Source organism: Microcoleus sp. S36b_A4 (assembly GCF_036700645.1).
In the GTDB taxonomy this organism is placed as follows: Bacteria; Cyanobacteriota; Cyanobacteriia; order Cyanobacteriales; family Microcoleaceae; genus Microcoleus.
On sequence record NZ_JAUBPI010000028.1, the window covers coordinates 1 to 57,671 of the forward strand.

The 57,671-nt window shown below is 45.7% G+C and carries 42 protein-coding genes and 1 pseudogene (1 of these 43 running past the window's edge); 16 read left to right on the forward strand and 27 right to left on the reverse strand.

The window, feature by feature from the left end; genetic code table 11:
* Positions 1-468: 468 nt before the first annotated feature.
* Entirely contained in the window at positions 469-1,746 is a 1,278-nt protein-coding gene (locus QUA03_RS11395) for a serine hydrolase (protein ID WP_333212122.1), read from the reverse strand.
* A 179-nt stretch (positions 1,747-1,925) separates the two neighbouring features.
* Here QUA03_RS11395 and QUA03_RS11400 point away from each other — a divergent pair, with 179 nt between their 5' ends.
* Positions 1,926-3,032: an N-acetylmuramoyl-L-alanine amidase-like domain-containing protein gene (locus QUA03_RS11400; protein WP_333212196.1), complete on the forward strand. Its 1,107-nt coding sequence runs from the start codon at positions 1,926-1,928 to the stop codon at positions 3,030-3,032.
* A 141-nt stretch (positions 3,033-3,173) separates the two neighbouring features.
* Here the strand turns inward: QUA03_RS11400 and QUA03_RS11405 are convergent, their stop codons facing one another.
* Entirely contained in the window at positions 3,174-4,523 is a 1,350-nt protein-coding gene (locus QUA03_RS11405; RefSeq protein ID WP_333212124.1) for a D-alanyl-D-alanine carboxypeptidase, read from the reverse strand.
* Positions 4,524-4,785: 262 nt separating this feature from the next.
* Positions 4,786-5,121, reverse strand: a complete 336-nt coding sequence (locus tag QUA03_RS11410; RefSeq protein ID WP_039886507.1) for a ribbon-helix-helix domain-containing protein — start codon at positions 5,119-5,121, stop codon at positions 4,786-4,788.
* Positions 5,122-5,703: 582 nt separating this feature from the next.
* Between QUA03_RS11410 and QUA03_RS11415 the strand changes: the two genes are divergently transcribed.
* Together QUA03_RS11415 and QUA03_RS11420 are read left to right on the forward strand one after the other, a co-directional pair.
* Positions 5,704-6,219: an HNH endonuclease gene (locus QUA03_RS11415; protein ID WP_190660760.1), complete on the forward strand. Its 516-nt coding sequence runs from the start codon at positions 5,704-5,706 to the stop codon at positions 6,217-6,219.
* Between the two features lie 153 nt (positions 6,220-6,372).
* A complete protein-coding gene (locus tag QUA03_RS11420) occupies positions 6,373-6,771 on the forward strand; it encodes an alr0857 family protein (RefSeq protein WP_333212198.1) in 399 nt (132 codons plus the stop codon).
* A gap of 62 nt (positions 6,772-6,833) precedes the next feature.
* Here QUA03_RS11420 and QUA03_RS11425 read toward each other — a convergent pair whose 3' ends face one another.
* From QUA03_RS11425 to QUA03_RS11435, 3 genes are all read right to left on the reverse strand, one after another.
* Complete coding sequence (locus tag QUA03_RS11425; RefSeq protein WP_333212126.1) at positions 6,834-8,954, reverse strand: ShlB/FhaC/HecB family hemolysin secretion/activation protein; 2,121 nt, start codon at positions 8,952-8,954, stop codon at positions 6,834-6,836.
* Positions 8,955-9,029: 75 nt separating this feature from the next.
* Complete coding sequence (locus QUA03_RS11430; protein WP_333212128.1) at positions 9,030-9,155, reverse strand: hypothetical protein; 126 nt, start codon at positions 9,153-9,155, stop codon at positions 9,030-9,032.
* Between the two features lie 116 nt (positions 9,156-9,271).
* The gene (locus QUA03_RS11435) at positions 9,272-10,138 is read right to left on the reverse strand and encodes a DUF928 domain-containing protein (RefSeq protein ID WP_333212129.1); all 867 of its coding nucleotides are present in this window, start codon (positions 10,136-10,138) and stop codon (positions 9,272-9,274) included.
* Between the two features lie 422 nt (positions 10,139-10,560).
* On the opposite strand from QUA03_RS11435, the gene QUA03_RS11440 reads away from it, so the two are divergent.
* Together QUA03_RS11440 and QUA03_RS11445 are read left to right on the forward strand one after the other, a co-directional pair.
* Complete coding sequence (locus QUA03_RS11440; protein WP_333212200.1) at positions 10,561-12,252, forward strand: transglutaminase domain-containing protein; 1,692 nt, start codon at positions 10,561-10,563, stop codon at positions 12,250-12,252.
* A gap of 108 nt (positions 12,253-12,360) precedes the next feature.
* Positions 12,361-12,501: a hypothetical protein gene (locus tag QUA03_RS11445; protein WP_006631167.1), complete on the forward strand. Its 141-nt coding sequence runs from the start codon at positions 12,361-12,363 to the stop codon at positions 12,499-12,501.
* A gap of 351 nt (positions 12,502-12,852) precedes the next feature.
* On the opposite strand, the gene QUA03_RS11450 is transcribed toward QUA03_RS11445, so the two are convergent.
* On the reverse strand, positions 12,853-13,839 hold the full coding sequence (locus tag QUA03_RS11450) for an aldo/keto reductase (RefSeq protein ID WP_333212131.1): 987 nt from the start codon (positions 13,837-13,839) through the stop codon (positions 12,853-12,855).
* 144 nt (positions 13,840-13,983) lie between these two features.
* Positions 13,984-14,877, reverse strand: coding sequence for an alpha/beta fold hydrolase (locus QUA03_RS11455; protein WP_333212133.1), 894 nt, complete (start codon positions 14,875-14,877; stop codon positions 13,984-13,986).
* A 696-nt stretch (positions 14,878-15,573) separates the two neighbouring features.
* Between QUA03_RS11455 and QUA03_RS11460 the strand changes: the two genes are divergently transcribed.
* On the forward strand, positions 15,574-16,062 hold the full coding sequence (locus QUA03_RS11460; protein ID WP_333083403.1) for an anti-sigma regulatory factor: 489 nt from the start codon (positions 15,574-15,576) through the stop codon (positions 16,060-16,062).
* A gap of 272 nt (positions 16,063-16,334) precedes the next feature.
* Here the strand turns inward: QUA03_RS11460 and QUA03_RS11465 are convergent, their stop codons facing one another.
* A complete protein-coding gene (locus QUA03_RS11465) occupies positions 16,335-16,610 on the reverse strand; it encodes a DUF6439 family protein (RefSeq protein WP_333212135.1) in 276 nt (91 codons plus the stop codon).
* 204 nt (positions 16,611-16,814) lie between these two features.
* On the opposite strand from QUA03_RS11465, the gene QUA03_RS11470 reads away from it, so the two are divergent.
* Positions 16,815-17,180: a DUF2203 domain-containing protein gene (locus QUA03_RS11470; RefSeq protein WP_333212137.1), complete on the forward strand. Its 366-nt coding sequence runs from the start codon at positions 16,815-16,817 to the stop codon at positions 17,178-17,180.
* A 109-nt stretch (positions 17,181-17,289) separates the two neighbouring features.
* The gene (asnS, locus tag QUA03_RS11475; protein ID WP_333212139.1) at positions 17,290-18,681 is read left to right on the forward strand and encodes an asparagine--tRNA ligase; all 1,392 of its coding nucleotides are present in this window, start codon (positions 17,290-17,292) and stop codon (positions 18,679-18,681) included.
* A 95-nt stretch (positions 18,682-18,776) separates the two neighbouring features.
* On the opposite strand, the gene QUA03_RS11480 is transcribed toward asnS, so the two are convergent.
* Positions 18,777-20,258 (reverse strand): pitrilysin family protein, encoded by a 1,482-nt coding sequence (locus QUA03_RS11480; RefSeq protein WP_333212142.1) that lies wholly within the window; start codon positions 20,256-20,258, stop codon positions 18,777-18,779.
* Positions 20,259-20,402: 144 nt separating this feature from the next.
* The gene (locus QUA03_RS11485; RefSeq protein ID WP_333212144.1) at positions 20,403-21,998 is read right to left on the reverse strand and encodes a pitrilysin family protein; all 1,596 of its coding nucleotides are present in this window, start codon (positions 21,996-21,998) and stop codon (positions 20,403-20,405) included.
* A gap of 312 nt (positions 21,999-22,310) precedes the next feature.
* Between QUA03_RS11485 and QUA03_RS11490 the strand changes: the two genes are divergently transcribed.
* Positions 22,311-22,928, forward strand: coding sequence for a helix-turn-helix domain-containing protein (locus tag QUA03_RS11490; protein ID WP_333212146.1), 618 nt, complete (start codon positions 22,311-22,313; stop codon positions 22,926-22,928).
* Between the two features lie 84 nt (positions 22,929-23,012).
* On the opposite strand, the gene QUA03_RS11495 is transcribed toward QUA03_RS11490, so the two are convergent.
* Positions 23,013-23,375 carry a hypothetical protein gene (locus tag QUA03_RS11495; protein ID WP_333212148.1) on the reverse strand — a complete coding sequence of 121 codons (363 nt, stop codon included), beginning with the start codon at positions 23,373-23,375 and terminating at the stop codon, positions 23,013-23,015.
* Between the two features lie 98 nt (positions 23,376-23,473).
* Here QUA03_RS11495 and QUA03_RS11500 point away from each other — a divergent pair.
* A pseudogene (locus QUA03_RS11500) lies at positions 23,474-23,695 on the forward strand (TetR/AcrR family transcriptional regulator); the annotation flags it as partial.
* A 50-nt stretch (positions 23,696-23,745) separates the two neighbouring features.
* On the opposite strand, the gene QUA03_RS11505 reads toward QUA03_RS11500, so the two are convergent.
* Positions 23,746-24,108 (reverse strand): hypothetical protein, encoded by a 363-nt coding sequence (locus QUA03_RS11505; protein WP_333212150.1) that lies wholly within the window; start codon positions 24,106-24,108, stop codon positions 23,746-23,748.
* Positions 24,109-24,228: 120 nt separating this feature from the next.
* Here QUA03_RS11505 and QUA03_RS11510 point away from each other — a divergent pair, with 120 nt between their 5' ends.
* Positions 24,229-25,026, forward strand: coding sequence for a cobalamin biosynthesis protein (locus QUA03_RS11510; RefSeq protein ID WP_333212151.1), 798 nt, complete (start codon positions 24,229-24,231; stop codon positions 25,024-25,026).
* Positions 25,027-25,030: 4 nt separating this feature from the next.
* Here QUA03_RS11510 and QUA03_RS11515 read toward each other — a convergent pair whose 3' ends face one another.
* Positions 25,031-25,399, reverse strand: coding sequence for a phage holin family protein (locus QUA03_RS11515; protein WP_333212153.1), 369 nt, complete (start codon positions 25,397-25,399; stop codon positions 25,031-25,033).
* Between the two features lie 109 nt (positions 25,400-25,508).
* Here QUA03_RS11515 and QUA03_RS11520 point away from each other — a divergent pair, with 109 nt between their 5' ends.
* Positions 25,509-26,006, forward strand: coding sequence for a pentapeptide repeat-containing protein (locus QUA03_RS11520; protein WP_333083386.1), 498 nt, complete (start codon positions 25,509-25,511; stop codon positions 26,004-26,006).
* 231 nt (positions 26,007-26,237) lie between these two features.
* Here the strand turns inward: QUA03_RS11520 and QUA03_RS11525 are convergent, their stop codons facing one another.
* On the reverse strand, positions 26,238-28,439 hold the full coding sequence (locus QUA03_RS11525; protein WP_333212155.1) for a transglycosylase SLT domain-containing protein: 2,202 nt from the start codon (positions 28,437-28,439) through the stop codon (positions 26,238-26,240).
* Positions 28,440-28,777: 338 nt separating this feature from the next.
* Here QUA03_RS11525 and QUA03_RS11530 point away from each other — a divergent pair, with 338 nt between their 5' ends.
* Together QUA03_RS11530 and QUA03_RS11535 are read left to right on the forward strand one after the other, a co-directional pair.
* On the forward strand, positions 28,778-30,256 hold the full coding sequence (locus tag QUA03_RS11530) for a leucyl aminopeptidase (RefSeq protein ID WP_333212156.1): 1,479 nt from the start codon (positions 28,778-28,780) through the stop codon (positions 30,254-30,256).
* A 409-nt stretch (positions 30,257-30,665) separates the two neighbouring features.
* Positions 30,666-32,888 carry a PAS domain S-box protein gene (locus tag QUA03_RS11535; protein WP_333212158.1) on the forward strand — a complete coding sequence of 741 codons (2,223 nt, stop codon included), beginning with the start codon at positions 30,666-30,668 and terminating at the stop codon, positions 32,886-32,888.
* A gap of 86 nt (positions 32,889-32,974) precedes the next feature.
* Here the strand turns inward: QUA03_RS11535 and QUA03_RS11540 are convergent, their stop codons facing one another.
* The 9 genes from QUA03_RS11540 to QUA03_RS11580 form a co-directional block, all read right to left on the reverse strand.
* Complete coding sequence (locus QUA03_RS11540) at positions 32,975-38,350, reverse strand: AAA family ATPase (protein ID WP_333212160.1); 5,376 nt, start codon at positions 38,348-38,350, stop codon at positions 32,975-32,977.
* A gap of 164 nt (positions 38,351-38,514) precedes the next feature.
* Positions 38,515-43,896, reverse strand: coding sequence for an AAA family ATPase (locus QUA03_RS11545; protein WP_333212161.1), 5,382 nt, complete (start codon positions 43,894-43,896; stop codon positions 38,515-38,517).
* Positions 43,897-44,331: 435 nt separating this feature from the next.
* Positions 44,332-45,345 (reverse strand): cytochrome d ubiquinol oxidase subunit II, encoded by a 1,014-nt coding sequence (cydB, locus tag QUA03_RS11550; RefSeq protein ID WP_333212164.1) that lies wholly within the window; start codon positions 45,343-45,345, stop codon positions 44,332-44,334.
* 8 nt (positions 45,346-45,353) lie between these two features.
* Complete coding sequence (locus QUA03_RS11555) at positions 45,354-46,796, reverse strand: cytochrome ubiquinol oxidase subunit I (RefSeq protein ID WP_333212166.1); 1,443 nt, start codon at positions 46,794-46,796, stop codon at positions 45,354-45,356.
* Positions 46,797-47,069: 273 nt separating this feature from the next.
* Positions 47,070-47,543, reverse strand: coding sequence for a hypothetical protein (locus tag QUA03_RS11560; protein WP_333212168.1), 474 nt, complete (start codon positions 47,541-47,543; stop codon positions 47,070-47,072).
* Complete coding sequence (locus QUA03_RS11565) at positions 47,518-48,723, reverse strand: urease accessory protein UreH domain-containing protein (RefSeq protein ID WP_333212170.1); 1,206 nt, start codon at positions 48,721-48,723, stop codon at positions 47,518-47,520. Before QUA03_RS11565 ends, QUA03_RS11560 begins: the two co-directional genes overlap by 26 nt.
* A gap of 360 nt (positions 48,724-49,083) precedes the next feature.
* Entirely contained in the window at positions 49,084-50,151 is a 1,068-nt protein-coding gene (locus tag QUA03_RS11570) for an LOG family protein (RefSeq protein ID WP_333212171.1), read from the reverse strand.
* Between the two features lie 189 nt (positions 50,152-50,340).
* Positions 50,341-50,664 (reverse strand): thioredoxin, encoded by a 324-nt coding sequence (gene trxA / locus QUA03_RS11575; protein WP_006631199.1) that lies wholly within the window; start codon positions 50,662-50,664, stop codon positions 50,341-50,343.
* A 770-nt stretch (positions 50,665-51,434) separates the two neighbouring features.
* A complete protein-coding gene (locus QUA03_RS11580) occupies positions 51,435-52,598 on the reverse strand; it encodes a GuaB3 family IMP dehydrogenase-related protein (RefSeq protein WP_333085617.1) in 1,164 nt (387 codons plus the stop codon).
* A gap of 122 nt (positions 52,599-52,720) precedes the next feature.
* Here QUA03_RS11580 and QUA03_RS11585 point away from each other — a divergent pair, with 122 nt between their 5' ends.
* Entirely contained in the window at positions 52,721-53,935 is a 1,215-nt protein-coding gene (locus tag QUA03_RS11585; RefSeq protein WP_333212173.1) for a lipid-A-disaccharide synthase-related protein, read from the forward strand.
* A gap of 431 nt (positions 53,936-54,366) precedes the next feature.
* Here the strand turns inward: QUA03_RS11585 and QUA03_RS11590 are convergent, their stop codons facing one another.
* From QUA03_RS11590 to QUA03_RS11600, 3 genes are all read right to left on the reverse strand, one after another.
* Positions 54,367-55,068: a polysaccharide deacetylase family protein gene (locus tag QUA03_RS11590; protein WP_333212174.1), complete on the reverse strand. Its 702-nt coding sequence runs from the start codon at positions 55,066-55,068 to the stop codon at positions 54,367-54,369.
* A 545-nt stretch (positions 55,069-55,613) separates the two neighbouring features.
* Positions 55,614-55,796, reverse strand: coding sequence for an NfeD family protein (locus QUA03_RS11595; RefSeq protein WP_333212176.1), 183 nt, complete (start codon positions 55,794-55,796; stop codon positions 55,614-55,616).
* Between the two features lie 29 nt (positions 55,797-55,825).
* On the reverse strand, positions 55,826-56,032 hold the full coding sequence (locus QUA03_RS11600) for an NfeD family protein (RefSeq protein ID WP_333212178.1): 207 nt from the start codon (positions 56,030-56,032) through the stop codon (positions 55,826-55,828).
* Positions 56,033-56,246: 214 nt separating this feature from the next.
* Between QUA03_RS11600 and QUA03_RS11605 the strand changes: the two genes are divergently transcribed.
* Positions 56,247-57,671: the 5' portion of a tetratricopeptide repeat protein gene (locus QUA03_RS11605; RefSeq protein WP_333212180.1), read on the forward strand. It continues 987 nt past the right edge of the window; the window shows 1,425 of its 2,412 coding nt (coding positions 1-1,425); it begins with the start codon at positions 56,247-56,249; the stop codon falls past the right edge of the window.

The following is a 57,671-nucleotide window of genomic DNA, read 5'->3' on the forward strand; positions in this document are numbered from 1 at the left end:
AATCACTGTTACATAAACTTTTAAATGAAGGAGAATTAATTATGAAATGGAACCGAAAGATCAAAAACAAAGGTAACTTAGTTAATGCAGTTTAGATGTCGAACAGCTTATCATAGGATATCAGAAACCGGGTTTATTTATGCGGGTTTTACCTAACCTAAAAGCATAGAGTTGTGGTCAAAAAATTGTTTTTTTTGGCCGTCAGTACCCATTTTTCGCAGAAACAGTTGTTTGTGCATAATCTCACTTTTGACCGCGCCGGAATTGTAAAATCGAGTCAACATTCAACACTCATATCAAATCCGGTTGCATTGGAATGATTAAACCACTGTTGACGCAGAGAAAACAGAGGAAGAGAACATAGAGATGAATAATTCCGATGTTACCGGATTTGATATCAACCATCCTTCAGTTTTTCGACTAACAGTCAACAGTCAACAGTCAACAGTCAACCGGCCCTACTCCATATCACTCCAAAGTGCTGGGACCACGAGCGTTTAGCCGATCGAAAACGTATCGAGAAATTGCCGGAAATGTTGTTTCGTCCTTGGCATAAGCCGGATCGTCTGCAAAAACAACTAAGATATAAATCGCGCGATCGTCTAAAGTTCTGACAAAAGCCGCTTCGCTGCGGGATTTGGAAGTATAGCCTACTTTGGAACCAAAATAAATATTAGTTGGTAAAGATTCGCCAAGAAATCCTTTTATTGAATTGCTAGGGTCATTTTTCCATGCCTTGGGGTCTAAGTCTCTAGTCAGCAAGTAAGCCATTTTGCGACTAGCGACGCTGGAAACGGCTTGCCTAGTATAGATTTCATATATTAATCTGGCCGCTTGGTCGGTAGTTACTTGATTGCGAATCGGCTGAGAAGCATCGCCCCGCAATTGCAAGTCGCGACCGATTGGTCCTTCTTGTCTTAAATAGTATATGGGATAATTTTTGGTGCTTATACGAAGATCATTGTAGCCTGCGGACTGGAAAAATGTGTTAATTTGAGTGCGCTTTTTCAGCCATGTTTGCAACTCTTCTCCTGCGAGCCTGCCGCCGGATTTTGTATCTGTGATTTTGTCTAAAATTCTGCTGGCAGCATCGTTGTTGGAGATGCGAATCATTTGCTCTAGGTCGTTTTTAAAGGCAGATTCTCTTTGCGTAATGATGCCTTTTTCTATGGCTGAGTAAAACGCTGCCATCCAAAATAACTTGGCAACACTAGCGGGAAATCGGAGAGTTTGATTTTGATATCCGGCAAAGGTGTGACTTTTGGAATTGCTGACATCAAATAAGGTAATTGATAGCCGTTCTGCGGGCATCCCTTTGGTGGTTGCAATCTTCACCGCTTCATCAACAATCCCTTGCAATTCTTGAGAGTAAACTGGATTGGGAGGTGTTTTTATGTTATAGCTAAAGGTAGGCTCGCTTTGACGATCGGCTAAATTGTCCGATGGTTCAATTGTCGGAGGCGAGAGTGTTTCTTGAGGCGAGACGGCCTGTTTAGCCAAGATGACTGGCGGTTCTGGGGGACGGCGAATTCTGAACGGTATTGTGACAATCCACCCGATCGCGATCGCCCCGGCAATTAAGCACAGGATATTACGGTATTTTAAGCGAGAAAATTTCGTCCTGACTCGACGACGGGATTGGACAGGAGGCTGGCTGCTTTGGCGTCGTGGCCGGATTGGGCCTAGGGGCTCGATGGGGCGTCGGGCGGGAATTGGGCGTGGGCGGCGTCGGCGTTCTACTTGCATTACAGTTTTGTGCTATCAAACTCGCACGATCAGTTTATAATAGGGCGGCGTCTAAATGACAAGTGTATCGATCTAGTCCGCTGTTGCCAATTTTATCTGTCTACTAGGCTGATTGAGACTTCTAGTAATTGTAAAATTTTCAGGATAGCACTGAGTTGAAGCAAAATCCTTTGAAAAACATGAGAAATTTTTGGAGTCTGGCTGTTTTGGGATTTGCGATCGTCGGCGTGAATAATTCTTTGATCCCTGATGTTTGGGCATTTCAGTCTCAATCTGCTACGGGATATGTTGTCGATGGACAAACAGCAGGACAGGGGGCGGATCTAGCGTTTTCCTTGACGGGAGAAAGCGAAAATCTGGAAATAAAAAACAAGCAAAGTGTTTCCAGTTTTCCGAGTATGTTGTGGGACTTCAACAATTTAGCGGAAATTTCCTATTCCGAATTGCTGAAAGTGCTTGCGAGACGATCGGACTCCAATAATACCGAGAGAGAAACCGTTGCACAACCTGAAGACATAGCACGTTTTGAAAAGGTTGTACAGTATGCAAAACAACAAAATTTGCACGATCGCTCGATCGGAGAAATTGTCCAGGCGATCGCCAATAACTTTCTAGGAAAGCCCTACGCCGCCGGGTTGTTGGACAAATCCGGCGAAGAAAAGTTGATCATAACTTTGAATAAATTTGATTGCGTTTTATTTGTAGAAACCGTTTTGGCGATCGCCAGGGGCGTAGCAGTACAAGATTACGACTATCAAAATTTTGTCGATCGCATAGAACAACAGCGATATTTAAACGGTAAAATTAACGGTTATTGCAGCAGATTGCATTATTTTTCCGAATGGATTAATGACAATCAAAAACGGCAAACAGTGGAAAATATCACCGCTGAATTAGGCGGAGTGCCCATGAATAAAACACTAAATTTCATGAGTCAGCACCGCAACAGTTATCCGCAAATGGTTAAAGACGAAGCAACTTATCAGTGCATAGTCAGCCAAGAAGCAGACTTAGCAAAAACTACTGTTAATTACATCCCCACAAATCAGATAAAAAGTGTTTATTCTCAGTTAAAACCAGGGGATATTATAGCAGTAGCGACGGATGTTAAAGGATTGGATGTCACCCACACGGGTTTAGTCTACCGTAATGCTGACGGCAATATGGGTTTAATTCACGCTTCGCCGGCTGGGCAGGTGACAGTTGCTTACGACTTGCAGAGATATATTAGGAGAGTCGAAAGTGCGATCGGCATTGTGGTAGCGAGGGCGAAAACCCCTAATTAAATTAGTTTGTATTCGTAAAGTGCATCAGCTTGCATTATTTTAGCTGAAAATTTAAAATTTCTGTGTTGACGAACCCTACAAACTCTGTTGTGGGGTGGGCTTCTAGCCCAACCGGAATATACAAATTAAATGCACAACAGTTTATTGAACAATTTCGCTGCGAGATACCTTACTCTTTCTAGCAGGATTTGGCGTTAATTCCGGCGGCGAAACTTGAACACTTCCCCACTCATTCAAAAAGCTTTTCAGCAAAACCTCTTGCTGAGTGCGAAATGTCTCGACATTTGCCCCTCCATTCATAATCACAAACCACACAGTTTCTTGTTTTTGAGTTGGCAAAGCTCCGCCCAAAGCGCTAACATTATCCAACGTGCCCGATTTGACCACTGCTAATTGGGGAAGCGCGCGTTCTGCCAGTATTCCTTGATCTTTCCCAACTACAGTTAAGACATCAGCAACTGTCATGCTGTAAGGTTCAAGATAGCGTTCTAAAGCTATAAACAACGCACAAGCAGCCCGGGGAGAAATGAGATTTTCTTCGCTCAATCCCGAACCGTTGACGAGTTGAATTTCTGCGGGGGGAACTCCGGTTACTGCTGCTGCTTTTTGCGCGACTGTTTTGGCGTCGCCGACAGTATCAGCTAGCATATCTGCCATGAGATTGTTGCTGTACTGATTCATTTTTTTGATCAGTTCGGCGAGGGGCAAAGAATAATGTTTGACTAAAGGCTGCACGTCATTAGGAGGTGCTGCCAAAACTTTTACAGTACCCTCAATTGATATTTGGGGTTTTGGCGTATTGGGAGGCAGTGTTTGATACTGGGCGGCGGCTTCGCTGGGCCAGATTTGACTGTTCAATCCTTGTTTGAGCAATTCTCCCGATTTGAGGGGATCAAGTTCAAAGTTCATGTAAAACTTATCGACAATTATCAAATTACCACTGACTCGCTTGATGCCTTTTTGATTTAAGGCGTTACCAAGGGCGATCGCCTCTTCCCAGACAAACAAGGGATCGGCGTTTCCCTGTACAATTAAATCGCCTTTTAATACGCCGTTTTCAATTTTTCCAGTTGTACCAATTAAGGTGATAAATTCATGTTCCGGCCCGAATTCTTGCAGTGCTACCAGAGATGTGGCTACTTTGGTAATAGAAGCAGCCGACAGAGGAACGGTACCTTGATGATTGGCTAGCAAAGTGTTGCCAGATTGCATCCAGACTCCTTGGTTTTCTTTGGCAAAACCTTGGGCAGCCAACCCGTTGAGATATTGCTGGATTTTGGTATTTGTGGCTGTTTCGGGATTGCTAACAGAGACTATTAAGGGCTGAGGCTGATTTGGTTTAACTGGGGGCGGGGAAGATTCAGCTACAGGAGAGGGAGATGCAAGTTGAGGTGATTCAGTAGCGGCGCATCCGGCAATAATTGTGAGAAGGGCGATCGAACTCGCAGCAGTCAAGTAGCGGTTTTTCAGCATTACTTTAATTTTGTTCATCAAATGTACGATCGTCTGTTCGGCACGCCCGATGGAAAGTTTAGCATTCTTCTCGCGCGTGGGGCGAGCCTCCGGATCTGCGTTACCAAACTCCCGAACCGCTAAAATTGCCTATTTTCTTCCTTCTCTAATCTTTCTTCGCGCACTTCGCGTCTTCGCGGTTCGTTAAATATATCTCCTTGAAATGCTTCGGAAACCCATCTTCAGCGCCTGGGGCCTTCACCCCAGGCCGATCGCTCTCACAAATTTTCGATAAACTGGTTTATCCAGCCATACTCCCTATACTCAGCGGCACCATTTCGCCGTGCATTGTCAGGCCTAATAACATCGGCCCGCCCGGTCGAATCAACTCTCCTGTAAGCGCGCAGCGTTCCTCCTGCTGTGCTGTGGCATTAATGCTGGCTCGAATATCCGATCGAGAAAACATCTGCCGATACTCTCCAGACTTCTGCTGCACGTAATTCCAGAGCAAATCTCGAATCAAAGCTTGATAGCCTTGATTGCCCGCGAGTTCTTTAAGTCTCTCCTTGAGCTCTCTTTCGAGTCGAATGCTGGTGACTTCCATTTCGGTGGTTGAGGTTCTAGGTAGGGTATGCATAATTTTTTCTCCGTGACGGGTGGACATATGTGTAATATCAGTGTAGTATGTTTACAGCTAGATTGAAAGCCTCTTAACCACCTTCTGCCTACAGTGAAATTTCTCCCCACCTACTCCACCTATCAACTGAAGTGCGATCGCCCCACGGGTCGCTCCGAGTCGTTACGGCAGGTCTTTAGCACGGGTTTTGCGACTGTCGCAGCGACCTCGTGGGCGGGCTTGGCCCTAAATAAACACGGTTATAGTGGATTAGGAGAAATTGCAGAAATTAAAGACAACGAGGTAGATCAGCACGGTCGGCAAGTGGCACAGCCATATCGAGAGACGCGAAGCGGGAGGTACAGCTAAACTACTGTACCAAGACAGGATGAAAATTTGCATGAAAGCAGTTTTTCTGGCCCCCGCTTCTAAGTAAGAGAAGCGGGGGCATTTGATTGGGTATTTGATAAATTCGATCGGCTTGGGGAACTGGCAAAAAATCAGATGTAGCCAATGCTGACGAAGTAACCAAAATTCACAATCGACAATCTAAAATTCAAAATCTAAAATCTAAAATTCAAAATTGACGAGGAGGAGCAAGCCGTGACCGTAGTAACTGATGTATTGAGGCAATCTGTGGTGGTATTTTCTCAGAATTACCTACCGATGAGCCGTGTCAACATCAAACGGGCGATCGTACTGTTGGTAACAGGCAAGGCTGAACCTCTGGATTTTAGCATTGGCAACGGCTGGCTGGTACGATCGCCCAGCACCAGCATCCACGTACCTGAACAAATCCGCTTGACTTTTGGTAACAGGGAACGCCTGTGGAAAGTACCCCCGGTCAATCGCCGGGAAGTTCTGCGCCGCGATGCTCATTCTTGCCAATACTGCGGCAGCAATCGGCATTTGACGCTGGATCACGTGATGCCTCGATCGAAGGGCGGCCCGCATACTTGGGACAATGTGGTGACTGCTTGCGAACGGTGCAATTCTCGTAAGGGCGATCGAACTCCCATAGAAGCTGGAATGTCTCTGCGAACTAAGCCGAAGGCTCCTATACACCCCACTGTTGCTTTTGCAGAACTGTTTTGGCACGAATATCAAATTGGGGAATAGGGAATGGGAAGAATTTTAGATTTTAGATTTTAGATTTTAGATTTTAAATTGATGCGTAATGCTCATCTAAAATCTGCCCTAAATCCCAATTCCCAATTCCCGATTCCCGATTTTCAATTTTTAACTTTCTATTCCAAATTTAGGGCTGTCAATATGCTGAAGTTGACTTACACTGAAACGGGCTTTAACCTCGAGCGTTTGGCTCAATCTCCCGAACAGTTAGTGGCGCTGCGAGTTGTGCTGGCTATGCGAGTTGGTCAAAGCATCAGCGTCGAACCGAGCACTGCGGCATTTTTGCTGCCCGCGAATTTGCCGACGCTGTCTCTGTTGGAATCTGAGGCCCGCCGAAACGACAACGATGCGATCGAGCTTTGTGTTGCTGATGCTGACTTTGTAGAAGTGACACTGCGCGGTACGTGGATTTCTGAGGCGTCTGAGGGGGCTGACGGCGTGTTTGCGACTGTGTTGGGCGATCGGGCTGAGCTATTGCTGCTCAAACTCTGGCTCGAAACTCAGGCTGCTGCGGAGGTTGTCGGGGAAGTCGGCGATTAATATCGGATGTTGAATAAGGAAGAGGAAAGAGGGAAGATTTCTCTCTTTCCCCCCCTCTCTCCTTATGGCGTATAAATTATGTTGAAGTAAATGCCGTTATCTTGCAGATTGTCGCCTTTATCGCTAATTCTCACCAAAGGAAAAGCATAATCAACGCGCAGGTTCACCCGCTGTATCGGTTCCCAGATGACCCCCAAACCTACACCTGCTAAAAATGTCTGATTGGTTAATGTATTAGGATTGTTCGCAACATTCCACACCGTACCCGCATCCAAAAAGGGAGCCAATTGAAGTTTGGGATTTCCCGAAGCATCGCGCTGCAAAGTAATCCGATCTTCGATAGAAACTCGAAAGCCGTTATCGCCAGAACGGACATTTTGGCGGTAGCCGCGCAAAGATTGTCCGCCGCCAATTACAAATTGCTGGGAAGGTAACAAACTATTAGCTGACAACTGTAAGTCTGCCTGCAAAATTAATAAATGTTTGTCATTCAATCGCTGTACTCGCTGCACTTGACCCAGCCAACTCAAAAATTGTCCGTCGGGATCGGAACCTTCGTTTTGAGTAGCATCAAACAAGCTAGTGCCGATCGTAAATTGCGATCGCAATGCCCAAGCACCCTGCGGGTCGCGCCGAATGTAGTCCTGTCCCAGCTTAATTGCACTCGTAGTGGTGACACCATTGGAGTCCGGGCCGATGCCAAAAGGAGTCGGTTCGCCACCGACAAAAGTTCTGCCTGTCTGATAAGTAAAACCGGCAGATAAGGCAAATTCTTCGATCGGTGTTCTCCGCAGTGGCTGGCGGTAACTAACTTCAAATAAATGCGATTTTCCCGAAATATCAAAACTGTCAAAAGGTTCTTGTACAATACTGTTGCGGTTCGGTGCCGCCCTCAATTGCAAAGTGCCGTTCATCGCATTTAGCGGCACGCGATAGCTGAAATCAAACACGTCTGAATCGCCGATCGATCGATAATAAGCGGCCGCCAGTTCGTCGCCATTTCCTGTTATATTGCGGTGCCGCAAACTAACTCCCAATCTTTCGGAACCGACACTGGGAGGCGAGTAATTGTCAATGCTGAAAGTAGGTTGAAATGGATTAGCTTCCGAGATTCGGACGATCAGAATGCTCTCTCCTTCATTATCCCCAGCCCGCAGACTGGCTTCTACATTGTCAAATAAAGGATCGACTCGCAGCAGCCGGAGTTGGTCTTCTAATGAAGCTGTACTTAAAGGCATTCCCGCACCGAGTCGAATCCGGCTGCGGATGTAACTAGGATGCAATCTTTTAGTTCCTTCTACCTCAATTCGGGCTAGCTTGCCTTCAATAACTTGAATTTGGACTACTCCTGCGGTGATAGTTTGGGGCGGCAAGACTGCTCTCGAAGTGATGTAGCCACGATTGAGGTAAATTTCGGTAATTTTGTCGGCGATTTGTTTGAGCTGTTCTAGGGTGGTAGAACGGCCTTCTAACGGGTTGACTAAGGCATTAATTTCGTCTTGGCTTAAAATTGTGCTGCCAACTACTTGAATTTTCTTCACCTCAATTGGTGTATTCGGCAGGGTTGGGGGAACTGGCGACGGGGACGGCGGCGCTACTGTGGGTGGTACTTGGGGAGGTTCTGGGGAAGGCTGCGGGGCTGGTTGCAGAAATCGATCGCGATTTGGATCGGGCTCCGTCGGCGGCGGTGGCAGGTTTGGAGGCAGCGAGGGTTGGTTCTGGGCTAAAACATGATTGCAATCTAGCGGGTTCTGACATTGGGGATCGTTGTCAACGAGATTTGTTTGTTCGGGCAAGATGCCCGCACCACAAGCAGTTTCATGGATTGTGGAACAGGCTTCTTGGCTGTTCTCGGCGGGGTTCGATGGTGTTTCTGGTTCAGGGTTGGTCTCGATCGCATCGGGAAGCTGATTTAAGTTTGTTGCTGTTTCATCCTGCTTGATTTCCAGTTTTTGCAGTGCTAATACTTGATTGCCCGTATCTGCTGAGTTGTCAGCGACGACAGGCAACAGAGAAATATCGTTTGTTTGGGATATAGCTTTATTGGCATAAAAGCAAGCCATCGGCAGTGCAGTTAGAAGTGAAATCCCCAACCGAAATAGTGCAATATTTGCATTCGGGCGCATAATTAATAATTTCTCTAAAATAAGTTTCTCGGCTGCTTCACTATGCCAGTTTATCATTTAGTATTAGGCGAAATTTGACCATCAAAATTTCCACCGTCCGCCTTTCAAGATGCCAGAAGTCCGAACTTCTGATCAGTACACAAATTTTAATTTATTTAGGGCGATCGACCAAACAACCCGCAACAACCAAAAATCATCTGGGGCGCTGCCAAATACCGCGATCGAAACCGAGCTTTTCGTACTTGCTGCACCCCTCATACCATTTTAGATTTTAGATTTTAGATTTTAGATTTTAGAATTGGCAATGACTTATGGCTATCAGGGTTTGGGACAAGGGCCTACCGTTACATTCTTTGCGTGAAACTGGTATTGAATTATTTTCTTGTGATCGGTGTTATTTCACTGGCGACTAAGGGTTCTTGGGCTATTTTGCCGAGTTCGACTGAGTTCAAAACTGCTGACCACTTGATCGCTAAACTGGAATCGCTGGGAGACTGGAGACGCAATTTAGCTAGAGTTGCCAGGTACTCGTACCAGAGATTTTGTTGGGCGAAGATGCTGAGTTTGGTGAGATCGGGCGATCGATCCAACTCTGTTTTCACGCTTGGAGCGACAGCAGTGCGGTTGATCCACCCGGAAACGAGAACATCATCTTGTGTATTTTTGGGGTTGCATTTGATAGTAAAGTACCATTGATAGTTTTTGCCAACTTCCAGGGCTGGCGAGTTGTCGTCGGAGCCGAGGCTGACGCTAACGACACCTGCACGGCTAGTTACCATGCGAAAACTTTTTTTGTATAGTGTTTTGTCCCTTTGGTCTGCTAACTCAAACTGAACTGTTTTGTCGAGGGCTACGGGGAGGTAGTAGAAAAATGTTGGCTTTGCTGATATGGTTTGCCCCATAGTTGATTGGGGAATCAAGGCAGTTAAGGCAGTTGTGGCCGTGGGGCATTCTAAGCCGCGGGTTCCTCCCCCTTCCCGCCTTCCGGGTACTCCGTCCTCCGGCGGTTGAAAGCTATTCCACGCCGCTCCCAATTGCTGGCTGTTCGGTCTGCTTCCGCTGGGTTCAGGGAGTTGAACTGTTTGCCAGTTGAGGGGTAGCTGCGGTCTGGATGAGTGCTGGACAAGGTTTGCGGGGCTGTTGAGAGCCTCTGCTGGTATTAAAAAACTACCGGCGGCAACTGCCTCTAAAGACAGAATTAATGAAAGAGCACCGATATTTAGAGCAGACTTCAAAGCCATGACGAACCTGCCTTTTGGTGAACCTAGGAACTTTATCGCACGGTTTTATTCTATCCAAGGTTTTGACGGATATCGTAATCTGTTGTACTTAATTTATATCTTCAGGCAGATACGATTATTTGGGTCGATCTGCTCAACATAGAATTCTCTGTCGCGTTTGTCAGTGGTAGCTTAGTAGTTATACTTACTTCCATTCACTGCTGCAGGTTGGGTTGAGCTTGTTAAACCCAACTTTGACAAAGACTAATATTCGGGGTCTTTTAACTCTAGCAAGAGGCTACAACGCCTCTTTTCGTAAAAACACCTGGTTGATGCGTCAGTCCTGGATATCAGGAAACTCGGCAATTGTGCTGGTGAACCTCAAGCGATCGGCTACAAGTTACAAATCAGTTTTTGTGTACAATACCGGCAAGAAATTTAGCATGAATCTCGATTCACCTGTTCTCTCGGACAAACAGCCTTCGGGGCTGCGGATGGTAAGACCCATCGGAGTCTTGGCACTGCACGGCATTGCTTTTTTAGGAAATAGGTTGTTCGCTGTCGATCGCGCCGAAGGGCTGCTATTGGAGATCGATCGAGAAAGTGACAACACTACTGTTTTGAATCCATTTCAAACGGCTAAGTTTACCGGCGCAACGGGGCTGGCTATTTCGGAAGATACTCTCTGGTTTGCGCGGGATGAGGATATTTGTTGCTGTCGGGGCGCAATTCGGGACGGGGCGATCGCTGAACTCAAACCGGAACATTTTGTTTCACTTTCTTATCCTGCTGACGGGATTGCTGTTTGGAAATCTACGCTTTATGTGACTTGCCAGAGATTAAACTCGATTCTGGTTTTTGACCTGAAAACTGGTCGGGAAATTACTCGGTTTTATGCTCCCGGTATTGGGGTAGAAAATATCACAGTCCGGGATGAGGAAATTTGGGTTTGCGACAAAACTGAGCAAACTGTTTACTGTTTGGAACGGGGAACTGGGGAGATTAAATTTAGCGTTTTGACTCCCTTTGAGTCGCCTTCTGGTTTGGCTTTTCACAAGGATTCCGAAACGGGGGATGAGGTTCTGTACGTGGCTTATGCCGGGGATGAACTTTACATCCGGGATGACCCGAATTCGGAAGATCCTTTTCAGTTGACCAAGCGCGATCGCACTTTTATTCAGCCCTTGTCTTTTCACTACAATGAAGCTGACCGCTACGCTTTGTCAAACGGTTTTTTGATGGAAATGTCTTATGTGGAGGAACTGTCTCCTCTCGATGAGGTAGAAATCGAAAATTTGGAATGGCGGATTGCTTTGCCTTCGGAAACTCACCGGCAAAAGGTCAGGAAAATTACGCCGATTGGAATGCCTTTTACTGAGGAAATTCAGGAAGGAGAACGGGTGGCGGTGTTTAAGTTCGATCGGCTGCACCCTGGGGAACGCCGAATTTTTGGCTGGAAGGCATTGTTAGAAGTTCGATCGATTAAGTATCAGTTGTCACCTAGGGATGTGGAAAAGATTCCTAAGCTGTCACCGGAGTTTGCAGCTAAGTATTTGGTGGATAATGACAATTTGGCGATGGATACGGAAATTGTGCGATCGGCTGCTGTGGCTGCCATTGGCTCAGAAACTAATATTCTGAGGCAGTTACTGAGCATTCGCAATTTTGTTTACGACCAACTTTCTTACGGGATTAGGCCTCACATTGACACTCCAGATATTGTATTACGCCGGGGCATCGGTTCTTGTGGCGAGTACGTGGGCTTGTTGTTGGCTTTGGCTAGGTTAAACGGGATTGCTTGCCGCACGATCGGGCGCTACAAGTGCCCCGCTTTTGCTGACAGAAAAGGTGTGTCGCTGGAGCCGGATTTCAATCACGTTTGGCTGGAGTTTTACATTCCGGGTTTTGGCTGGGTGCCGATGGAATCTAATCCTGATGATATTCAAGACAGAGGCCCTTATCCTTTGCGATTTTTTATGGGTTTGGCTTGGTATCACGTAGAAATTGGCAAGGGAATTCGGTTTCAAAGTCTCACGAGCGGCGGTCTCCCTTTGAACAAGGAGGATGTTTCCGTGGGGAGTCTGGCAATTAATCATGTGAGGTTTACAATTTTGGAAGATTTGCCAGCAGTTTGAATCGAGTGTTAACAATTAACAGTTAGCCGTCTATATTCAACTGTTAATTGTTAACATTTTTCATCTAAAATCGAAAGTAGAAAATGTAAAATCAGAGGAAGAGGGGTTGTGGAATTTTCGATTGCTAATATTCTCGTTTTAGTTGCCTTTGTACTGCTGCTAACTGTGACTGGCGGTGTCGCTTATTTGACTTCTGTTGAGTGGCGCGATCGCAGGCGGTTAGATAAGGCGAAACGGAAAAAAAAGTAGCTTTTTGCTGTTGACAAAGTGCATTTTTTATGATAATAAACAAGGCGACCGGGTTGGCTCGCCTTGTTTTGTGATTTGAGGTACTTTCACCGCAGATGATATCAAGTTTGGTAACATAAACGTTGCAGGTTCGTAGTGAGGACTTGAGTTTTCATACAAAACTATGATTCATATCGTTTCCGCTTGGATCGGAAGGATTTAACCACAGAGAACGCAGAGAACACAGAGGGAGACAAGAGAGATGAATAATTCCGATGAAGCGTGGATTTGAGATCGCGGGCGGGACGCCCGCGCCACAATAAAAACACTAAAATAAACACAGATGAAAAAGGGAATTTTGGAGTTGAGATCTTAAGTCCACTGTCTGAAAAATGTATTTTCTTGCCAAGTGGCGGCGGTGCGTTTTTCAAGTGCTGCCATTTCTGTTGTGTTCAGGGGTTGGAATGCTTGGGCGACTTTTAAGTTTTCTTCTAATTGCTTTACTGAGTCGGCGGCGATGATGCAGCAGTGCACGCCGGGAAGTGAAAGCGTGTAGCCCATTGCTTGGTGCATTCCATCTAAAACACCGTTTTGAAATAATTTGCCGTAAGCGGGTATTTTCATGGCTATGACGCCGATGTTTTTGGCTTTGGCTACTGGTAAAGCGCTGGTAACAAAGGAGCGCGGATGATGTTTTTCGGCGGCGTTGAGGGAGATTAATGTTGTGTCGAAAGGATAGCGCTCCAGGGCTGCCACAATGATAGCAGGTTCGTGGTGTCCGGTGATGCCGGAAAAACGAATAATTTTTTGCTGTTTGGCTTCTTCTATCGCCTTTATTGCTCCTTTGGCACTGAAAATTTGGTCTAATTCGGCTTGGAATGAGACGTGGTGGAGTTGCCACAAGTCTAGTCGATCGGTTTGCAATCTTTTGAGCGATTGTTCTAAGTGTCTCCACGCGCCATCTCTGTCTCTGGCGGAGGTTTTTGTGGCTAGGAATATGCGCGATCGATATTTGGGCAAAACTTTGCCTAAGTTTTCTTCGCTGGGCCCGTACTCGGCCGCCGTGTCAAAATAGCGAATGCCTAGTTCGATCGCGCGTTCAATTTGTACCGCCGCTTCTGCTTCTCTTCCCGGCTGCGACAGCGGTGTTTGTCCGCCTCCCCCCAAACCGAAAATCGGCACTTTCACGCCGGTGTTGCCTAACAGTCGTTCTGGCATTTTTACTGTGGTGGCCGCCTGGTTATTGGGTGCGGCTGCGATTTCCCGATCCTGCTGTTCGATCGCCTTAGCACCTGCAATGCCACTGGCAACAACTATACTGCTCAATATAAAATTGCGGCGAGTCTTTTTGCGGGTCATTGTTTCCGTCTCCTCAGAATATGTAAGTATAAATTAACTGGCTTTATGTTGGCACAATAAATATATTTTTACTGCAAATCTGATTATTTTCCCCCTCTCCGAGGGAGGACACGGCCGGGGGAAATTTATCAAGATGCCGATCGATTATTGGTCAATTATCCATGCGCGAATCAGTTCGTTTATCTGTTCTGGTACTTCGTCGTGGGGACAGTGACCGGCTTTGATAAAGTGTTCTGTCAACTCTGGATAGTGTTTGCGAAATTTGGCGCTTCTTTCTGCGGAATTCATCCACGGATCGCCTTCTCCCCACAGCATTAGCAACCGACAGTTTAATTGACTTAGCAATACGTCGATTTTTTCGCCTTGGGGTGTTCGGAATACGGAGGCGAATACTTTGGGGGCACCGGGATCGCAGGAGGGAAGGTAAATCTCTTCTACTAATTGGTCTGTGACGGCGCTTTGGTCGAGATAAACTTTTTCTAGGGTTTTCCGAATTGTCGATCGCTGGCGCACGTACTGGAACAGCAGAAAACTTGCCCAATCTTGCTGAAATAAGGTTTTAGCTACTGCAGATATGGCTTTTTGCAAGGGCGGGGCTTCGGGTGCGGGCTGCGGTTCGCTGAAGGGGCCGGCGCTGTTGATTAATATGAGTCCGGCTGCTGATTCGGGGCGCTGGGCAGCTACACACAAGGCGGCGTAGCCTCCGAGGGAGTTGCCAGCTAGTACGGCGGGCCGGCCGATGATGTTGGTGATAAAGTCGTGGAGTTGGTCGCGCCAGAGGTCGCCGCTGTACTGTAATTCGGGTTTTGCCGATCGCCCAAATCCCAAAAGGTCGATCGCCCAGACTTCAAAATCTTTGCTCAGGCCGCTGATATTTTTGCGCCAGTGGTCTGTGGATGCTCCAAAACCGTGAATTAACAGCAGGGGAGGGCGTTCTGGATACCGATCGCTGGATCGAACGTAGTACACTGAATGCCCCCGCCACTGCCAGTAAGTGCCGGCTATGGGGGCTGCGGTGATGGCTGGGGTTGTTTGCATAATGTAAAGAAATAATTATTTACTTTAACTATTGTATCGCGATATTCAGATTTATATAGTTTGACCAACGCCTCGGAGCTCCGCCAGCAAAGGATTGGTCAATTTGGGCGAGTACGGGAGATCGCGATCTCCCGTACTCAGGATTAATAAGTTTTGTAACAATTATTGATTTTAGGAGGGGCGCAGCAATGGGAGATATTTTGCCCGGTCGCATTTGGGATAATAAATCGGGTTTTGGCTGCAACATACCTAGGTATGATGATTTGGCTGTTTGGCGGTCTGAGGAAGTTCTGGGCGATGGCGCTTGCCTAGGGGTGCGACGGTCGAACCTGATTGGGGAGGGTCAAGGGATCGACTTTTTTATAGTTATTTGCGAGCTTTTCCAGGTGGGGATCGTTTGTTGAAGATGTGTTGACGGCTTCGGGGGGCAGCTAGCCGTTTGGTTGCTAGTTGGCCAAAGCCGAGATCAAAAATTTCGCTGCTGGGAGAACCTATAAGTAAAATTACTGATGGTTCTCTGCAGAAGTTTCTCAGAATCGCTGAATATTTTGTGACGTGGTTTGCTGTTCTTAATTGCTTGGATACTCTAAGATAGAAGTAGAGCTGCGCCGCTCAATTAATTAGCATTTTGAATACTAGGGAGCCAACTATGCAGGGTGTGAACTTTATCCACCTGAAAGTTAGGGAGTTTTCTGAGTGATTGCTATTTCACCTCGTCCCGTCGGACGCAATTGGATTACGATTAGCTTCGCTTCTACCCTATACCTTTGTCCTATTTTGGATCTGCTCCTAGCAGAGCTTCCGGATCACTGGCAAGCGGAATTGCGGTTGGGGCTTCAAGAAGCTTTGGTAAATGCTGCTAAGCATGGAAACAAGTTAGACCCCGGTAAAACTGTTGGAGTCCGTTTTTCGATCGTCCAAAACCAATATTGGTGGGTGATATCGGATGAAGGTTCTGGCTTTAAGGCCCCTTGCAGTTGTAACCTTTATACCGATGATTGCGACAGTCTCCTAGCAGAGGACGTTGCAGATAACTCTGGACTACCCCATGTGGAACAGGAATGCGGTAGGGGGTTGTTTATTCTTTACCAAATATTCGATCGGGTAGAGTGGAATTCTCAAGGTACAGAGTTACGGCTGTGCAAAGAACTTCCCAGTCGCTATCGGCTGCCTCGCTTGCGCTAGAACTGCTATGAAAGCAGCAGTTTTTACCTCAGCTAGACCTAGAATTTTTTTCGTTCCCGGACTGAAGTTTGCAGTGAGAATTTGAACTCTCTGGCTATTGATAGCTGATCATAATGCAAAATGTTAGTTTTGAGTTAAAAAAGTATAAATCTTTTGAACTCACAATCGCGCTGCTCGATCGAGGGGCGCGATTGTCTAAGTTTTGAGCGACTAATCAAGTCAAAACTCCAGAATCAAAACCGCAAAGCGTTAGGAACAACGAAGCAATCTAATCATTTGCCGTGGGTGGGACAGGGAGGAGCAGATATTGATCGATCCAGCCATCCTGCTGCTTGTTGTAAGCGCGGGAGAGCTTCTTCAGGCTGTTTTTTGAGCAAAAACACCAAAGCGGCCGCAGCTTGCTCACAGGCCCGCGCAGAACGGTTTGCTTTGAGGCGGTGCCAATCTTTTTCGTGGATGGCGAGGCGCGCGGCTAGAGCTTGGGCTAGTTCTACCGTGCTCAGCTCGTTGAGGTTCACAGTTTGGGTTGTTTGTGTATTTTCAAGCATAGGTGGTAAGGAAGAAGGAAGAAGGAAGAAGGAAAATGCGAGAAAATCAAGGGTTTCAGCAATTAAAAACGTTTTAAATGCCGATAAAGTTGCTATACTTATGTCTATTTGGCTAGAGTTCGTTAATTTAGAAAATATACTGCATATAATAACAATTTAATTGGAAATCGGTTTTTTTTATTATTGTCAGGTTTGCAGATCGAAATGCCTCAACAGCCGTCAGAGTTAAATCCGGAAGAGCAAGAAAGCGAGTTTGTTCAAGCGATCGCAGCAGTGGAGCGATCGCTCGCGGCAGTCAAAGAACGGTACACTCAAATTCAGGTCGATCGACAGCGCCAAGTCGAACTCGGCCATCGCCGCGAAGAAATCCGCCAGTCCAAACGCCAAAATCCATTGCCGCAACTCAAAAAAGAATTGCGGGAAATTGAGCAAGAATTGGAAACAATCGAGTTGAATTTAGAAAGCAGCCTGTTTTCTTGGGGAAGCATAAAACAACCTTTTTGGCAAGCAGTTCGCTTTGGGGGACTCGGTATTTTGATGGGTTGGATTTTGAAATCCTATGCAGGTTGAACTATGTTGAGATTTATGATTTTTTTATTTACCGCAGAGGGCGCAGAGGGCGCAGAGTCAGAGAAAAGAGAGAAATATGGTGCAAAATATTAAATAAACAGGAGTGAATATGACAAATCAACGAATAGCAGCAATTTTGCGCGCAGGTGAACCCGACGAAACTGTAACTGTTCAAGGTTGGGTTCGCACTAAGCGCGAATTGAAAGAATTTGCCTTTGTCGAAGTCAACGATGGTTCGGCGATGGCTAACTTGCAAGTAGTCATAAATTCCGATTTGCCAGACTTTGAAAATGTACTCAAACAACTGAATACAGGTGCATCTTTAGAAGTGTCGGGAGTGCTGGTAGCATCTCCGGCAAAAGGACAGCGAATTGAGTTGAAAGCCTCACAAGTACAAGTTTACGGTGATGCAGACCCGCAAACTTATCCGTTGCAAAAAAAGCGCCATTCCTTTGAATTTTTGCGGACAATCGCGCATTTGCGGCCGCGCACAAACACCCACGGTGCTGTCTTTCGAGTCCGAAATGCTTGTTCGGCGGCGGTACACCAATTTTTTCAAGAACGTGGTTTTTTGTGGGTTCACACTCCAATTATTGCTGCTAGCGACTGCGAAGGTGCGGGGGAAATGTTCGCCGTTACCAACTTTGATTTAAAGAATGTGCCGCGCACTGATTCGCAAGAGGTTGATTATGCTAAAGACTTTTTTGGAAAGCGCGCCTATTTAACAGTTAGCGGCCAGTTGGAAGCGGAAGTTATGGCGATGGCTTTCGGCAACGTTTACACTTTTGGCCCGACTTTCCGAGCGGAAAATTCTAATACTTCGCGACATTTGGCTGAGTTTTGGATGATTGAACCGGAGATGGCTTTCTGCGATTTGCAGGGAGATATGGATTTGGCTGAGGCGTTTTTAAAGTACATTTTTAAATACGTTTTGGAGCGTTGCCCGGAAGATATGGAGTTTTTCAATGAGCGCATTGACAAAACGGTTTTGGCTACTGCTGAAAATATCATTAATAATCAGTTCGAGCGGATTACTTATACGGAGGCGATCGCACTTTTGGAAAAAGCCGACAAAAAATTTGATTTTCCGGTCAGTTGGGGTTTAGATTTGCAGTCAGAACACGAGCGTTATTTGGCTGAGGACTTGTTTAAAAAGCCGACGATTGTCAGCGATTATCCCGTCGGGATTAAAGCATTTTATATGCGTTTAAATGATGACGAAAAAACCGTGCGAGCAATGGATGTTTTGGCTCCTAATATTGGGGAAATTATCGGCGGTTCGCAGCGGGAAGAAAGGCTGGATGTGTTGCAGCGGCGCATGGAAGCCCAGGGTATGAATAAGGAGGAATTGTGGTGGTATTTGGATTTGCGCCGCTACGGTACTGTGCCTCACGCTGGGTTTGGTTTGGGATTTGAGCGGTTAGTGCAGTTTATGACGGGAATGGGGAATATTCGGGATGTGATTCCATTTCCGAGAGCACCTTTGAGCATTGATTTTTAGTAGTAGGGACACGGCATTGCCGTGTCCTTACCTTGGGCGGAGGACAAGGCATTGCCGTCTCCTGAAAACAGAGGAATGCAAGCCTTTGTTACCGATTAAGTCGCTGGGGGAATTGTGATATCAACAGATTCCACTTTGACTGAAGTTCCCAAACTCGATAACGGCGGTTGAATTGCCTCCGTATTTCCCACTACTAATGTTACCAAATTTTCCGGTTTCAAGTAAGTCTTGGCTACGCGCTGCACGTCGGCAATTGTTGCTGTTTCGATGCTGCGGCGGTAGCGAAAAATGAAATCTTCGGGATAACCGTAGTATTCGTAGCGAATTAATCGCGACAAAGTTTGACTGGGATTTTCAAATTTGAAGATAAAAGAATTCAGGGTGGAATCTTTAGCATAAGCTAATTCTTCCGGGGTAATTGGTTCGGTGCGGATACGATCGATCTCGGCGCGAATTGCCTGGATAAATGGTACTGTGGCATCCGATCGCGTTTGGCCTCCTGCGACAAACACCCCCGGATAGTCATATCTCGGACTCCAAGCCGCGTATACTGAATAAGCTAAGCCTTGGCGCGATCGCACGTTATTAAACAAACGGCCACCGAAACCGTTCAAAACCCCATTCATCACATCCAAAGCACCGTAATCTGGACTGCTGAGCATTCCGCCCAAATGTCCCATTTGCACGTAACTTTGACTTAATTGCGGCTGATTTACCAAAAATACGCCGCCCCCATTTGCTGGCGCTACGGTTGGTAGTGCAGGCACTTCTGCACTTTGACTCGGTTGCCAGTTGCCGAATTTTTGCTCGACGAGCGATCGCATTTTAGCTGTATCAAAATCGCCAGAAATACCCAAAATCATATTCTTGGGATGGAAATATTTCTGGTAGAAACTCACCAAATCGTCGCGGGAAATATTGGCGAGGGTTTTGTATTCTACCGTGCGCGCGTAAGGACTGCGATCGCCATAAATTAATTTTTGAAACTCGCGGCCGGTAATACCGTCAGGATCGTCATTGCGGCGGGCGATCGCACCTTGAGTTTGGTTCTTGGCTAAATCCAACTTTTCCTTAGCAAATATTGGCTCCCGAATCACTTCTGCAAATAAGTCAAATACGGGTTCCAAATCTTCAGCTAAAGCACTAAAATTAGCGCTCCCAGAACTAACATCAATCCCCGTTTCTACCGAAGCTGCTCGCTGTTCTAGCAACTGATTTAATTCATCAGCCGTATGCCGACTCGTGCCGCCAGTTCGCATCACTTCTCCCGTCAAACCTCCCAATCCAATTTTATCGGCAGGTTCAAAACGCTCGCCCGTGCGAAATAGCGCCGTTCCCCCGACTAACGGGAGTTCCCGGTCTTCCATCAGATACACCCGGATGCCATTTTTCAGCTCGAAGCGAGTGTATTTAGGCAGTTTAATTTCTGACAGCGGGGGAAAGGTTAATTGGTCGTAGTGTTTGGGTGCAGCCGCAAAGGAAGGTAACAAATTAAACGTGCCCAGTGAAACAGTAAAAAAGCAAAGCGACAGCAGAAATAACTTTACTTTTTTCAGTCTCAATTTAGTCCTTTTCATTCTTTCTCCTAAGTTATACATTCTGACAAATGTTGACTGTTCGCTGTTGGCTGTTTGCGGAAAAGCTCACCACTGACAACAGATAACTGACAATTGCCAACTGACAACTGCCAACTGCCAACTGACAACTGACAACTGACTTCCTTAAAGCGGCAAAAGCTTACCAATCGTGCGATTTTCCGGGCGGAAAGTTGCCTGAGCGACACGCTGAATGTCAGCGGGAGTAACAGCGGCGATCGCATCCAATTCCTTAAACAAATTTTGCCACGAACCAGTTTTCACTTGATAGTCAACCAGCGCAAATGCCATGCCCATATTAGAATTGAGCGATCGCAACAAATCGGCTCTCGCCTGAGTTTTCACTCGCTCCAATTCCAAAGCAGAAACCGGCTCTGTTTTCAGGCGATCGATTTCCTTGCTCAAAGCTGCCGCCACCTCATCAACCGTGCGGCCCGGAGCAGTTTGAGCGTAAAATAACATTAAATTCGGATACTTTTCCCCCGGATAACCACTGAAACCTTGAGCAGCCAGCGCCAATTGCTGCTCTTCTACCAAAGATTTGTAAAGCCGAGAAGTGCGGCCATCGCTGAGCAAAGAACCAATCATTTCATAAATGGCATTGTCGGGATGATTCATCGCCGGTTTGTGATACCCTTCCAAATACCAAGGTTGAGTTTTTAATTTCAGCGTGACTTCCTTCGTTTGCGTTTGGGGAGGTTCGACAATCTGCAATTCTGGAGGCGCTGGTGAGGCCTTGTAACGGCCGAAATAAATTTGAGCTAGTCGCTTCACCTCCGAAGCTTTCACGTCTCCTACCACCGCCACAGTCAGCTTGCTGGGAACGTAGTGAGTCTCGAAAAACTTCTGCACGTCGCTGCGGCGGAGGTTTTGAATGTCTTCAGTGGAGCCAATTACAGGGCGGCGGTAGGGATGAACAGAGAAAGCTTTGTTGGCAAAAGCTTCAACCATTTGTCCGATCGGAGAATTCTCGGTTCGCAGCCTGCGCTCTTCTAAAATTACCTGTTTTTCCTTGTAAAATTCCCGAAATACTGGTTCTAGAAATCGCTCGGATTCCAGCGACATCCACATTTCTAACTTGTTAGCTGGAAGGCTGTAAAAATACATTGTGGCGTCGGTGGAAGTAGCGGCATTTAGTCCGACTCCGCCTGCTTGTTCCACTATTTTGCCGAGTTCATTGCGCTTGACAAATTGCGAAGCTTCGGCTTCAACTTTGTCAAATTCTGCTTTTAATTGGGCGACTTCTTCAGTTTTGCCGCTGGCCTTGGCTGCTTGCATTTGCTCGAAGAGTTGGTCTTGTTTTTCTAGCAGCGGCTTTTCGGCTTGGTAGTCGGTAGTGCCGATTTTTGGCGTGCCTTTGAAGGCTAAATGTTCGAGATAGTGAGCGACTCCGGTTTGGCCGTCGGGTTCGTTTGCGCCGCCGACATCGGCGTGTATCAGAAACGATGCTACGGGCGCTCTGGGCCTTTCGAGTACGATAAATTTCATGCCGTTGTCGAGCTTAAATTCGCTGACTTGGCTGATTACTCGATCGAGCGACGGTTGAACAGAGACTGCTTGGGAGCCGCTAGCGGGGTTGGGGCGGGCGAGGGCGATTTCCGGGAAAAGTCCCCACCACAGCAGTACAGCGGCCAGCAGGGAGGCAATGAATCGAGTTTTGCTCACGGGCGATTCCCTACGGGATAGCTTCGCTTCACGGGGTTTTTGGAACTGCGGGGTCATTCGATTTTAGATTTTAGATTTTAGATTTTGGATGGTCAAACAAAAAAATGTTTGTGCTCGGTGGCCAGAGATTCTTTTCTCAGGATAAAGATTTTTTGAGGCATAAGCGATCTGTTGCGCCGCAGATGTTAGGCTGATACAGCAAATCTCAAAAAGGGTCATTCGATTTTAGATTTTAGATTTTGGATTTTGGATTGTCAAACAAAAAAATGTTTGCCCTCAATGCCAGAGATTCTTTTTAAAACTTAACATCAATTAGTCCCTCAGTCCAGCTCCCGTAGTTCCAAGTAGCCAATTACCGATTGCAAAGCCATGCGAATTTTTAATCAGTCTCCTCCTTCTGAAACAGAAACTAAGAAGCGAATTTTACAAGCAGCTCAGCGGTTGTTTGCCCGCAGCGGATACGACGGCACGACAACTCGTGATTTAGCAGCGGCGGCTGGGGTAGCCGAGGGTACGCTATTTCGGCATTTTGATAATAAAAAAGCGATTTTGATTGAGGTGGCGACGGAAGGATGGGTGGAGTTGCTGACGGATTTGCTGACTGAATTGAGCGAGATGGGCAGTTACAAAGCAGTGGCTCAGGTGATGCGGCGGCGGATGCTGAATATCCGCGAGAATAGCGACATGATGCGGGTGTGTTTTTTGGAGGCGCAATTTCACCCGGATTTGCGCGACAGAATTCAGTTGGAAGTCATCGGAAAAATGAGCGATGTGGCTGAGGCTTTTTTTGAAACGGCGATGGAAAAAGGAGTTTATCGAAAGATGAATCCGAAGATTGTCGCTCAGGTATTTTTGGGAATGTTTGCAGTCGCGGGTTTCAGTCAAAATACGATTATGGAGCCGAATGCTTCTCCGCAAGAAATGCAGGAAATGGCTGAAGGACTTGCTGATATTTTTCTGAATGGGGTTTTACTGAAAGATCAATAATTAGTTATGGGTTATTTATTGGTTGTTACTTATTGGTGATTATAATTAATAACCAATAACCAATAAGTAGTCACCACTCCCCACTTACTCTATAAACTCGTACATCTTTTGCACCCACTTCTCCCGATAATCCTGCCATTCATCCGTCACTACTTCCCAAGTTGTATTGCTTTCAAGTTCCAGCAAGAGACTTGATACTTCTTCTAGCGTCGATGCTATATGACATTCTTCTACCCAACTTTCACGGATCATTTTCCAGAGGCTTTGTACTGCTTCTCGCTGAAAATTTGATTCTAATTCAACTAGCAATTTGGCGAGGTGTTTTTCGTCACTTGCTGCTAACACCTCGCTCATCCAACAGTTGCGACGTTCTTTCCATTCTTCCGTCACTGCGTCCCTGTTTAGGTGGGCTTGAAACTCTAACAGTAATTGATTTAGTTCTACCATATTAAATTTTGTCTTGTTTGCAGTTTGTGCTATTTTTGTACAAATTTTATTGATTGAGAGTGTTGGTTTTTTTATAATTAGCTATGTAGCTGAGGCTTTATTTGGAAACGGCGATGGGAAAACAAGTTTATCCAAAGATGAGTCCGAGAATTGTCGCTCAGGTATTTTTGGGAATGTTGGCAGTCGCGCCCTTCAGTCAAAATACGATTATGGAGCCGAATGCTTCTCGGCCGCAAATGCAGGAAATGGCTGAAGGACTCGCAGATATTTTTCTGAATGGGGTTTTGCTGAAATATCAAGAATTAGTGATTAGTCATTAGGAAATTTTAGAGCCAGGAAACGCATGTTTGCAGGCTCTAAACCCTCGAAACTACTCGTTAAACTTGTGCATTTCCTGCACCCATTTCTCGCGATTTTGCTGCCATTCATCTGTCACAGCTTTCCAATTGGTATTGGTTTCAAGTTCCAGCAATAAACTTGATACTTCTTGAACAATCGATGCTCCCAGACATTCTTCTACCCAACGGTCTCGACGCTCTTGCCACTGAATATCCACCGATTCCCACTGCAAGTTAGATTCCAATTCAACTAGCAATTCTGCTAGATATGTCAGGTTAACTGATGCTGCAACATCGCTCACCCAACTTTCCCGGCGCTCTATCCATTTTTGTGTAACTCCTTCCCATTTGAGGTTGCTTTCAAACTCTAACAGTAACTGATTTAGTTCTACCATCTTAAATGTTGGGTTTTTTGTAGTTTGTGCTACAATTGTACCAAAATTTTCACTCAACAGAGTGTTAAGTTTTTTTTTAGATTGCGGTCGCAGTGAAACTACAGAATAGATAACTGAATAATGAGCGATGAATTTACTTTAGATATGCTAGACATTCCCAGCGGTTGGAGCCGGGGCGAAGGTGACTGGACAGGAGTGGCGGCGGCTCTTGCTAGAGGGGAAACTGTCGAAGTAATTCAAGAAGTTGGTTCTACTTTGTGGCACAACAGCCTGCCCGAAAAACATTCTTTGTATTGGGATGGCGAAAATATATCAACTATCAAAGCCCGAATTTGGATTAGTTTCACCCAGAGAAGATTTTCGCCGGAATCTGCTTTGCCAAAGGTTCAGTGGCATCCAAGAGTGTTGTGGATAGGGGTAGGTTGCGAACGCGGAACAGGGCGAGAATTAATCGAAACTGCGATTCAAAATGTATGTCGCGGTTATCATTTAGCGGAAAGTGCGATCGCAGGTATTGCTACAATAGACACTAAAGCAGGTGAAGTCGGCTTGCTGGAACTTTGTCAAGCGCGAAACTGGCCGTTAAAAACCTTTGCTGCTGACATTTTAAGTTCCGTAGAAGTCCCCAATCCTTCAAATATTGTAGTCAAACAAGTCGGCACGCCCAGCGTAGCAGAAGCTGCGGCACTTTGTGCGATCGAACTGATATCTTGTACCATTCTCAACAACAGGCAAGATGCCTGTTCCACAAAGAGTGAATCTGGTTGTGGGGTGGGTATCCTACCCGCCCGTGAAAGGCTTTTAGTCCTTAAACAAATATTTCGTAACAAAAATCCCCCCCTTTCACAAGGAGGGGTTAGGGCGGGTTCTGCGGTAACAGTAGCGGTTGCAGTTTCCGCGATCGAGTATCTGGGATAATGTATTACTGAGACAAAGTATTGGCATTCACAAATCGACCAATCAACCCAGAAACGAATGACAAAACAATCGAACCAAACAAAGCCGGCCAAAAACCGTTAACCGCAAAGCCGATATTGAACGCACCCGCCAACCACGAAGCCAGGGAAAGCGAAATTGCATTCACAACGAATAAAAACAAACCTAAAGTAATAATGGTCAAAGGCAGCGTCAGCAATGTAAGAATCGGTCTGACAACCGCGTTCACCAATCCGATAACAACAGCAGCCACCATCGCCGCCGGAAAGCTAACCACCGCAATACCTGGTACAATGTTAGCGGTAATGATCAGCGAAACCGCTGCTACTATCCAAGTTAAGAAAAAACTTAGCATATCTTTTTTTCCATCTCCATCACTATTAATTAAGATTGTACCTGTTTAGTCGATCGACCAAAGTTCGGGATACACTACGAAATATCCACCTTGCGAGAATATCAGATTTATGAAACTCCGGCAACTAGCAGCATTGCTCTTGGCGCTAACTATCTTCATCCTGCCGCAGCCAGCCCAAGCTCAATCTAAATATTACGCTCCGCCGTTGTCCTTTAGCAACGCGGAACTGACAAGACGCGATTTTTCCGGTCAAATGCTGCGGGCCGCTGAGTTTTCTAACGCTAATATGGACTTGACTAATTTTTCTAATGCCGATTTGCGGGGAGCAATTATGAGCGCTTCGGTGATGACTCAGGCGAATTTGCACGGCGCTAATTTAACTAATGCAATGATTGATCAAGTTAAATTTACTAATGCCGATTTAAGTGATGCAATTTTGGCGGAAACAATTTTGCTGCGTTCTACTTTTGACGGAGTTGATATCACTGGGGCTGACTTTACCGACGCAATTATGGACGGATCACAAGTTAAAGAATTGTGCACAAAAGCCAGCGGTATTAATTCTCAAACAGGGATTTCTACTCGTGATTCCTTGGGATGCCGCTGATTTATTTTACAATCCCATAATTTCAATTTGTGGAACAGGCACCTTGCCTGTTCTGGGCTAGAAGCCCAGCCCACAATCAATAAATACACAAAATAAATTTGTTTGTGGGACGGGCCGGAGAGCCGGTTTAGGGCGGGCTAGAAGCCCAGCCCACAATCAATAAATACAACAAATAAATTTGTTTGTGGAACGGGTTCTCACGCCCGTTCCTGACAGCCTAAACCAAATTTACTAAGGCTTTGCTTTTTTCTGAGCAGCCGCATAATGCTCACTCATTAACTGATTAACTTCTGGATTGTAAATCCGCAGATAATTCCAGTAATTCTCAAACACCGATTTCACGTATCCTTTCGTTTCAGGAAACGGAATCTTTTCCGCAAAAGCATCCGGGTCACTAAAATTAAACCTCTTCAACCAATCTGCTACTGCATTTGGCCCGGCATTGTAACTCGCCACAGCTAACATCGAGTTATTCTTGTACTCGTCGTGAGTGTGATCTAAATACCATGTACCAAGTTTAACGTTGTCGTCTACATTCTCCAATGAATACTTTTTGAGACTGATTTGTCCAGCCACCCAAGCTGCTGTTTCCGGCATTACTTGCATTAAACCAGTAGCGCCAACTGAGGATTTTATGGCTGGCATAAACCGCGATTCTTGCCGGATTAATGCAGTTACTAATACTGGATTTATGGTGCGTTCTTTTGACCATTTGACAATGGTTTCTAAGTAAGGAAAAGGATAAAGTGCTTGCCAATAAATCGGTTGCTGTCTGAGTTCGAGGTATTGGGTTCTATCATCTGGTTTATCGCGCTGCCGCAAACTCCCAACCATCCACAAACCGTCTAAATTGTCTCCGACTGCAACTCGCATTAAACCGTCGGTAAACTGTTCGGCAATACTTGGTTCTACGCGATCGATAAATTCAACTTGCCACAGCGTCCAAGCATCTCTATCTTGACCTAATTGATAGAGTTCTTTCAACGCAGGAGAACCCGCAGTTGGTTCGGGGCGCTGAGGTGGCCGCACTACATTGGGAGACAAATCTCGGACTGTGGTAAAGTCGCCGACGGGCCAGCCGAGAAGTACAGCCGATCGCCACGCAAAATATGATTCTGGATAGCGTAATATAGTGTACTCAAATGCAGTCTTGGCGTCTTGTTGCCGACCGAGTTGCTGTGCCCATTTCCCGACCCAAAATGCGGCTTCTGGAGCTTGTTCGCTGTCGGGATTGTGGGTGGTTAATTCTCTCGCCCACTGCCAAGCTGATTTTAAATCTCCGCCTTTGGCAAACTGTTGGGCGATCGTCCACCGCAATTCCCCTGCTTTATCAGAATTATTGTATTTTGTCAAGAGCAACTTCCGGGTATCTGAGGCGGATTGACCGCTGCGTGCTTTGTCGAGAAGTTGGGATTTATCTAACAAAGCTTCGGGGGCATAATTGGGGAATTTGCTAATAACTCGATCGAGCAAAACGATCGCTTCTTTCGGTTCGCTCAGCCGCGACAGCCGAATTAAACCCAAACCAGTATCTTCGGCATCGGGAAACTCCCGCACTAATTCTTGATAGGCAATTCTCGATTCCGGGATTTTTCCGTCTAGCCACAAACCGCGAGCTTTGCGGTAAAGATTTTTGGCGTTGCGGGGAGCTTTCCCGTAAGCAATAGCTCCTTTGCCGTAATTTTGTTTTTCCCAATAGCCAAAGGCAATTTCTTCCCAATCTTCCGGTTTCAAACCGGCGCTGTTTCGCTGCACCAGTTGTTCCAAAATTGTCCCGTAATCTTTGACATAATGACCGTGTTTTGCTACGAGCAGCATCAACTTCGGCTGATTGGGATTTTCTTTTAACTTGCGGAGGGCAATTTCTACGCTGCGGGGATGACCCGGAAATTCAGTAATTGCCTGTTGCCAATATTCCGGTTTTGAGTTCCCTAAAATATATAAAGCTTCCGCTGCTACCGGGTCGCTCGGATAGTTTTTGAGCAGTTCCTCCCAAGCTTTTTGAGTTTTGCCTTTGTCGCCGCTCAATTGGTAAGCTTGCGCCCTTTTTAGGGCAATGTGAGCAGCTAAAACCGGATATTCTTGCTCTAATTTATCCAATAACTTTAATGCTTTGGCCGCATTTCCTTGCTGGATTAAATCGCTGGCAAGCAGATAGCGGGCGCGGCTTTGAGGGGAGATTTCCTGCTGCGGGTTCGTACTTGCAGACTGACTGGTTGCGAGTTCAACTAATTTCGCCGATCGCTCGATCGGTGATAGCGATACCAGCATCTTGACTTGCGATTCGGAATTCGCTGCATTCAGTGGCTGCTCGGCCTTCTGGACCGAGCCAAAACCCATCCATTTCATCGCAGCAACCAAAGATCCGATCGCAATAACGCAAACTGAAACGCTGATTAAAACAGAAAATCGGGCCCGGCGTCGTTTTAGCATGGGAAAATTTAAGAGAATAAGATATAAAGAACCGATCGTTTGTCAAAAGCCATCACAGACAGGATGGGTGTTCCACGCCATCACAGGCAGGATGCCTGTTCAACGAGAAATAAATGTTAATAGTGGGGCAAAAACGGACAGCCCACCCCCACACAGATGATTGAGATTGGTGGAAGATCCGATCGCAGGCGGACTTGGCTGATATAGTAGCAGAATTTATTTCGATGTGGAGCGAAGAATTTGTGCGATCGATCTATTTACCCGCACCAACGAAAAACCACAAACCACCCACTGCAAAGTACAATCAAAAATCTAAAATCTAAAGTGTAAATCAAAACATGGAATTTCTAGTCACCGATACGCCCCGCTCTGTTTGGACGGGAGACGCCCTGGCAATTGGTCTATTTGAGGACGGCTTGGAACTCACCGGCGAGCTGGCACAATTAGATGAAAAGCTTGCAGGCACTTTGAAAGAGCTGCTACTGGAAGTAGATTTTAAGGGCAAAGTGGGTACGAGCGCCATCACCCGCGTCGGCGGCAATAATCCCATTCGCAAAATTGCGATCGTCGGTTTGGGCAAAACAGAGGACTTAAAATTAGACACCGTGCGGCAAGCAGCAGGCGTTTGCGCCAAGTTAGCCAAAAAAGAGAAATGCAAAACCCTCGGAATTAGCTTTCCGGTGTGGAAAAACGCGCCGGATGTTACAGCAAGCGCGATCGCCGAAGGTGTAGAACTCTCTCTGAATCAAGACAACCGTTTCAAATCGGAACAGGAAGACAAAAGCCCGCAAATCGAACAAATTCATTTGCTCGGTTTTGCCGGTACAGAAAGTGCGATCGCCCGCGCCCGTCAAATCACTGCCGGAGTCATTTTAGCACGCGAATTAGTCGCAGCGCCTGCAAATTTTGTCACCCCGATTACCATGGCAGAAACAGCTCAAAGTCTGGCTGCCGAATGCGGTTTAGAATTAGAAATACTGGAGCGGGAAGACTGCGAAAAACTAGGCATGGGAGCCTTTCTCGGCGTGGCACTAGCATCTGATTTACCACCTAAATTCATCCATTTAACTTACAAACCAGAAGGCACACCGCGCCGCAAAATAGCAATTGTGGGCAAAGGATTGACCTTTGATTCCGGCGGTTTGAACATCAAAGGTGCGGGCAGCGGCATTGAAATGATGAAAATAGATATGGGCGGCGCTGCGGCTACTTTGGGAGCAGCAAAGGCGATCGGACACATCAAACCCGATGTGGAAGTTCACTTTATCAGCGCCGTCACTGAAAACATGATCAGCGGCCGCGCCATGCGCCCTGGAGACATCCTTACAGCTTCCAACGGCAAAACAATTGAAGTCAACAATACCGACGCTGAAGGTCGTTTAACCCTGGCTGATGCTTTGGTATTTGCTGATAAATTGGGAGTTGACGCAATTGTCGATTTAGCAACTCTAACCGGGGCCTGCGTAATTGCTTTAGGCGAAGATATCGCGGGTTTGTGGAGTCCTCAAGATAGCGTCGCCGCCGAAATAGTCGCCGCCTCAGAATTGGCAGGCGAAAAATTTTGGCGAATGCCGATGGAAGAAAAATATTTTGAGGGCTTGAAAGCATTGCACGCCGACATGAAAAACACTGGCCCACGTCCCGGCGGTTCGATTACGGCAGCGCTATTTTTGAAACAGTTTGTGAAGGATACTGCTTGGGCGCATTTAGATATTGCCGGCACGGTTTGGAGTGACAAAGAAAATGGCTACAATGGCCCTGGGGCTACTGGTTTTGGAGTTCGGACTTTGGTGCATTGGGTGCTGGGCGGTGCTTAATTGCGGATTTCCAGCGGAAAAATTGAGATTTTCTCTGCCTTAAAAGTCTGCTAGTCCATCTGTGAGCCAGCGGTTAAAAACCCCTGGCTCACTGCTTAAGTAATCTAAAAGAAAATTTAATAGTGATCATTAACAATTTAAATGTTTCTGAAGCAATCAGTAGGCGAACCTATGTATTCCGTGACAGGGAGCAACGTAAGCGTTGCTAGCCGTGACGCTCACCATTGCTCATATTTGAGAAAAGCTTCGTTCTCAGGGCGCCACCTCGACAGTTTTGACATTTCCTGAAAAAATAGCTGTTTCATAAATGAAAAAAGTATATAATTATGTAAATATTTCACTAGCCGAAATCAAATAATTAGATTTGATCGGATTTGCATTGGTACAGATAATTTTTTTCTTGAACTTTATGCAAGAACAATTAACAATTTTTTTTTCAACACTTGCTGTATCTTCTAGACTCGCCTGCAACGTGGTACCGGAGTTGCGACTGTACGCTGTTTTTGACTCGCTGACGGCACTGGCTTATTGCTCGATCGCCCTCTCTTTAGTTTATTTTTCCCGCCAAGGTTCTCAGCGCAAGATTTTCCGGCTGTTTGCCGTTGTTTTTTTTGCCTGGGGCGCTGCTAAATTGACGGAAGTTTGGACGCTTTGGCATTCCATATATTGGCTGTCGGTAACTCTCAAAGCTGCAAGTGCTTTGATTTCTTTGCTTTTAGCCGCAGTCGCTTTCGCCCTCATGCCGAAAGCACTTGCAGATTCTGGTTTAAATCACAAAGAAAATCTTCAACAACTGCCGTTAAAACAGGTAGAAAAAAACCATCACCAGCATGATATCCACAAAGGAGAATTGGCAAAACCATCACTCAATTTTTCCCCTTCTGATACTATTGTCGATAGCGCTTTAGATATCAATTCGCTTAACGAACAGTTAGAAAAAGAAATTGCAGATCGCCACCGAGTTGAGGAAAAGTTGCAACTGACTCAGTTTGCGATCGACCGATCGGCAGATGCGGTATTCTGGATCGGGTCGGACGGTAAATTTTTGTACGTCAACGACTCTGCTTGCACTTCATTGGGATATTCTGCAGCAGAATTGCTTTCGATGACAGTACACGACATCAATCCAGATTTTCCCCAAACTGCTTGGAGTTTGCACTGGAAAGTCTTAAAACGCTGCGGTTCGGTTAATATTGAAGTTCACCACGTCACTAAGTACGGTCGCATTTTTCCGGTAGAAATTACGATCGATCATTTGGAATTTAACGGCAAAGAATATCAGTGCGCGTTTGCTCGTGACATTAGCGAACGTAAGCGGATTGAGGCAGCTTTGCGAGAAAGGGAAGAAGAATTTAGGTCATTAGTTTCTAGCATTCCCGGTGCGGTTTACCGATGTAGTGCTGCTGGGCGATCGAGCCTAACTTTTATCAGCAGTGGCATAGAAGCTATTTCCGGCTATCCCGCAGCTAACTTTATGCAAAAACCGGTGCAGGCTTTTCCGAGTATAGTTCATCCCGATGACGTGCAGCATATCGAGACAATTATCGATCGGGCTATTAAAACAAAACAACCTTACATCATCGAATATCGCCTAATTCACTGCGACGGAAATGTGCGGTGGGTTGTAGAGAAAGGTCAAGCCCTTTTCAATGTAGACGGTAAAGTTTTATCCCTCAACGGCGCCATTTTTGACATAACAGAGCGCAAAGCAGCGGAGGATGCTTTGCGGCTCTCCGAGGCGATCGCCAACAACAGATCCCAGCAGCTAGAAATCGCTCTCAAAGAACTCCGAGAAACTCAAGCTCACCTAATTCATACCGAAAAAATGTCAAGTCTCGGTCAAATGGTAGCTGGAGTAGCTCACGAAATTAATAACCCTGTCAGTTTTATCTACGGCAATATTTCCTATGCTAGCCAATATATCAGAGACTTGTTGCAGCTTGTGGAACTTTACAAAAAACACTATCCTCAGCCAGCGGTAGAAATTCAACAATGTATTGATAATATCGATTTAGAGTTTTTGATAGAAGATTTGCTAAAAATATTATCTTCGATGAAAATGGGAGCAGATCGCATTCGCGAAATAGTTCTGAGTTTGCGAAACTTCTCCCGTTTAGACGACTCGGTAAAAAAACCTACTAACCTTCACGAAGGCATAGACAATACCCTCTTAATATTGCACAACAAACTCCGAGCCAGAGGCGACTATCCCGAAATAAAAATAATCAAAGATTACGGTCAACTCCCTTTAATAGAATGTTATGCAGGTCAGCTCAATCAGGTATTTATGAATCTGCTTAGCAACAGTATTGACGCCTTGGAAGATGCTTGCAACCAAAAAAGGCGATCTGCGGCGGTCGGCGACGATTGGAAACCAACTATTAGCATTCGCACAGAAGCCCTGAACGAAAATAGTATTTGTATCCGCATTGCCGATAATGCGATCGGCATGACAGAAGACGTGCGGAGCCGATTATTTGACCCGTTTTTCACGACAAAACCGATGGGAAAAGGCACTGGTTTAGGGTTAGCCATCAGTTACCGAATTGTGGCGGAAAAACACGCCGGAGCCTTGAGCTGCCGTTCCACCATAGGAGAAGGTACGGAATTTGCGATCGAAATTCCTTTATGAATTAGTGCGATTGTCAAGTGGGTTATAAAAAAAAATCCATTTTCAAAAAAAATCCAAAAATTGGCTATAAATTACCAAGGTAATAATCAACATGGCAGTGAAATCGTAAATTCTGTACCTCGACCTAAAGTTGAGTTGACTTCTAGCATACCAGAGTGTTTCTCAACTACAATCTGCCGTGCGATCGCCAAACCCAACCCTGTACCTTTCCCTACACCTTTGGTTGTAAATAAGTGGTCAAAAATATGACCTTTTATCTCATCGGATATCCCTGGGCCGTTGTCATAAATGCGAATCGTCACCCACTCAGAAGACTTCCTTTCTGTCCGAATCGTGATGCAATTAGCTGGGGTTTTAATCTTCTCTAAACCTGCTTCGCGATTTGATTCTTCCACTGCATCAATCGCATTCGCCAATATATTCATAAACACCTGATTTAATTGTCCGGGGAAACAATCAACTGATGGCAAGTTGCCGTACTCTTTCACAACTTCAATCGCTGGACGCTGTTCGTTCGCTTTCAATCTGTGTTTGAGAATCAAAATTGTACTGTTAATTCCGTCATGAATATTGAAAGGAACTTTGTAGTCTTTGTCTGCTCTGGAGAAGGTGCGAAGACTGGTGCTGATACCTTGGATGCGATCGCACCCGATTTGCATCGAATTCAACATTTTGGGTAAATCTTCTACGAGATATTCAATATCAAGTTCTTCTGCTATTTGCTCGATTTCATCCCCAGGATGGGGAAATTTTTCTTGGTAGACTTGCAGGTATTTGGTCAGATATTTGACAGCGGCGATCGCTTCATGGATATTCCCAGAAATAAAACCGACTGGATTATTAATTTCATGGGCTACCCCGGCTACTAAATTGCCCAAAGCCGACATTTTTTCGCTCTGCACTAATTGCAGTTGAGATTGTTCAACCTGGTGGGCATAGTCCTGCGCTTGCTGATACAGTCGCGCATTTTCTAAGGAAATGGCAGCCTGAGTGCAGAGGAAGTTGAGGACGAGGAGCCGATCGCGAGTAAACACTCCTTTTGTCGATCGATGTTCGAGATAAAGTATCGCAACTAAGTTCCCGCGATCGACAATTGGACTACATAGCATACTCTGAGACTGATACTGGAGCGTACAGTCATTCATTAAACCCGGAATATTGGTTTTGCCGCCTTCAATAACCACAGTTTCCAGGGTATGTTTGACATAATAAACAAGCTTGAGCGGAATCACCGCCGAGCCATCTATAGGTTGGGTTTGCAGCAGGGTTGTGGGTAACTCGTTATCTGGATTGATGTGAGTTATTGCTCGGATTTGCCATTCATCCTGATGGGGGAGTAGCAAAGCACACGTTTCTGCCCCAGAAGTTTTCAAAATAATTTGATTGAGGGTGTCGAGTAATTCATCAAGCTGAATTTTACTGGATAAAGCTTGAGCCGCTTGCACAATAGAGGCGAAATCAAGGGCATCGGAAATACTCGTGCTGCTGCTGGTGGAAGTGTGTGAAGACGGGCTCATCGTTGCCAGCGTCTCTAGGGGATTAAAGCGAAGTTTGGGCTGATTCAGGATGGGATGAAGTAATTGGGGATAGCGTTGTTCTAAGTCTTCAACTTTGGCTAGTGCACCCCAACGGGCATAACAGTAATATGCTTCCTGCATATAGCTGGCGGCGACTTTTTCTTTGCCCCATTCCCAGTAGAATTTTGCTGCGAGTTCGTTGGCTAATCCTTCCTCTTGGATATAACCATTTTCTTTGGCTCCTTGAATTGCTAGATCGTAAAATTCTAGAGCTTCTGTTTTGCAATTCAGGAGTTGATGCTTTTGGGCTTCAACTAAATGGTACTTGTGCAAGTAATTCATGGGAGCATAATGCGCCCATTCTTTTAACTTTGCTTGATTTTCTTGCATTCGCTGCCATCGAGGCTCCGACTCAGTTTTCGATTGACCAGGAGTAGCCAGCACGGTCAGAGAATCATAGAAATATAAGATCGGTTCCACGACACTTCCCATCCCTCCGGCCAAATACTGTCGGGTTTGAGCCCCATCGTGTTCCGCTTGGGCAAAGTCTTGGAGCCAGTAATTTAATGTGAATCGATACAGATAAAAGAAGGATAGTCGGTAAAAATCGACTTTGGCCTCATCCAGGATTTTTTCTTCGTATGAATCTTGGCGTAAGGGAATCTCGTTCTCTGACTGACCCAGCAGAATGAGAGCAGCTTGCCAGTAAGCCAAAACACAGTTTGCTGCTGTGACTTGGTGGAGGTCGCACAACTGTTGGTAATAGGCGCGAATTTGGGGTTCGAGTTCACTTAGCGGTTGACCGCACCAATAAGCATTAAAGCAGTACAACTGGGCGTCGTAGCCCATAAATTCTAGATTGCCGGTTTCCAATCCAGCTTGATAGCCATCGAGAAGAATGGGCAGCGATTCTTGTAGATGGGTCGTCCAATGACCAACATATCCCCCCATTAACAGGGCTGTTGCGGCTCGAATATTTTTGGCATCTGGCTCTGAGGCGAGTTGGTATCCTAATTGCCCAAACTGAGGCACCTTTGTCATGTCTCCCCACAGAATTCTCAGTTGGAAGGCGTAACCAGCGTAGCAATAGGGCGAAACAGGACTATTTCCAAATTGAATTGATAATTTGACCTGTAGAGCAACTATTAGGAAATAGAGCTTTGAGCCTGTCATGTAACAGACGGGTGTAAGACGAGCCGCATTTTGCATAATTGCTAACTGCTGGGCATCAGTCATGTTCGGCAGATGAATGAATGTCTCAATTGAGCGACCCTCAATTAGGGCATCAATTTCCTGCTTCAACTGCCGAATATCGTCTAGGGTTGGTTCATTTGGTAGGTTGACGCCTAACATTTGGAAGACTGATTGACCGATCGCGATCGCCTCGACAAATTTATTGTGGGCGACCAATGCCTGGATTTTTACTTGGTAAACTTGCACCTGCTCTAAAGGTGTTTTCGCATGATGAATCACCGCTTCAATCCACTGGTGCATCTGCTCAAAATCGCCTGCCAAAAAAGCCACCTCGGCAGCCAAGTCGTACAAAGATAGGGTCATTTCGTACTGCCGTTGCCAAGCGTCTGTTCCCAGCAGTTTCAGGCCCACTGTGGCATATTCGCGGGCGGCTTGATATGCGGTGGCTGCTCTGGCTTTGCGGCAAGCAGTGAGGTTGAGTTGGGCGAGTTCCTCCCTTTCCTGCTGTTCTACAACCATTATGGTTCCGTAGTTCAACTGATTGACTAATTCAAAAATGCGTTCTTCTCTGGCTTCGGCTGAAATTTGTTGCAGGAGTAATTGCCCGATTTGATAATGGGCGATCGCGCGTTCTTCTTCCGGAATCAAAGAATAAGCTGCTTGCTGGACGCGATCGTGCAAGAAGCGATAGGAAACTGTTTGAGAAGTAGCTCGATCGATATTGTCTTCTTCACCTACATAAAATTTATAAATCTCACTCTGAGGTAAAACAAAACCTTCCTGTAAAGTTTTCCATAAAGCCGTTGCCGTTTCAGTCTCAGATATTTGGGAAACAATTGCTAATGTGGTCAGATCGAACTGATTGCCAATGCAAGCGGCTAATTTTAAAACTGACTGAGTTTTAACGGGTAATTTCTGTAACTGCTGCGCCATGAATTCAACGACATCATCCGTCAGTGCTGCTTCTGTAATTTTGCTAATATCGCACTGCCAATAGCCTCCTTGTAGATGGAAAATAATTAATCCATCTTGATGCAATGCCTTGAGAAACTGCGTCGCAAAAAATGGGTTTCCTTTTGTCTTCTGATACACTAATTCCGTCAGCGGTTCTGCTAAGTTAAGAGAACAAGTCAGCGTATCTGCTACTAATTGATTCAAACTGGTTCGAGCCAGAGGTGCCAGTGTGATGGTATTGACAGTTGCCCCTGTTTTAGTGACTTCATCTAAAGTCAACATCAAGGGATGGGCAGCCGAAACTTCATTGTCTCGATAGGCTCCAATTAGTAGCAGGTGACTGGATTGGGATTCACCTATGAGCAACTGCATCAACTTTAAAGATGCCGAATCAGCCCATTGTAAGTCATCCAGAAACATTACTAAGGGATGCTCTTTTGTGGTAAAGACAGAGATAAATTTTTGGAATAGTAAATTGAACAGATTTTGAGCAGCTATCCCTGATAATTCTGGGGCTGGGGGTTGTTGTCCGATAATCCGTTCTAGTTCAGGAATGACTTCAATAATGACTTGTCCGTTGTCACCAAGGGCTGCTAAAATTTTGGTTTTCCATGCTTGGATTTGAAGATCGCTTTCACTCAGCAATTGTGTCATTAAATCGCGAAAGGCTTGCACAAATGCCGAAAAGGGAATATTGCGATTGAACTGGTCAAATTTACCTTTACTGAAATAGCCATGCTTTCGGACAATTGGTTTGTGAACTTCATTGACCACAACGGTTTTTCCGATGCCGGAAAAGCCTGCAACGAGCATCATTTCGCTTTTCCCTTGTGCTACTCGTTCAAAGGCTGCTAAAAGTTGCTGTATTTCTCGTTCTCGACCATAAAGTTTTTCGGGAATCAGGAAGCGATCGCATACATCCCGCGTTCCTAACTCAAAAGTTTCAATCTTTCCAGTTTCTTGGCACTGCTGCAAACACCGTTCTAAGTCATGCTTCAATCCCAATGCACTTTGATAGCGTTTTTCGGCATTTTTTGCCATCAGCTTCATCACAATATCCGAAACCACCTGCGGGATTTGTTTGCTGTTTATTGAAGGAGGTTGTTTGGCAATATGGCAGTGAACCAACTCCATGGGTTCGTCACATTCAAATGGCAGTTTTCCTGTCAGCAGTTCGTAAAAGGTGGCTCCCAGAGAATAAAAGTCGGTGCGGTAGTCGATGCCTCGGTTCATTCGTCCAGTTTGTTCGGGAGAAATATAGGCGAGGGTTCCTTCTAAAACGTTGGGATTTTGAATTTCTTGAGTTTCTCTCGGCAGTAGGGAGGCAATGCTAAAGTCAATCAGTTTGACTTGTTTCGTTTTCGGATGTATTAGGACGTTAGCTGGCTTAATATCTTTGTGGATGACTCGGTTTCGGTACAGTCCGTCAAGGATGTCAGTTATTTGAATGGCAATTTCCAATATTTCTGCCAGAGTCAGCGAGGCCTCTTGGGCGTAGTCTCGCAGAGAAATGCCCCCAAAATCCTCCATTACTAGGGCATAGCTGTGGCGATAGGAGTCTAAATTGTAGGGTTCAACGACTCCCGGCAGACGTAGGTTTTTGGCGATGGTGTACTGGTTGCGGAATTGCAGCAGTTCGGTAAAGCTGGGATAGTCTCGATTTAATAGTTTAATGACAACCGGAAGCTGATCTGTTTCTCGAATGGCTCGAAAAACTAGGGTTCTGGAACCACAGTATAATTGCTTAACCAGATGATATCCTGAAACTCGCTTCGTCAAATCCACTGCTGCACTCATCTGGATTACCCCATCTCAGACATTGACTATTGTAACTAATTATACACTTTTATTGGTCTAGTCTGAGGAAAATAAAACTGCGAAATCCCCAAGCGACAGACTCTACCGCTTTTATTCTTTTTCACTTTTGAAGAGAAAGATGGCGCTCTATCAAGATAATAGTCTTATCCTTTCATCGGCAATAAAATTGTAAACTCCGTCCCTGCTCTCAATACAGAATTTACCTCGATTGTACCGCCGTGTTTCTCAACCACAATCTGCCGTGCGATCGCCAAACCCAATCCCGTGCCTTTCCCTACTTCCTTGGTAGTAAATAACTCATCAAAAATTTTCTCTTGCACAACTTCACTCATGCCCGCACCGTTATCTTTAATCCAAATTCTCGCTTGTTTGTTGTCCCGAAAAATATCGGTTTTAATGGTAATTTCATTAGCAATTTCTGCATAAGGTCGTCCTTGATTTGATTCCTCCAAAGCGTCGATCGCATTACCTAACAAATTCATAAATACTTGATTCAACTGTCCGGCATAACACTCCACGGGTGGCAAATTCCCATATTCCCTAATCACTTTGATTTCTGGACGAGTATCGTTAGCCTTGAGGCGATGTTTCAGAATCATAATGGTGCTATCGATGCCATCGTGGATATTGCAAGCTACGGGATAGTTAGTATCGGCACGGGAGAATGTCCGTAGACTGGTACTAATATCCCGAATCCGCTTCACGCCTTCCCGCATCGAACCTATTAATTTCGGTAAATCTTCCCGGATGTATTCCAGATCGATGTTCTCGATTTCTTCTTGAATCTCTGGATCGAGTTGCGGATATTTTTGTTCATACAAATCGAGCAATCCAAACAAATCTTTGATATAATCTAAGGCGGGTTGAATATTACCAACTAAAAAACCAACTGGATTATTAATTTCGTGGGCAACCCCAGCCACTAAGTTTCCCAATGCTGACATTTTTTCGCTTTGAACTATTTTTATCTGTGCCTGTTTTAAATCGGTAAATGCTTGTTGAGATTCTTGATACAAACGGGCATTTTCTAAGGAAATAGCAGCTTGAGAAGCCAGCAAATTTAGCATTTCAATGCGATCGCTCGTAAATGCCCCAACCGTCAGGTTATTTTCCAGGTATAAAACTCCTATCAACTGCCCTTGATTAAGAATGGGCATACAAAGAACACTGATCGGCTGGTGCTGTTCAATATAGCGATCGCTAGCCACCTGGAAACTTACCCTAGCATCAACTATTACCACAGGTTTCAAACTACGCTTGACAGTGTTAACCAAACTAATTGCTACATCCTGACTAGATTCTAGAGGTATTGATGGTAATAGCTTAGGTTCCTGTCCCTCTGCTACAAGAGCCGCTACCTGTAAATACTGTTTTTGTTTGAGCAATAAGACGCACTTAGTGGCGCCAGCATTCGCGATCGCTATTTTTAGGAGAGTAGTCAGAAGTTTATCTAGTTCAATCTCCCCAGAAATGGCTTGAGAGGCTTGGATCAGAGTAGGCAAATCTAGAAAATTCGAGTGGCTGCTAGAAGAGTTGGTATTATAAGTAATTGTTCCGCGGGCGATCGTTTCCTTTAATGAACTAAAGGATTGAGGTTGTTGAAGGATAATACCTAGTAGGCGAGGATAACGTTTTTCCAAATCCTCAATTTTGGCTTTAGCTCCCCATCGGGCATAACAATAATACGCTTCAATCATGTAGGCTTGAGCTACTTTTTCTTTGCCCCATTCTAAGTAGAATTTGGCTGCTAGTTCGTTGGCGAGAGCTTCTTCGTTGATGAATAGATTTTCTTGAGCGAGTTGGATAGCGCGATCGTACATGTCCAGTGCATCTGCTTTATTGCCCAAAACCCGCTGCCGTTCTGCTTCAACTAAATACCACTTATGCAGATGATTCATGGGAGCATTTTGCGCCCATTGGTGCAGAGTCGTTTGATGGATTTCCACAGAGGCGAGAATATCAGCTTGCTCAATTTCTGGCTGTGTGGAAAACACTGCCAGGTACGTCAGGGCTGCATAGAAATGGAAAATAGGAACAATAATTAATCCCGATACTGCCATCACACACTCTTTGGCTGAGCTAATGTAGTTTAGAGCAGCCGGATAATTACCAAAGGAATAGGCAAGCAGTAGTTTGTAGACGTAGACAAGGGCGATCGCACTGAATTCACGATCTTGATAGTGCTTAGGAATCATCACTGTTTCATCATAGGCAGAGCCGATTAAGCAATCCGGTTGATTCACTACTTCCCTCAAGTTCTGCAACATCTGCCACTCCATATGCAAATAAGTCCGAGCCGAATATTGCTTCACCTGAGCCAAGGTAGCACTGTAGACTGCAAGTTCCGGTTCCCAAGTATCCAGTTCTACGCCAGCGAAAAAGTTGATGTAGCTGTAAGTAGCTATGTTGTAGCCAGCGTTAAGAAAATCGCCAGTTTCCATGCCCGCCAAAAAGCCTTCTTTCAGCGTTGGTAGCCCTGCCCTCATAGCATTTTGATGATGCTGAATAAATGCCCCAAACATATTATGAGTAATGCACTTAAATTCTCGTGCATTTACCCGATCGAGCAATGAGAGTGCCAATTTACCAAAGCTATAACCCGTTTTTGCCTCTCCCAAAAAAGCACTTAATACAAGTCCGTGAATCGCATAGCCCACCGTCGATGCGGGTGCATTCCCAAACGAGAGCGATAAACTTACCATCGTGGAGCTAAGTAGGGGCACTAAGCCGGGAATTCCCTGGAGAATGGGTGCAAATAACATGGCCAATATTGGCATAGCTGCCTGAGTCTGAGGATCACTCATCACAGGCAGATCCACCAGTTCCTCAATCGTTCTACCTTGGAGTTGGCTAGCAACGGTTTGTAGCGCTTGGCTAATCAAGGCTTCGTCAGGTGCAGTGGGTAGTTCAATCCCCAATTGCCAGAGTGCATCTCTTGCTACTGCAATGGCTTCTAGTGACTTGCTTTGTGCTGTCTGGGCAGCGATTTGAATTTCGTAAATTTTGATTTTGTCTAAGATTGTCTGGGATGCTTGCAACACTTGTACTGCTATCTCTTCCATGCCGTCAAAGTCAGCATTCAAATAGGCAGCTTCAGCAGCAGCAACATAGAGGTTCAGGGTTAATTCATACTGCCTTTGCCAGCAGTTGGCTGTTAGTAGATCAATGCCTGTGTGCAGATAAACTCTAGCTGCCATGTAGGCGGTAGAATTTCTGGCTTTACAACCGGCTGCCAAGTTCAGTTTAGCTAAGGCTTCTCGTTCGCTAGGTTGGGTAATTAACTCAATCCCTCGATTTAAATGCCCGATAATATCAAACAGTTTGTCTTCTTGCTCTATTTTTGAAAAATTTTGCTGAAGTAATTGTCCGATTTTGAGGTGAGTTGCTTTTTTCTGTGAATCGGGAATGAGTGAATATGCGGCTTGCTGGACGCGATCGTGTAAAAATCGATAAGTTGGATTAGCTGAAGCCTGGAAAACTTCATCATTATCCGATTGGGTAAAGAACTTATAGATTTTGGTTGTGGGAATCACCACACCTTCCTGCAATGCTTTCCATAAAGCGGTAGCCGTCATTCCAGCAGATTTCTCACTGACAATTACTAAGGTATTCAAATCAAACTGCGCTCCTATACAAGCAGCTAATGTGAGAACATCCTGAGTTTCTCTGGGAAACTTCTGCAACTGTAATGCCATAAATTCAACGACATCATCAGTGATAGCTAAGGTTTTGACTTGGGCAATATTACACTGCCAATGCCGAATATCCCAATTAAAGCTAATTAGCTGATCGTCATGTAATGCCTTGAGAAACTGAGTGGCAAAGAAAGGATTTCCCTGAGTTTTTTGATAGACTAATTTTGTCAAAGGTTGGGCAAGTGATGATTCGCAATTCAGCGTATCCGCCACCAACAAATTCATATCAGTTTCGCTTAAGGGTTGCAAAGTAATCGTATTAACTGTTGCCCCAGTTTTAACTATCTCATCCACTGTTAAGATAAATGGATGCGCTGGCGAAACTTCATTATCTCGATAGGCCCCCAATACTAATAAATATCCTGTATCCTTCATCAATAATTGTAGCAAATGCAAGGATGCTGAATCCGCCCATTGCAAGTCATCCAAAAACATCACTAAAGGATGTTCTTTGCTCGTGAAAACTTGCACGAATTTCTGCATTACCAGGTTAAAGCGATTTTGGGCGGCACTTCCTGACAATTCTGTTGCAGGAAGTTGAGCGCCAATTATACCTTCTAACTCAGGAATCACGTCAATCAAGACTTGTCCGTTGTCTCTTACTGCTGCTAAAATCTTGGTTTTCCATGTTTGCAGTTCGGTATCCGATTCTGATAGCAATTGACTCATTAAGTCGCGGAAAGCTTGCACAAAGGCACTGAAGGGAATGTTTCGTTGAAATTGATCGTATTTGCCTTTGATAAAATAACCGCGCTGACGGACAATCGGTTTATGAACTTCATTGACAACGGCGGTTTTCCCAATTCCCGAAAAACCTGCTACTAGCATCATTTCGGTGCTACCTGTACTGACTCGCTCAAAGGCAGCTAATAGTTGCTCAACTTCTTTTTCTCTACCGTAGAGCTTTTCAGGGATAGTAAAGCGATCGCTAATATCTCGATTTCCGAGTTCAAAATATTCTATCTGGCCTGTTTTTTGTAACTGACCTAAACAAATCTCTAAATCGTGCTTGAGTCCTAATGCACTCTGATAGCGTTTTTCGGCATTTTTGGCCATCAGCTTACTGACAAGTTGCGATAAAATTACGGGTATCTCTGGATTTATTTCATGGATCGGTTTCGACGGTGTGGCGAGATGGAAATGCACCAATTTCATCGGATCATCGGAGATAAATGGCAACCTTCCTGTCAACAATTCATAAAAAGTCACACCCAGGGAATAAAAGTCACTCCGATAGTCAATGCCTCGATTCATCCGCCCTGTTTGTTCGGGAGAGAGATAGGCTAATGTTCCTTCTAAGATATTGGGATTCTGTATTTCTTGCGTTTCTCGCGGTAGGAGGGAGGCAATACTAAAGTCAATTAGTTGGATTTGTTTGGTGTCTGGATTAATGAGAATATTAGCGGGTTTAATATCTTTGTGAATGACTCGCTTTTGGTATAGATAGTGGATAATGTCTGTTAGTTGTATGGCGAGTTGGAGAAATTCTGCTAAAGGTAAAACTTGAGATGGTTCGGTTTCATTTGTTGCGGTTTTGAGATAAGTAGATAGGGAGACTCCGCCAAAGTCCTCCATTACTAGGACATAGCTATTCTGGTATACTTCCAGCGTCAGGGGTTTGACGAGGTGAGGGAAGTCGAGATTTTTGGCAATGGTATATTGGTTGCGAAACTGGACGAACTCGTTGAAGGTGGGGTATTTGTTTCGCAGCAGTTTGACGACGACTGGGTACTGGTCACGGGTACGGATGCCTCGATAGACTAAGGTACGTGTACCTACATAAAGTTTCTCTGTAATTTCATAACCTGACAAATTTGCGATCGCATCCATAACTTATTAACCCTTTATTATAAAACAGTTAAATTAAAACCTTCTATTCCATTGTATTTTATTATTTGACAAAGATAGCGATCGCACACTCTGCACCCTCGCTAGGTACAGAATTAACTGTAATTTTTTCCCTATGTTTATCAACTATTATTTGACAACCAAGCAATGTAGTGACAAGCCCCCGGACTCATCCGTGAGTTCAATCTCAAATTTCAAATCTCAAATCGCATGAGGTGCGATCGCTAATTCTCAACCTGTTCTTTTCTCTATTCTGCACTATTGGCTCTATGGTATGTATAGTATAGTTTCGTAAGTTGTGATGGTATCATAAAACAATTATTTGTAATTTTTAACCGCAAATATACGCAGATTAACCAGTATATAAACTTGATACTGTCTGCGTATATTTGCCTGCATCTGCGGTTGTATTATGTTTTATTCCCCGTAGTGGCCGCCGACAACCTTACCCCGAAACACAACATAATTGTAGATGTTGTAAAAAATCATAATCGGGAGCAGAACGCCCATGAACACAATCATAAATACCAGGGCGCTGGGCGAAGCTGCGGCTTGGTAAATCGTGATTTGTGAGGGAATAATGTAGGGAAAAACAATCAATCCCAAGCCGATGAAAGTAAGCAAAAAAATCAGAATCGTCCAGACAAACGGCGTGCGTTCTTCTTTGTTTGCGAGACTTTTCAGCAGTAGCCCCACCAACAGCACTCCCAACAAAGGAATCGTGGCAAACACATAAACTAGCGGTTTATCGAACAACCTGGATCTAGCACTTTCGTAAAAAATCGGAGTGGCGATCGTAATTAAAACTGCTCCGATTAAAGTCGTCACCGCCGCAATTTTAGCCGTGCGATAGTGATTTGTTTGCAGTTCGCCCTCCGTTTTCATAATTAGATAGGTTGAACCGATCAAAACATAGCCTTGAATCAGCGTCAAAGCAACCAAGATCGATCGCCAATCCAGCCAATCCCAAGTAGAACCTACAAAGTGACCAGCTTCATCAACCGCAATGCCTTCGAGCACCGCACCGAGGGCAAATCCTTGAGCTAAAGCTGCTAAAAAACTGCCAGCACCAAAGGCATAATTCCAGAATAACTTGCGATTAGAATGCTCGCGAAATTCAAAGGCTACAGCCCGAAATATCAAACCAAAAAGCATCATGCAAATCGGTATGTACAGCGCTGTCAAAATCGTACCGTAAGCGAGGGGAAATGCGCCAAATAAAGCGCCACCCATTAACACCAGCCAAGTTTCGTTAGCGTCCCAAACGTTACCCAAACTCGTCATTAAAATGCCCCGGCGTTCCTCATCGGAAGCAGTCAGAGACAGGATGCCTACTCCTAAGTCAAAACCGTCTAGCATGACATATAGCAGGAGAAACAAAGCCAAAACAACAAACCAAACTTGTGGGAGAAAATGCTCCAAAGCTTGCATAAAATCTCCTATTGTTGTGCTTCCAAGGGACGTTGATCGGGAATGTGTTCTATGGGTTGACTTTCGATTGCAGGTTCATTGTCTAATCCCGGTACCGGCAGACTTAAATTAGGCCCTTGGCGGATAATTCTGCTGCCAAAATACAAGGCACAAGCAAACAAAAAGCTGTAAATAACGGCAAAGAAACTGAGAGAAGTTAAAACATTGCTGGCGGGGATGTTTGACACCGCGTCAGCAGTGCGAATTTGGCCGTATAAAGCCCACGGTTGTCTGCCGACACAGCGGACAATCCAACCGGATTCTACAGCAATATATCCCAGAGGAGCAGCTAATACCCAAGCGCGCATCAGCCAAGGTTGACTGCTAATATTTTCAGCAGAAAGTTTGCCTCGCATCCACTGAATTATACTGAACAGCATCAGTGCTAAAAAGAAGAACCCAATCCCGGACATGATGCGGAAACAATAATAGATTAAACCCACCATTCTGGGTCTATCTTCTGGTTTCCATTCCTTCAATCCGAGTACGGGTTCGGATAGTTTTTGTTTGAATTCCAAAACGTATCCTAAGCCATTGGGGACGCTAATTTCCCAGTCATTTTTTTGGGCTTTTTCATTAGGCAAAGCTAGCAAAGTCCAATCTGCTGACTCTCCCGCTGCTGAAGTTTCCCACTTAGCTTCGATTGCTGCTAATTTAGTGGGTTGATAGTGATAAACTTGTTCAGCGCTCAAATGTCCGATGTATATCTGCAAAGGTGCAACGGCGATTGCTGTCGCTATGGCAATTTTTAAAGACTTGGAAAAAAAGGCTTGGTTGCGCTTATTGAGAATGTACCAAGCGCTAATTCCCCCAATGACAAACAGCGAAGTTTCTAACGTCGCAAAAAACATATGGAGAATGCTGTTTAATGCGAACGGATTCATAATTGCTTGAAAGTAATCGCTGACAATAAACTTGCCATTGACCATTTCTCCGCCTGCAGGAGTTTGCAGCCAAGAGTTAGCGACTAAAATCCAGACTGTGGATAGGTTAGCGCCGAAGGCTACCATGATTGTAGCGAAATAATGGACGATCGGGTGAACGCGCTCCCAACCAAACAGCATAATGCCTAAAAAGCCGGCTTCTAGCATAAATGCCATGGAAGCTTCAAAGCCTAAAATGCTGCCAAAAAAGTCACCAACCGCTTCCGAAAATGGTGCCCAGTTTGTGCCAAACTGAAATTCCATCGGAATTCCTGAAGCTACTCCAATACCGAAGTTGAGGACGTAGAGTTTAGACCAAAAACGAGCGTGATGGTAGTAGTCGGGATTGCGAGTTTTCAGCCACATTCCTTCAACAATTACCAGATAAATTCCCATTCCCGTAGTCAGAACTGGCCACAGCATATGGAATATGGCGGTTAGCGCAAATTGCATCCGCGATAGCGCCACGGTGTTAGATAAGATATCCATCGTTATATTTTTTGCTCAGTTCAAGAGAGGTTAGCTTGCACAAATTCCATAAGGGACACTGGTTATAATGTAGTGTAAAAATTTGTGACATTTTGTAGAGTGGGCAACTTTTAAGGTTTTATACAGATTTCGGTTGTATTTTTTTGTATGTTAAAATAGGTAGATTAGGATTTGCCCTTGGGTGGGGGCGGGTTTATGAGATTGTGGGTTTGAGGCATTTATTGTTGGTGAACCCGCCCTACAAGATTTATGTTCGGTGAGGGAAAGATTATCTTAGCGAACCGTGACTGTATAAGTCAGTTTAAAGGGTTTAAAGTTAGCTTTATTTTTGGCTGTTCCGCTCAATTCTAGTTCATAAATTCCAGCCTTGGGAAACACGATATCAGCTCCCGGAATCCCTTGATATTTCTCGGCAGATATGGCGGTTAAAAGCGGCTGCATCAGCGGCTTATCCCCCTCTTTACGATTTTTAGGATAAACAGCCAATTTGCAATTACACTGCTCTAGCGGGATAATTTGACCGCCCCTGCGAGTGAGCGCAAACCACACTCTCGCAGGCTGTCCGACGCGGGGATTGTGGTTGGGTTCTAGGTGAAAGGTAGCGGCGACATCTCCCGATACTTCGACTTCGTGCGCCAAAACTAAAATCGAGTTTAACTGCGGCGCATTGGGAATTGTTGCTTCAATTAGCAATCCTAAAAAAACTAACAATCCCAAACTTTTACTTTTGTTTGACAGGCGAAACATAGAAATTCTCCAGTGATAAAACTGACCAAAAGAAGCGCGATCGTACAAACATAACTAACACCACAACCACCGCTAACACCGCTGTCAGCAGTTGATTGTGCAACTTCCATTCAAAACCGCCGAGATAGTGGGAACCGATGAGTGCCGCGTGTACAGCGCACAGCAAGAAAGCTGGAACGCTTAACAGGTGAAACATTCGCCACAGTGGGCCTAAATAATTTTGAATACGATCGCAACTTGTAACCGCCGCCGGCAACATCAACAGCAGCGACAGCATCCCAGCCGCCATTCCCAACTGATGCTGCGGCAACATAAAAGATAGCGCGTCAAAATTCCATTTCAGCGTATGATCCAGCATATGAAACGTGTGGGCGACTGCGAGGAAAAACGCGCCCACACCCAAAGCGCGGCGGTAGCGCAACAGTTGCGGCAAAAACTTGCTAACCGGACGCGCCAACAGTGCTAGCATCAAGCACAGCAGCGCTGCGTGGCCAGTAAAATCAACCATTTCATCGGTTCGCAACAAGGTAAGAATCCCGATCGCCACCGTCACCCAACCAGCCGCACGAAACAGTTGACTGCGCTTGTCCGCGCTCAATCTGCCAGCAAAAAAACCCACTCCCAGCATAGTTGGCAGCGTGCCGAGTCCAAAAGCCAGCATCGTCGCCGCACCCAAAACCGGGTTTCCCGTTTCCGCCGCCTTAATCTGCGCCGCGTAGAGGAAACCGCAGGGGATCAAACCCCAAAGCAAACCCAAAGCAACCGGCACCCACCAGTTTTTTTGTGCCGAAAGCTTGCTCATTGCTTGTCCGACTCGATCGTGCGACAGCGGGTGCAACCGCGGCAATTCCGGCAGCAAGTTCGGTTTAATTTGCACTACTCCGAACCAAATCAGCATCGTGCCCGTCAGAAGTGCGATCGCCCGCCGCAATTCGCTACCCGTACCGGCCAAAAGTCCGCCAGCAATTAACACCGAACCCAGCCCGCCAATTGCAGCACCAACCAAAGCGTAAGCAGTAATTCTCCCCAAATTTAGCAGCAAATGAAAGCGGAAAGCAGCTAATTTATCGTTGCGGGAATTAGAAAGAGAAAACGCCATTGTCAGCGGGCCGCACATCCCGGCGCAGTGACCGAAACTGCCGAGAAATCCCAAAATTGCAATTAGCAGCAGGTCTAGCATCTGGAGTCAGTAGTCAGCAGTCATTAGTTATTAGTTTTTTTACTGCTGATTGATTATTGATGAGTGTTGAATATCATAAATGTAGCCTATCGATTTTGTCAAAAGACAGTCTGTTAATCGATTTTAGATTTTAGATTTTAGATTTTAGATTGACTTGCGCGAGATAAATGCGGGGGCTTGAGGATTTTCTATTTTCGATTTTGGATTGATTCCACGGATAAATCACGTGGCGGGTATCACCTTTGAATTTCGTGGTCAAATTTATCTCAATCAGAGGGGCGGGTTTATTTATCCCCTGAGTTAGTTACAAATATTTCTCGTGAAACCCGCCCCTAATGACTAATGACTAATGACTAATAACTACTTTTGTTCTGGATGGGCCGCCGTCGGCGAAGCTGCACCCATTTGATTAATAGCAGCAATTAGCTGATAAAGCCGCCCAAAATCCCGCTGGTTGAAATGCAAAGTCAGGCGCGGCATATCGAAAGTTTCATCTCCAATTTCCGGCGGCAAAGCTTGACTTTTTTCAATTTTTCCGGTGACAACAATATCGCTAAAATCAGTATTTATCCGATCGACATTCTCATCAGAAAGCTGTGTCTTCAAGCGAATTACCAGTTTTTCGCGCACGTAGCGGCAGGAGTGATAAACCAGATAAAAACTACCGATCGCCTCGCAAGCGACATTTATATCGTCAGTAATCGTATACAGGCTGCGATCGTCGGCTGAAATCAAACCCCGGCCGCGCAATTGTTTTTGTACAAAATAATTCCAATCGTGCCAATAATCTCCTCCCGGTCGATCGATCAATACCACAGGAGCCGGTCCGAACTTGCCAGTTTGAGTCAAAGTCAGACACTCAAAAGCCTCGTCCAGAGTGCCAAAACCGCCCGGAAACAGAGCTAAAGCATCGCTCTCCCGGAGAAAAAATAACTTACGAGTGAAAAAATATTTAAAATTGAGCAATTTGGGATCGCCGGCAATGAAAGGATTAGAACTCTGCTCGAAAGGCAACTGAATGTTCAGCCCAAAAGAACGTTCAGCAGTCGCCCCCTGGTTCCCCGCCTGCATAATTCCTCCGCCGCCGCCAGTAATCACCATAAACCCCTGCTGGGCGATCGCCCGCGCAAAATCTCTGGCCATCAAATATTCTGCCGATTGCGGTGACACCCTCGCCGAACCAAAAATCACAATTTTGCGAACGTGTCGGTAAGGATAAAACATCTCAAAAGCGCTCTCCATATCTCGGAGCGACGCCGCAATAATTTTCCAGTCTAGGCGATCGAGATCCTCTCCGGCCATTTGCACTATAGTAGAGAGCGATCGTTCGATCCACTCAGAGTGCTTCAACATTGGCAAGCGATCGAGCAAATCGATCAATTCAGCTTGGAGGGACTCAAAACCTTGACCAGACCCAGAACGAATCATGAATTTTTCCGAAACGGTAACAAATTGTCGCTACTAAAAATTAAGGGGCAAGCCAAAGTTAGAAGTCAATAGCCACCAGCAAATTGCCCTGCTGACCACTAATAACTTTTCCCGTAGCTTTGCCCCGGTTCTGAAGCGAGTTAGCTTTCGCGGCCCACAAAGAACAGCGCGAAACCGCTCGCAATTCAGTTAAATGTACTTTTCCAGAGTGTTGGCTAGAGTAGTTTTCGGAACTGCCCCTACCACCATATCCACCCGTTGACCCCCCTTAAATATCATCAGCGTCGGAATGCTGCGGATACCGTATTGGCTGGCCACGTTAGGATTCTCGTCGGTATTAACTTTTACTACCTTGACCTGCCCTTCATATTGCTGGGCAATTTCGTCTACGACGGGTGCCACCATCCGACAGGGCCCGCACCAGGGAGCCCAAAAATCCACTAGAACTGGAACTTCGCTATCGAGCACTTCCTGCTTAAAGGTAGAGTCGGTTACTTGCGCGGCTGCTGACATCCCTAGCCATCCTTGTAAATACTATTTCTCGGATAACAAGTCTAGCAAAAAATGTAACCACTTGCGTCAATCGATTTTAGATTTTAGATTTTAGATTTTAGATTTTAGATTTTAGATTTTAGAATTGAAGCATTGACCCCACGGATAAATTCGGGGGGCAAGTTTCCTCGGATACAGGTTTTTTATTTCTGGGTCCTGAGTCTGCTTTCGGTCAACGATTTTAAGAGAAGGCTTCTGAACGAAGAAGGAAGAGGGAAGACGGTATAAGGAAGAAGGCACAAGGTTTCTGAGGATCACGAATTAAATAACTTACAATTTTAATTGTTATTGTGGGATGGGCCTAAGAGCCCGTCTTTTTTGGACGGGCTCTTAGGCCCATCCCACTTTCAAGAGTGGAAGTTATTTAATTCTCATTCCTGAAGGAACAAGGCACTGATGTTTCCCAAGGCACTGATGTTTCCCAAGGCAGAATGCACTTATGTAGAAAAAAAATTCTCCCACCCCCAGACTCTCCCACTCTCCCCCTCTCCCCCTCTCCGGAGGTAAAAGCCTCAGTTGTGTATCTAGTAAGCAAGAGCCAAGATTTCCGGCAAAAAAGGAACCGCCCGAACAGTAGTCCGGGCGGAGTGTGGTGTGAGGAGTGAACGGAAACATGCGTCTCCGCTTCTTCTATTGTGACATCTCCTTCTCGATAATTCCACAATAATTCTGTAAATTTCGAGACTGTGGAACAAATTTTGTCAAGGTATGCTGGTATTCGATCGGTAAATCTACTTACCCATGCCCAACTGCTGAGCTTTTTGATAGACTTTACCCTCAGTCAGCAGAGAAGGAGCAATTACCACTTCCACTTGCTGCATCTCCTTAATGTCCTTAGCACCCAAGGTACCCATGCTAGTTTTCAGAGCTCCGAGCAAGTTGTGCGTACCGTCATCTAGCACCGCAGGCCCCCGCAAAATTTGCTCCACAGTACCCGTAGTCCCCACGCGAATGCGAGTGCCGCGCGGTAAAACCGGGCTGGGAGTCGCCATCCCCCAGTGAAAGCCGCGGCCAGGAGCTTCGGCGGCCCTGGCAAAAGGCGAACCAATCATCACTGCATCGGCACCGCAGGCAATGCACTTGCAGATATCGCCGCCGGTAATTAAACCGCCGTCAGCAATCACCGACACATATTTGCCAGTTTCGCGATAGTAGTCGTCCCGCGCGGCGGCGCAGTCTGCTACCGCTGTGGCTTGGGGCACGCCGACACCCAATACGCCCCTAGATGTGCAAGCAGCCCCCGGCCCAATGCCCACGAGAATGCCCGCAGCGCCAGTTTTCATTAAATTCAGGGCGACTTCATAGGTCACGCAGTTGCCCAAAATTACTGGGATCGGCATCTCTTGACAGAATTGAGTTAAGTCTAGAGGCGTGATCGCTTCAGGGGAAAGGAAAGCTGTCGAGACTACTGTTGCTTGCACAAAAAATATATCGGCTCCAGATTCAGCAACCGTCCGGCCGTATTTGCTCGCGCCGGCTGGTGTACCGCTGACGGCGGCAATCCCTCCTCCTGCTTTAATTTCTTTAATTCTCAGGTCGATTAATTCTGGCTTGATGGGTTCGGCATAGAGTTGCTGCATCAGAGAAACAAATTCGTGGTTCCCCACACTGGCGATGCGCTCTAATATTGGCTGGGGGTCGGCATAGCGGGTTTGAATTCCTTCTAGGTTGAGAACGCCCATTGCTCCTAATTCTGACAGCAAAATGGCCATGCGGACATCGACTACTCCATCCATGGCGCTGGCGATGATCGGGATTTCTCGATCGATCCCGCCAATCTGCCACTTGGTATCTGCCAAACTCGGATCGAGGGTGCGCTGTCCGGGTACAAGCGCAATTTCATCTATGCCGTAAGCTCGGCGAGCGCTTTTGCCCCGCCCAATTTCAATATTCACGCTGTTTCACTTCCACAATGTATTTAAATTAGACTAACAAAAAGTTAGCCCGCCCGAGTTTAGCTATCGCACGGCTGTCTTTAAAAAAAGCTCGGCACTGATTCTGATTGTATTCTGATTATATGAAATCGAAGGGGATACTTTTCCTCAGCAACGGACACGGGGAAGACGCGATTAACTGTCAAATTATCAAAGCTTTGAGAGGATCTGGCGCGGATGTTGATGTTTCGGCGATGCCGGTTGTCGGTGACGGGGCTGCTTACCGCCGATCGACCGTGCCAATTATTGGGCCCACCAGTCAAATGCCGTCTGGGGGAGTTTTTTACATGAATCCCCTGTTTTTCCTCAAAGATATTGGGGCGGGGCTGATTGCTTTGACTTGGCAGCAATTGCAAGCTGTTTGGACGCATTCGCGCCACTGCGATTTGGTGGTGGCGACTGGGGATATTGTCGCCGGGGCGATCGCCCATGCCAGCAACCGCCCCGATATAATTTTTCTATCGGCTCATTCTAGTTATTACGAGGGGCGAGTCAATTTGGGTTTAATCTTGTGGCAGTTGCTTTGCTCAGAGAAATGTCTGGCGGTTTTTACTAGAGATGCTTTGACTGCTGCTGACTTAAACCAACAGGGTTTAAAGAAAGCTCAGTTTGTTGGCAATCCTGTCATGGACAACCTCAATTCTACGGGCAAAGATTTGCAGTTAATACCCGGAGTTCGGACGATCGCCCTTCTCCCCGGTTCTCGCCTCCCGGAAGCCACCGACAACCTCGTTTTGCTGCTGGAACTGGTTAAAGAAATTGCTAGTAACTCTACTTTACCGGTGCAGTTTCGGGCTGCTTTAGTTCCAGCTTTGATGCCTGAATTAGATGATATTGCGGCGCTATCCGCATGGCAAATGCGATCGGGCAAGCTCATGTTTCCAGCAATCAAACGGTCTTTTTATGAACAAAACTTAGTCGAAGTGATGTGTTCAGCCGATGCTTTTGCCGATATTTTGCAGCAGTCGAGTTTAGTAATTGGGATGACGGGAACTGCTGTCGAACAAGCTGTGGGCTTGGGAAAACCTGTAATTGCAGTACCGGGAAACGGCCCTGCCTTTACCTATAGATTTGCGGAGGCTCAAAATCGGCTTTTAGGTGATTCGGTGCAGGTTATTGGCACACAACCAGCAAATTCTGATATTCTCAAGGAAGCTGCTTTGGCAGTCGATCGCACTTTACAAGATGATAAATATTTAGCCAGTTGCATTCAAAATGGTTTAGAGAGAATGGGGCGATCGGGCGGCAGCATAAAAATTGCTAATTATGTGGCAAACTATCTTCGCTATGGATTGTAGTAGGGTGCGTCAATCGATTTTAGATTTTAGATTTTAGATTTTAGATTGAAGCATTGACCCAGCCCAAAAACGGATACGCTGCCACGTACAGGAGTCGTGGAAAGATAAAAATTTTCGACCCTAGTTCAAGCTCCCAGATTTATCTGTGGGGTAAATCGAGAATCTAAAATCTAAAATCGAAAATCTAAAATCGACTGACCCCAGGGATAAATTCGGGGGGCAAGTTTCATCGGATACAGGTTTTTTATTTCTGGGTTCTGAGTCTGCTTTCGGAATGAATCCGGGGGCTTGTATCCTGGATGCTTTCGGTCAGGTTTAAAATTTTCAAGCGCCACGAAAAGTCTAATTCTGACGCACTATTTATTTCCTGGTGCGTCAGTACGAGAGTGTTGATTTGTCGCAAAAATAATTGTGGCTGACGCACCCTACTGCTATTTCAACAACTCAGAAACAGTTTTAAATTCGTAACCTTTCGACTGCAAATCCTTGACAATCATCTCAGTTGCTGCTACGGTTTTCGAGCGATCGCCCCCGCCGTCGTGCATCACCACAATCGAACCAGATCGCACATTGTCAATCACCCGATTTGCGATATCTTCCGCCGTGAGTGTTTTTTCATAATCGTGGGAATCCACATCCCACATAATCAGTTTTTTGTGCATTTGGGATAGCAAATAAGACAAAACTACAAATCGCCGACCCCAAGGTGGCCGAAAACTAATACTGTCTTGCTTAACCCCAACTTCCTGCAAAAGTTTGTCGGTTTTTTCAATCTCAGACAGCAAAAATTCCTGGGGTTTAAACATCATGTCTTTGTGAGAGTAGGAATGGTTTGCCAACTCATCTCCCCTCGCGACAATCATTTTCACGATTTCTGGATGTTTCTCAATATTGCGGCCGATTTCAAAAAAAGTTGCTTTAACTTGATAGCGGTCTAAGATATCTAAAAGCTGATTTGTATATGGAGGATATGGCCCGTCATCGTAGGTGAGGGCAACAACTTTCACGTCGGTATCGGCGCGGTTGATGCCGAAATAATTATGAAATTTAGTAACTTTAATCAACAGCGATACTGCGAAAAATAATGCTATTGTGAAAAGCAGAAAGTTTTGTAAATTTTTACCGATTCGCATAGCTGCACGCACTCGATCGAGAATGAAATTGGATTGTTGTCAGATTATCACAATTTGCGGCGGATGGCATTAATATCGATCGCGCTTGTCCCGTCTGCAAAAAAATGTCAGCACTACTGCCGACGGAGATTCCTTGTTGAGTTTCTACGCTAAAATATCAAAGCAAACAGAGGTGAGAAGAGCGATCGCGCCTGTGAAGAGATTTGAAGAGATATCCACCTAAATGGCAGCGCAATCGCAAATTCCGACACTTTAAGCCATACCCTCCAGCAGCAAGGTAATCTTGTCAATTCCCACCACCTAAACGAGTTTCGCCAGTGTAAAAATTATGCCTCGTTAGCGAAGCCCTCGAAGAGGATCGCACCCAATCAAGCCACCAACTGCTTTAAAAGCGAAAGAAGCCACATTTGTCAGACGGAATTTCTTCTACGATCGCTTTTTCCAAATAGCCGAAAATCATGATTTTGGGTTCATAATACCAAGTTTGGCGGAACTTGGAGATGCGAGCAACTTATAGCTCGACTCGCTAACTCCTTACTTCCCCACTACGCTTCAACTATCAGAGTAATGTTCTCAAGTCTCACGACGCGAACAATTTCACCGGGTTGCAAAGTTATTTCTCGAACGCATTTGGCAGGCCACCAACTGCTTTGAAATCGCACACTGCCGGACTGATTGGGTTTAATTTCTTCTTCAACGATCGCTCTTTCTAAATGGCTGACAGTCATGATTACTTTCTCCCGATTGTAGATTTGCCTTAACTTTCAGCATTGATCGCAAACGACGCTGCAACGATCAAAGTAATATTTTCAATCCCCACGACGCGAACCACCTCACCGGGTTCAAAAGTCATGTCTCGATCGCACTTCGCCGGCCACCAACTGTTTTGGAAACGAACCCGGCCGCATTCTTGAGGGCGAATTTGTTCATCTACGATCGCTGTTTCAACATCGTTAATAGACATCGCTGCTTGCTCCCAAATATAAACTCGACTCGATCGGTGTGTAAGTTAGAAGCTTGTCTGTCAACTTCCCCTGCACACTCAACAGTATCCCCGGCCAACCTCGGCCGTGTCAGTCGGTAAAAGTCTATACAAGTCCACTGTTTGAGCGTGTAAGCGAGTCGGAAAAAGTCTGTTAAAGTTGTGTCATATTGGTAACGCTAAACCTGGTGACTCAATGGAAGCCGATCGTGCACTGGATTTTACCAACTCGTTACTTGTGGCTCGAAACCTGAAAACTCTCGACAACCTTGACAGCGCGATATTTCGCGAAGCTTGGATGGGAGTGCAAGGCAGGACGTACCAACAGGTTGCAGATAGTGAAGGGTATGGAGTAGGGACTGTTAAGGATGCTGCCTCTAATTTGTGGAAGCGGCTTTCAGCGCTGTTTGGAGAAGGAGAAAAAGTCAAAAGAGACAACCTTCAGGCGGTTGTAGAGCGCTATTGGCGTAGCTACTCGAAAGTAGAACCGCAGTCGGGACAAACTGTTCCGGCACAAGTATCTCTCGGACTTGATGCGGATTTGGAAATCGAAAACCCGAATTTTTTGGGCCGGTTCGGGGCGATCGAAGATCTCAATACTCTTGTCGATCAAGGTGCAAAAGTGATTGTCATCCAAAGTGCCGGCGGTATCGGCAAAACGACTTTGGCCAGACAGTATCTCAAATCTCAAGGGTTCGATCGAGTAATTGAACTGTTGATGGCAAAAGAGACAGAGAATATCACAGCTTTGGAAAGCGCGATCGAAGAATGGCTCAAGCAAGACTTTCAGGAAGAACCAGGGCCAGACTTTGGCGTCACCCTGGGGCGACTGAAGCGGCAGCTTCAGACTCACAAAGTCGGCGTATTGATTGACAATTTGGAAGCCGCACTCGACGGACAAGGTAAGTTTATTGAACCCCATCGGCTTTACGTGGAACTGTTGCGAGTTTTGGCTGACGCAGCGGTGCAGTCAGTAACGCTGATTACCAGTCGCGATCGACTGTGCGATTCTGATGTCACCGTCGAACACTACCTGCTTCCAGGATTGGAAGTTGAAGTTTGGCGGCAGTTTTTTAGCGCCCGCAATATCAATATAGATGATGTCGCCCTCAAGGAAATGCACAAAGTTTACGGCGGTAATGCCAAAGCAATGGGCATTATTTGCGGCACGATCCGAGAAGATTTTGACGGAGATATGGCAGCTTACTGGCTAGAAAACAGCGAAGATCCCCTCCTTGAAACAGACTTAAAAAATTTAGTTACCAGTCAATTCAACCGCCTGCAAGAACTCGATGCCGAAGCCTATCAACTCCTGTGTCGCTTGGGCTGTTACCGCTATCAAGACGTGCCGACAGTCCCTACTGACGGACTTTTGTGTTTGCTGTGGGACGTGCCCGAAGCCGGACGCCGACAAATCATTAAATCGCTGTTGCACCGATCGCTAGTTGAGTCTCAGAAGGGCGAATACTGGCTGCATCCAGCAATTCGGGAAGAAGCGGTTGATCGGCTATCGCCCGGAGACTGGGAGACTGCCAATCGCAAAGCCGCCGAGTTCTGGACAGAGAGTGTTGACAATATTGAGACTGTAGAAGATGCGCTGAAAGCTTTTGAAGCTTACTAT

Bases quoted from the DNA above. Each gene is read 5' to 3' on its own strand.
- QUA03_RS11395 (WP_333212122.1), bottom strand. From the start codon at position 1,746: ATGCAAGTAGAACGCCGACGCCGCCCACGCCCAATTCCCGCCCGACGC.
- QUA03_RS11400 (WP_333212196.1), top strand. From the start codon at position 1,926: ATGAGAAATTTTTGGAGTCTGGCTGTTTTGGGATTTGCGATCGTCGGC.
- QUA03_RS11405 (WP_333212124.1), bottom strand. From the start codon at position 4,523: ATGAACAAAATTAAAGTAATGCTGAAAAACCGCTACTTGACTGCTGCG.
- QUA03_RS11410 (WP_039886507.1), bottom strand. From the start codon at position 5,121: ATGCATACCCTACCTAGAACCTCAACCACCGAAATGGAAGTCACCAGC.
- QUA03_RS11420 (WP_333212198.1), top strand. From the start codon at position 6,373: ATGCTGAAGTTGACTTACACTGAAACGGGCTTTAACCTCGAGCGTTTG.
- QUA03_RS11425 (WP_333212126.1), bottom strand. From the start codon at position 8,954: ATGATAAACTGGCATAGTGAAGCAGCCGAGAAACTTATTTTAGAGAAA.
- QUA03_RS11430 (WP_333212128.1), bottom strand. From the start codon at position 9,155: ATGAGGGGTGCAGCAAGTACGAAAAGCTCGGTTTCGATCGCGGTATTT.
- QUA03_RS11435 (WP_333212129.1), bottom strand. From the start codon at position 10,138: ATGGCTTTGAAGTCTGCTCTAAATATCGGTGCTCTTTCATTAATTCTG.
- QUA03_RS11440 (WP_333212200.1), top strand. From the start codon at position 10,561: ATGAATCTCGATTCACCTGTTCTCTCGGACAAACAGCCTTCGGGGCTG.
- QUA03_RS11450 (WP_333212131.1), bottom strand. From the start codon at position 13,839: ATGACCCGCAAAAAGACTCGCCGCAATTTTATATTGAGCAGTATAGTT.
- QUA03_RS11455 (WP_333212133.1), bottom strand. From the start codon at position 14,877: ATGCAAACAACCCCAGCCATCACCGCAGCCCCCATAGCCGGCACTTAC.
- QUA03_RS11465 (WP_333212135.1), bottom strand. From the start codon at position 16,610: ATGCTTGAAAATACACAAACAACCCAAACTGTGAACCTCAACGAGCTG.
- QUA03_RS11470 (WP_333212137.1), top strand. From the start codon at position 16,815: ATGCCTCAACAGCCGTCAGAGTTAAATCCGGAAGAGCAAGAAAGCGAG.
- asnS (WP_333212139.1), top strand. From the start codon at position 17,290: ATGACAAATCAACGAATAGCAGCAATTTTGCGCGCAGGTGAACCCGAC.
- QUA03_RS11480 (WP_333212142.1), bottom strand. From the start codon at position 20,258: ATGAAAAGGACTAAATTGAGACTGAAAAAAGTAAAGTTATTTCTGCTG.
- QUA03_RS11485 (WP_333212144.1), bottom strand. From the start codon at position 21,998: ATGACCCCGCAGTTCCAAAAACCCCGTGAAGCGAAGCTATCCCGTAGG.
- QUA03_RS11490 (WP_333212146.1), top strand. From the start codon at position 22,311: ATGCGAATTTTTAATCAGTCTCCTCCTTCTGAAACAGAAACTAAGAAG.
- QUA03_RS11495 (WP_333212148.1), bottom strand. From the start codon at position 23,375: ATGGTAGAACTAAATCAATTACTGTTAGAGTTTCAAGCCCACCTAAAC.
- QUA03_RS11505 (WP_333212150.1), bottom strand. From the start codon at position 24,108: ATGGTAGAACTAAATCAGTTACTGTTAGAGTTTGAAAGCAACCTCAAA.
- QUA03_RS11510 (WP_333212151.1), top strand. From the start codon at position 24,229: ATGAGCGATGAATTTACTTTAGATATGCTAGACATTCCCAGCGGTTGG.
- QUA03_RS11515 (WP_333212153.1), bottom strand. From the start codon at position 25,399: ATGCTAAGTTTTTTCTTAACTTGGATAGTAGCAGCGGTTTCGCTGATC.
- QUA03_RS11520 (WP_333083386.1), top strand. From the start codon at position 25,509: ATGAAACTCCGGCAACTAGCAGCATTGCTCTTGGCGCTAACTATCTTC.
- QUA03_RS11525 (WP_333212155.1), bottom strand. From the start codon at position 28,439: ATGCTAAAACGACGCCGGGCCCGATTTTCTGTTTTAATCAGCGTTTCA.
- QUA03_RS11530 (WP_333212156.1), top strand. From the start codon at position 28,778: ATGGAATTTCTAGTCACCGATACGCCCCGCTCTGTTTGGACGGGAGAC.
- QUA03_RS11535 (WP_333212158.1), top strand. From the start codon at position 30,666: ATGCAAGAACAATTAACAATTTTTTTTTCAACACTTGCTGTATCTTCT.
- QUA03_RS11540 (WP_333212160.1), bottom strand. From the start codon at position 38,350: ATGAGTGCAGCAGTGGATTTGACGAAGCGAGTTTCAGGATATCATCTG.
- QUA03_RS11545 (WP_333212161.1), bottom strand. From the start codon at position 43,896: ATGGATGCGATCGCAAATTTGTCAGGTTATGAAATTACAGAGAAACTT.
- cydB (WP_333212164.1), bottom strand. From the start codon at position 45,345: ATGCAAGCTTTGGAGCATTTTCTCCCACAAGTTTGGTTTGTTGTTTTG.
- QUA03_RS11555 (WP_333212166.1), bottom strand. From the start codon at position 46,796: ATGGATATCTTATCTAACACCGTGGCGCTATCGCGGATGCAATTTGCG.
- QUA03_RS11560 (WP_333212168.1), bottom strand. From the start codon at position 47,543: ATGTTTCGCCTGTCAAACAAAAGTAAAAGTTTGGGATTGTTAGTTTTT.
- QUA03_RS11565 (WP_333212170.1), bottom strand. From the start codon at position 48,723: ATGCTAGACCTGCTGCTAATTGCAATTTTGGGATTTCTCGGCAGTTTC.
- QUA03_RS11570 (WP_333212171.1), bottom strand. From the start codon at position 50,151: ATGATTCGTTCTGGGTCTGGTCAAGGTTTTGAGTCCCTCCAAGCTGAA.
- trxA (WP_006631199.1), bottom strand. From the start codon at position 50,664: ATGTCAGCAGCCGCGCAAGTAACCGACTCTACCTTTAAGCAGGAAGTG.
- QUA03_RS11585 (WP_333212173.1), top strand. From the start codon at position 52,721: ATGAAATCGAAGGGGATACTTTTCCTCAGCAACGGACACGGGGAAGAC.
- QUA03_RS11590 (WP_333212174.1), bottom strand. From the start codon at position 55,068: ATGCGAATCGGTAAAAATTTACAAAACTTTCTGCTTTTCACAATAGCA.
- QUA03_RS11595 (WP_333212176.1), bottom strand. From the start codon at position 55,796: ATGACTGTCAGCCATTTAGAAAGAGCGATCGTTGAAGAAGAAATTAAA.
- QUA03_RS11600 (WP_333212178.1), bottom strand. From the start codon at position 56,032: ATGTCTATTAACGATGTTGAAACAGCGATCGTAGATGAACAAATTCGC.